Origin of the sequence: Paenibacillus artemisiicola (assembly GCF_017652985.1) — a bacterium.
GTDB classification, from domain to species: Bacteria; Bacillota; Bacilli; order Paenibacillales; family Paenibacillaceae; genus Paenibacillus_Z; species Paenibacillus_Z artemisiicola.
Map to the genome: position 1 here is coordinate 1 of NZ_JAGGDJ010000029.1, position 57671 is coordinate 57671.

Below are 57671 nucleotides of genomic sequence, written 5' to 3' on the forward strand. Positions count from 1 at the left end.
GCCCGCGCGTCCGCGCGCGATCCGGCTTCGCCGCGAGTACCGCCCCCCGCGCGGGCCGCCTCGGCGCGTCCCGGCTCGCGGCCGCCCGCGCGTTCGCGGCCCCATTACGCGCGAAAGCCTCCCCGGAATCCCGGGGAGGCTTGCTTCACGTCGCGGCCAGCCGCGGCGGCTCGCTTGCCGCGTCATCCTTGCCGGCGCTGCCGGCTTCGGCGGCCTGCCGCTCCAAGATCCGCTTCGCCACCCGATAGCAATCCTCGACGTGCTTATTGCCGACGTATTTCATGGCGCCGTAGCTGAGGGCGCCGGCCACGGCCGTGCCGACGACGGGCACGAATTTCGTCGCCCCCTTCGCCGCGTAGCGGGCCGCCGCCTTCTTCACCAGCGCGAAAATCAGCCTGCGCGTGACGGCATGGCCGATCAAATGGCTGCCGACCGCCGTAATGATGCCGTACGCGGCGGCCTTGCGCTGGGCGTCCAGCTCGGCCAGCTGCGTCTCCGCCAGGCCGAACCGTTCGTTGATCTCGGGAATGAGGCGCATCAGCATGCCGACGTCGGCCACCACGTCCGTGCCCGGAATCGGCACCATCGCCGCCGTGCCCGACAGCATCGCCTTCCTCGTCACCAGCTTTTTGCAGGAGTTGCGTATGCGCTCCAGCTCCTTCATCGATTGCGGCAGCATGGCAAGTCCACCCTTTCGTGCGAAAGTTTCCGCCTTCCTCCGGCGTCGCCCGGGATTCCGAAGTCAAATCCCCGTACGATACTTACGTTCGCTGGAGGAGTCGCGTTTCGTACGGTCCTTGTCCGCTTCGTCCCGCTGCTCGATGGTCTGATCCTCGACCGGTATCGGATCGACCGTGCGCTCGCTCGCGAACTTGTCGAACAGGCTCTCCTTCTCCGTCGGCACGCCCTCCGGATTGTCGCGCTTGCCCTGCTGCGCGGGCCGGCTGTCGGCGCTGCGTTCAAATGGGTTCATCCCGATCACCCCGTTTCGTAGATTGTAGCTCTACTTACCCGTTTCCCCATCCGCGTCAAACATGTCCCGCCGCCGCGCGAGCAGCGCTTCGACGGCCGGCGCCAGCGTCTCCGGCTCCTCGGGCGTCTCGAACCGGCCCGCGACCTCCCCGTCCCGCCCGATCAGAAACTTCGTGAAGTTCCACTTGATGCCGTCGCCGGCATACAGCCCGGGATGCTTCGTCCGCAGAAAATCCCGCATCCACCGCCCGCTCTCGGCCGTCGCATCGAACCCTTGAAACGGCGCTCGTCCGGTCAGGTAGACGAACAGCGGGTGCGCCGCTTCGCCGACTGCGTCGGCCTTGGCGGCCAGCGGGAACGCCGCGCCGAACGCGCCTTCGCAATACGCCCGGATCGCCTCGCCGTCCTCCGGTTCCTTGGCGTTAAACTGATTGCACGGAATGCCCAGCAGCTCGAAGCCCTGCCCGCGGTAGGCGTCGTAAAGGCGCTGCAAGCCCGCGAATTGCCTGGCATAACCGCACCGGCTCGCCGTGTTGACGATCAGCAGCACCTTTCCCCGGTAAGCCGACATCGCGATGGGCTCGCCGTCCATGCCTGGAACTTCATACTCGTAGATCGACATGATTGCCATCCTCCTCTTCCGTCCGGAATGTGAATCCATCATACGGCGGTGTCCGAGAGCGGTCCAATATTTAGCCGGAATAGGGGTTATAGGAGGCGGCAATAGAAGGCGGCAATAGAAGGCGGCAATAGAAGGCTGCGGTAGAAGGCTGCGGTAGAAGGCTGCGAGGCGCCGCGATTCTGACGATGCGCGCAGCCAAAAAGCCGCATGTCCCCCGAGGACATGCGGCCGATTTTCGCGTCTGCCGGCGCTATTCCAAATTCGCGTGCCTGGCTTTCATGGCATCCTCCGTGATTGCCAGCCGTTCCATGAGCCGCAGAACCAGCGCGTCGAGATACAGCAGCAGCGCTTGTTCGAACAGCGAGCCCATGGGCTGGACGGACGGCGCTTCGCGCTCCGCGTTCGTCGCGCCGGGGATGCGCACGACCTCGTCGGCGGACCGGCCGATGCGCGAGGCCGAACTCGCCGTGACGAGCGCGACCGCGGCGCCGAGCCGCTTCGCCTGCTCCGCCATCGCGGCCAGGCTGCCCGTCTCGCCGGAGCCGGAGCCGACGACGAGCACGTCGTCCGCGCGGAGACCCGGCGTCGCCGTGTCGCCGACGACGTGCGCGTTCAGGCCGAGGTGCATGAGCCGCATGGCGAACGCGCGCATCATGAGCCCGGAGCGCCCCGCTCCGGCGACGAACACGCGACGCGCTCCGAGCAGCAGCGCCGCGAAGCTTTCCGTGCGCTCCTCCGCGATCCCGGTCAAGGCTTCGGTCAATTCCCCCAGCATGTCCGCGGCATATGGCGTCTTCGTCATGGCGGCTACCGCGACGCGATGATCTCGCGGATCTCCGAGGCCGCCGCGCGGCAGTCCTCATGTCCGGTAATGCCGCCGCCCACGATGATGAGATCCGGCTCCGCCGCGATGACCTCCGGCAGCGTGCTTAGCTTGATGCCCCCGGCGATGGCTACCTTCGCGTGCTTGACGACGCGCTTGATCGTCCGCAGGTCCTCGAACGAATTTTGGCCCACAGCCTGCAGATCGTAACCCGTATGGACGCAGATATAGTCGACGCCCAGCGCGTCGATCTCTTTCGCCCGGCCTTCGATGTCCCGGACGTTGATCATGTCGACCATGATCTGCTTGTTCGTTTTGCGCGCTTCGCTTACGGCGCCCGCGATGGTCCGGTCGTTCGACGCGCCGAGCACGGTGATGATGTCCGCTCCGGCCTCCGACGCTTTCATGACCTCGTAGTCGCCCGCGTCCATGATTTTCAGGTCCGCCAGCACCGTCAGCGCCGGGAACGCGTCCTTGATCGCTTTGACCGCCCGCAATCCCTCGTTGATCACGACGGGCGTGCCGATTTCCACGATATCGATAAACGGTTCGACTTCCTTCACCAGGGCTTTCGCGCCTTGAATGTCGACCAGGTCCAACGCCAATTGCAATTTCACGCGTCATCCGCTCCTCTCCGTATGGCAAGCTCCCGCTTGCTCGAAGCTAGTATAGTCCCATGGATCGCCGGATGGATAGTACGCACTTTCTTCTCACCTAGTGCCTAAAAGTATACGATGGGCTATAATAACGGCTAAGAGAATCGGAGGTGCCGCGACCATGGGTCATCTATGCGAGAAAACGTTCAACTGCGAGAAAGAACTGACGCTGTCCGTCATCGGCGGCAAATGGAAGATGCTCATCCTCTGGCATCTGGGCAAGGAAGGCACCAAACGGTTCGGCGAGCTGAAAGCGCTGATCCCCGACATCACGCAGCGCATGCTGGTCAGCCAGCTCCGGGAGCTCGAGGACGACCTCATCGTGCGGCGCACGGTCTATCCCGTCGTGCCGCCGAAGGTGGAATACGCCTTGACGGAGCTCGGCGCGAGCCTGATGCCGATCCTTGAGGCAATGTACAGCTGGGGCAAGAACTACATGGAAACCGTCGCGAAAGACAAAGTCGCGATCAAAGGCGAGTATACGCTGTAACGCGTTCCTTTCGCTTCTTTCGGGAAGCGGACTACCGTCCCTCGTACCGCACATGAGCTAGCCGGCGGATTGGCCCCATGTACCGTAGTTACGGTACATTGGGCGTGAGCGGCCGATTTCGCCGCATGTACTGTACCTCGTACCGTTCATTGGCCGTCTGACGACGATTTCGCCGCATGTACCGTACCTCGTACCGCACATCAGCCATCGTCCGGCGATTTCGCCCCATGTACCGTACCTCGTACCGCACATTGGCCGTCTTCAGGCGATTTCGCCTCATGTACCGTACCTCGTACCGCACATTGGCCATCTTCAGGAGATTTCGCCTCATGTACCGTACCTCGTACCGCACATTGGCCATCTTCAGGAGATTTCGCCGCATGTACCGTACCTCGTACCGCACATTGGCCATCTTCCGGCGATTTCGCCGCATGTACCGTACCTGGTACCGTTCATTGGCCGTCTGACGACGATTTCGCCCCATGTACCGTACCTCGTACCGCACATCGGCCATCTTCCGGCGATTTCGCCCCATGTACCGTACCTTGTACCGCACATTGGCCATCTTCCCGCGGCTTTGCCGCATGTACCGTACCTGGTACCGTTCATTGGCCGTCTGGCAGCTAAATCCCCTCATGTACCGCATCACGCGCCTTACGCGCAGCCAGCCGACGGCCGCCAACCGGCCAGCCCACGCAAAAAAGCCGCCTAACGGCGGCCTTTCACCATCTCGATCATACGCCGGATAAACGTTCCGCAGCCGAACGATTCACCCCGCTAACTAACCGGCATTACGCCTTCAACGCCAGATCGGCGACCTGCTTCGCGAAGGCCGCGAACGAGGCGGTCAGCTCCGGCCGACGGTCCAGCGCCCACCGGAGCTTGTCGCATGCGCGCAGCAGAAGCAGCGGCATCAGATCGGGAAGCGCTTCTTCCCGGTAGCCGTACCCCTCCAGGAAGGCGTCGTACGCCTCCCGGTCCGGCTCCCCGCCCTGCAGCCGGCTTTGCAGGAGCTGCATCACGTCCCCGTGCGGCACGACGGTCACTTCCGCGCTGCCCCAATCCAGCATGGCCACCCGGCCGGACGGATCGACCATCGCGTTCTTCAGCGAGAGATCGCCGTGCGCCAGGCCGAACCGAAACGCCGTGCGCTTCAAGCGCTCGAACAGGCCGCGCGCGGCCGCCGACGTCGCCGGGGTCAGGACGCCCAACGCCAGCAGCGGATCGCGCCCGGTCAGGCTGTCGATGTTGTACTGCACGTACCCCGCCCAGCTGCCGTCCGAGCCCGGATGCGGCGGCGACCGAAATTCGCCCGCGGCGGGATCTTCCAGCCGCTCCCCGTAACCTTGCACGGGAATCGCGTGAATACGCGCGGCATATTCGCCCAGCTGCCTCCAAATGTCGCTCTTCGGTCCCGCCGCATCCACCCCGTCCCGGCCCGCCAAGAAGGATTGCAGCATGTACGCCCGCTCGCCGGCGACGCCGACCGCCAACACTTCAGGTCCCGGGATGCCGGCGGCCGCCGCCCGTTCGATGCACCATTGCTCTTTGCGATAGTCGGCAAGCGCCGCCGCGTCGTTCATGCGCGCCACGACCTTGCGGGATGCCGTCTCGACGACGTACACCCGATTGACCATGCCCTTCCCAACGATCGGGTACGAGGCGCGCACCCGTTCCCCCAGAAAGCCGGCCGCGATCTCTTCGGCCTGCAGCGCCTCGGCATCCTTCTCCACAGCCTCCCTTTCCATCCTCACGATCCCTCCTTAAGCCGTTATGTCCTGGCAGGCTCTTCCGCTTCCCCTCACGCCACTTCGCGCCGGCGGCGCAGCATCGCGTACAGCACCGCGCAGCAAGCCGCGCACAGCAGCGCCATGAGCGCGATGAACACATAGCCCGCCTGCAGGCCGATCAGCTGGCCCGGGGCGGAGCCCGTTTCGCCGCCGTCGAACAGCCCGCGGACGAACTCGATCAGGTACCCGATGAACAGGTTGCCGACGACGCTCGCGACGCCCATCAGGGTGACCGTAAACGTGATGGCCGTGTCCGTTCCTTTCGGATACCGCTTCGCGATCATCGCCATCACCGTCGGGTAGATCGGCGCGATGCCCGCGCCCGCGACCGCGAAGAGAAACGCGCCCGGCTCGCCGATGATAATCGCCGCCAAGCTGCACAGCCCCGAGAACGCCGCGAACAGCATGACCGACAGCGTATAGCCGATCCGGTCGGTCACCGGCCCGAGGAAGAGCCGCGCCAGCGTGAAGAACAGGAAGAAGAGCGACAGCATGCCCGACGCGTCCCCGGGGCTCCAGCCGTACGCCTTCTCCAGGAAATTGACCAGCCAGCTGCCGACCGCGAGCTCGGACACGACGCCGAACGAGAGGATCGCGACGATCAGCCAGGCGATGGGGTCGCGCAGCAGCGCGCGGTACGACGCCGCCTGCGCGTCCGATTCGTGCGATTCCTCCTCCGGGAACTTGCCCCACAGCGACGGGACAATCGGCAGGACGGCCAGCGACAGCATGATCAGGTACATGCCCCGCCACCCCAGCTCGCCGCCGCCGGGCACGTGCCAGCCCATCATGGAGGCGGCGATCAGCGGCGCGACGATGGAGCTGAGCCCGTAGAAGAAGTGCGCCAAATTCATCATCATGCCCGTGTTGCGGGTGAAGATCCGGGCGGCCATGATCGCGAGCCCGATTTCCAGCATGCCGTTGCCGATGTACATGAGAAAATAAGAGGCCGACAGGAAGCCGTAGCCCTTCGCCGCATGCATGAGCACGCCGGCGATCGTCATGGACGCGAAGGCCGCGATGCCCGTCCACTTGATGCCGATCCGCCGCGACAGGGCCGACGTGAACGTGCAGGCGACGAGGTAGCCGAGCGAATTGAGCGCGAGCAGCAGCCCGAGCTGCCCTTCGTCCAAGCTGAAATCCGCCTGCATGCGGGGAATGGCGGGTCCCTTGATGTTTTCGGAGAAGCCGAACACCAGGAAGCCGCCGAAAACGACGATCAATAAAAGCGCGTGGTTAAGCGTAAACCGGATTTTTCGCATCGCTGTCTGCCTCGTTCGCTAAGAATTGAATTCGGGCTCCGCGGTCGCCCGCGGAGCCTTCTTCATCTTCCATGCATTCCCCAAATTTGTCAATCGCCGCGATCGCGGCGGGACTGGGCGCTCCGCCCGCGCCGCGTCCGCGAACAAGACCGTGCGGGGCTCGCCGCGGCGCCTGCCGCCGCCGGCCCGTCCGAGCCGGGCGTCACGCGTCCAGCGGCTCCGCCTCGTCGTACCGGATCGGCGTCACGCCGAGCCGCTCGCAGCAGGCGAGCACGTCCGGGCGCGTGAACTGGAGCCGCTCGCCGATGCGGTCCGACACGACCCGCGCGGACGGATAATCCGGCGAGCCCATCCGCCGCATGTCCGGCTCGTCGCAGCCGGGATGGCCGACGACGAGATATTGTCCCGGCGCCGCCTTCTCCAGCCGGGCGACGAGCTCGGCCGCGGGGTCCCGAGACGCTCCGTCCCCGCCCGGCGCGCGGCCGTCCTCCGCCGGGCCGGCCTCCGGCAGCGGACGGCCGTACCGGCGATAATTGCGGAGGCCTTCGCGCTCGCACCAACGGTCGAACGGCTCCGCAACTGCCGGCAGCGCCCATTCGAACACCATGTGCGTATCCGCGTAGCCAATGGCGAAGCCGAGGCCGCGCAGCCGGTCGAGCTGGGCCTGGAGCTCCGCCATGACTTCCGCGATTGCCGGCGGCCGCTCCAAGAACGCCCGCGGCGCGCGCGTGAAATAAGCCCCGCCGGGCTCCAGCAGCGACGGTACCCGGTCCGGCGGCGCGGCCGGCCCCCAGCGGACGTCGCTCCATTCCGCGTTCAGCGTCGCGTGCACGCCGAAGCAGACGTCCTTGCGGCCTGCCAGCAGCTCCGCCGCGTGGCCGATCGTCGGCCCGACGGCCATGAGCGAGACGTTGCGGACGATGCCGCGCTCGATCGTCTCCAGTATGGCCCGGTCCGCCGTCCGGGCGCTGCCGGCGTCGTCCGCCCGCGTGATCAAGCGAATGTTCTGCGAGGTCTGGTTCATCGTTCGTTCCTCCTTGGCCGCGGAGGCGTTGGCGTTCCCTTTTTCCCCCGGTCCGGCCGTTCGTGATAGTCCCATTATACAAACGCCGGGCGGCCGCCGGGAGGGAGAATCGTCCGAAGCCGGCGAAATCCGGACGCCGGCCGGCGCGCGGCGAGCGGGCGAACGCCGCTCCCCGACACCCGTACGGACATGACGAATGGGACGTGGCAGGTGCCTACCCGACAAATGCCCAAGCACTTTCCCGGCGGATGACATACGCTAAACCATACCAAAACCCAGGAGGTGCATTGATTCATGTCCGGATTCGTCGGAGGTGCCCATAATCATATCGGAATCATTCTGGTTCTGTTCATTCTGCTTGTTATCATCATTGCAGGTGCGTGCGCAGGTATCGGCGGCGTTGGAACTGGCTGCGGCTACCCAGGCTACGGCCCAGTCGCTGGCGTAGCTGCCGCGCCGTACGGCAAAGGCTATTAATGTCCGATCGCCGGCGGCCGCACACCCGCAGCCGACCGGGCGGAGATGCTAAGCTTCGCGAAAGGCCCATCCCCGGATGGGCCTTTCGCCCGTTTCGGGGCAATCGCGCCGAGCCGCTTGTCGTCATTTTCGCAGGCAATCAAGCGCCGGGCGCAGCAAAAAACCGCTCCTTGACGGAGCGGTTTTTTTGTCGCATGCCGATAAGCGCGCTGCGCCGACGCCGATGCGGCAGCGGCGATCGAACGGACCGGGACGCCGGTACCGGAAGGCTTCCGCCCCCGCGGCTTAGCGGTCCGCCGCGGCCAGATGCGCCGCGACTTCCGCGAGGCGCGTCGCGAAGCCCCACTCGTTGTCGTACCACGCGGCGACGGACAGCAGCTCGCCTTCCACGTGCGTGAGCGGCAGGTCGATGATCGACGTGTGCGGATCGCCGACGATGCGCGAGGACGCCCATTGGCCTTCGAGCACGTCCAGCACGCCCTTCAGGTCGCCTTCCCGGGAAGCGCGGCGGAACATGTCGTTCACTTCCTGCACCGTGACCTTCTTCTCCGTGATCAGGTTCAGCTCGGCGATGCTGCCCGTGCGGGTCGGGATGCGGTACGCCTTGCCCGTGATCTGCAGGTCCGGCCAGATGAACTTGAGCGCCTTGGCCGCGCCGGACGAGGACGGAATGATGTTCTCGGCGGCCGCCCAGGAGTCGCGGCGGTCGCGCATCGGCTGGTCTGTGAGGGATTGCGTGTTCGTATAGGAATGGACCGTGGAGAACAGTCCGAATTTGATGCCGTAGTTTTCTTTGACGAGCTTGACGACGGCGGCCAGGGCGTTGGTCGTGCAGCTGGCCATGCTGATGATTTTGTGCTTGTCGGGATCGAAGCTGTCCAGGTTGATGCCCTTCAGCAGAACGGCGTCGCAATCGTCGAGCGATTTGCTCGGCCCGCTGATGAGCACGCGTTTCGCGCCGCGGTCGAGATGCACCTGCGCCACGGAACGGACGACGGCTCTGCCCGTGCAGTCGACGACCAGGTCGACGCCGAGCTCTTTCCAGTTCGGCACTTCCTGCGAGGCGTTGATGTAACGGATCTCGCGCCCGCCGATGATCATCGCGCCCTCTTGGGAAGCGACGTCTTCATGCCAGCGCTTATAGTTGGAATCCACCTCGAACAAGGCTGCCAGCGTGTCCTCGTCCTTGATGTCCGACACCGAAACCGGTACGAAAAGCTTGTCCTGCAGCGCCACCTTAAGCAGCGTTCTGCCGATGCGGCCGAAGCCGAAAATCGCGATATTGCCCATCCTTCTCTACCTCCATGCTGTAATGGTAACCGACGCGTATAGTGTACGATACTTTCGGGGGCGAGTCCAATCGGACGGAGGTCCCGGCGCCGCCGGCTCAGCTAAGTTTTTGTAAATGCGCCAAGCCGGCTGCCGCGTCGCGCTCCTCCAGCCCGTGCATGACGACCGGCCCGTCGAAGCCGGCCGTCCGCAGCAGCCGGAAGTACGAGGCGAAGTCGAGGTCGCCCCGGCCGACCGCCCTGAACGGCGACCCGGCGCCATCCGCCGCGGCGCGGGCGTTCATGGCGCGAACGTCCTTGGCGTGCGCCAGCGCGATGTCGCCGCCGAGCAGCTCCGCCGCCTCCTCGAGGATGCCGTCCCAGCTCGCGCGTTCGCGGCCGACGACGAGGTTCGCGGCGTCGAACACGATCCGCAGCCGCGGCGAGCCCATCGCGTCCAGCACCCGGCGCGCGGCGCGCGCGTCGTTCGCCACGTTCGCGGCTTCCGGCTCGAGCGCGAGCGCGACGCCGCGCCGTTCGGCGACGTCGAGCGCCCGCTCCATGCACGCGAGCAGGTCGCGCCATGCCTCGGCGCTGCCGTTATCCCGATGCGGCGCCCACATGTCGTCCGGGTTTCGGCTGCCCGAGCCGAGCGTGACGATTCCGATGCCCATACCGGCGCACATCGCGGCGAGATGGTCCAGCCGGCGCAAGCCTTCCGCACGGACGGCGGGATCGGGATGCGCCATGTTGAACGTCCCCGAGACGGCCTCGAGCCGAATGCCCCGGACGTCCGCTTCCCGCTTCACCGCGGCGGCGACGTCCGCGTCGGCCCGCTCCGGCATCGACGCCATGCCCGCGCAGGCCATGTTGAACTGCGCGCTCGCGAAGCCGTGCGCCCGGACGGCGTCCAGCACGCCCGCGAGCGAATCGCGCCGGAACGTCTTGGCGAAGATGCCGATTCTCATCGATGCGCGCTTCCGAGCGGCCGGACGGCGACCCCGGAGAACGCCGCTTCGCCGAACTGCGCGAATAGCCGCAGATGGCCGGTCCCCCCGCCGGTGCGGGCGATCAGCGTCCGGTCGCCGCCGATGCAGAGATCGATCCAGCCGCGCTTCACGACGGCCTCGACGGCGAACGTGCCGGCCAGACCGTCCACCGCGTAGATCGACGACGCTTCGTCCTCCTGCAGCGAGCGCGCCCGGATGCGGTGGACGCCGGCTTTGCGCGCGGAGGGCTCGATGCGGACGTCGAAGCCTTCCGCGAAATCCGCCGCCCCCGACACGGAGAAGCCTGCGTACATCGGGAGATGCCGGGCGGTTACGTCGAACGTCAGCACGTACTCTTCCGGAACCGCGCCGAGATCCCGCGAGACGAAGCCGTTCGGGTTCGTCAGGACGTTATCGCCGAAGTCGAGCGGCTCGCCCGCCGCCTCCCGCAGCTCCGGCACGAACGCGAAGCCCAAGGTGCCGTCCTCCCGCTGCGTCAGCTCGCGGAAGACGAGCTCGCCGGCATAGCGGTCCGGCGAGGACAGGAAGCCCGCGGCGATGCGGCGTCCCCCCGGGAACGGCGCGGTCTTCGGCACGCGCCACTGCACGCAGTCGAACGCGTCCGCCTCCGGCCGCAGCCATGGCCCTTCCAAGCTCCGCGCATACCGGTATCGGGCCAAGCCGTCGTTGCTGAAAATCAAGTAATGCCAGCCGTTCCACTCGAAGCAGTCGGAGCATTCCGGCTCGTCATGGTAACCGGGCATGAGGAAGGGAGCGGTCTCCTCCCAATCGGTCAGGTTGTCCGAGACCAGATGCGCAAGGCAACCTTCCGGCCGGCCGTCGCCGGCGAGGCTGGTCGTAACCAGCATATGGTAGCGTCCCCCGCCGTCCTCGAACACATGCGGATCGCGGACGGAAGCGAGCGTATAGCGGTCCGGCAGCGCAATGCGCGCATCGCTCTTCCCGAAACGGACGCCGTCCGCGCTCACCGCGTACGTCAAGCGGGCGGGAGAGCCGTCGACCGCGCGCACGGCGTAGAAGGCGTAGTACGTCCCGTCCTTGCGAAACACCGAGCCGGTGCAGATCGAGCCTTCGTCTTCCCCGGTGATGCCGACCGCGATCGGGTGATGCGTCCACGCGCGAAAATCCTTCGTCGACACTTGCCCCCATTGGTGCGCGCCCAGCCCCCACTTGCTGCCGTGGCCGCGGCGGTCGTACAGGTAGTACAGCCGGAACGTCTCGCCGTCGAAGAACGGCATGCAGTCGCCGACGCCCGTGTTGAAGCCCTGCGGCCGCCAATATTGGAGCGTATCCGGTTCCGCGCCCAAGTAGCGGACGGCAAGCGCCTCGCCGGCCGGCTCCGGCGCGACCGCCTCCCGCCATAGCGACAGTCCGGCGCCGACGCCGGCGCGTACGAACGCCCCGTCAAAATCGACCGTCCCCATCGGCCAGTCCTCGTCCGCGAGCACGCCGTCCACGTACAGCCGCGCCGCATAGCCCGCGTACTGCAGCAGGATCGCGTGCGCGCCGTCCCCGATCCGCGCCAGCGGGATCGCGAGCGCGATCGGCGCCTCCCGCGCGTCCGTGCGCACCTCGGCGACGAGCCGCGCTTCGCCCGCGGCTTCCGGGCCGTCGGCATAAATGCGCACGGCGGCGCCGGCGCCGGCCGGTTCGATGGCCGCCAGCACGCCCTGCGGCCGGCCCTCCGTCACGAGGCCGAGCGAAAATTGCCGCGCGCGGCCCCAGTCGAGCCGCCGCGGCGGCTCGCTGCCGCCGAGCGTCAGCTCGGGCGGCTGCTGCGATTGCTTGATCACGTTCATGATGACGAACACTCCGTTTCATCGGTTAATGGACGCGTCCTTCGGCATCCGGCCGGCTTCGCGTCTGCTTTGCTTTTGCCCCGCGACAGCTTTGCCGCGCTTGTCATGTACTTTGCGTGCCCCGCGGCCGCTTGCCGCGCTTGTCATGTGCTTTGCCCTGCGGACGCTTGCCGCGCATCCCTTCCGCGCGTCGCATCCGCATGCCGCTTCTCTCCGCCTGCGTTGCGTCCGCTTTCGCCCTGCTGCCTTGCGCCTGCTCATCGCGCCGCGGCGCGCTCCGTTTAGCATTCGGCGCGGAGCCGTCCCTTCCTGCCCGCGAAGGCGTTTTCCTTCTTCGGCCCCATGCCGAAGAGGCCGCCGCCCGCGAAGGGACGGCAGCCTGCAAGCATTCGAACGCGCGGACGGACGGAGAAGCCTTTACGAACGGGTAGAAGCGCAGCCGGGCCGCTTGCGCCCCGCGCGGCACGCCAGCCCCGCCCGGCGCAGCCGCGCCGGAACATCAGCCGGAGCCCCCGCCTTATCTCGCGAGCGCCGACGGCATTTTCGCCCGGATCATCGCCTGGATGTCCCGGACGAGCTGGATGGACGCGTCGATCTCCACTTTCCGCGTCGAGACGCTCTCCACGCTGCAGCCGAGCGGCATGCCCTTCTCGAGGCCGAAATCGAAAATCTCCTCGAAAATGCCGTGCAGCAGCGTCACGGATTTGTCGAGCACGTCGTGCGAGTGGTTCAGCTCGTTTTCCAGCCATTTCGGGATGCTGATGCCGAGCCATTTCATGAACGCCAGCGTCTTGGCGGAGCCGCACGGCGCCAGGTTGATCAGGATCGGCGCCATCTCGAGCTCCTGCTCCTGGCAGTAGTAGTAATAGTCCGAGAGGAAGTTCTTCGTCGCTTCCACGTTGTACGTCGCCTGCGAGACGAAGAAGCCGCAGCCGCTCCGGACCTTGCTCGCGATGCGCAGATGCTCGTCGTTCTTCTTCAGGTGCCGCTCCGGAATGACGACGCCGCCGAAGGTCAGGTTCGGATTGAGCGTCCGGCTCATGTCGTAGGCGTCCGGCAGCCGAAGCGTCACTTCCTGCCGGCTTGACGACGCGCCCACGAACACGGCGAACCGGTCTTCGTCCGGATCCGCCCGCAGCCACCGCGCCAATTGCGCTTCCGAATCTTGGCCCACGCAGCGGTAAATGATTTTCGGCACGTCGACCCCGCTTAAATACGTCTCGCTGTACGCCGTGGGATCGATCGTCTTCAAGTAGGGAAACGGCCGGTCCGCCTCGATCCGGTCGCTCTCCTCCTGCACGTCGTACAGAATCAAGCCGTCGATGCCGAGGCCCTCCAGCCGCTCGGCCTGCTTGCGCGCGATCTCGGCGATTTTGTCCGGCTCGTGCGATTCCTTCGGCGGCGTCATGCCGTAGGTGACGATGCCCGGCGTTTTACGGGCGATTTTATCTCTGAGCATGGGCTTCACATCCTTGGTCGGTCGTTGTTCTCGCGCTGTACGATAGTCTATTCGGCTCTCGCAATCTATGAAACCGGCGGTACGTCTACCTTCATTATTTCTTCGCGGATGCTTCCTATTCCTACGCCGGCGCGAAATTTCCGGAAATTGGCCGGGCCGGCGGCGGTTGCGGGAACGCGAAAAAACCGCTCTTTCGAGCGGTTCGGGAGCTTGCCGGCGAGACGCGCGCGAGCCTAAGCGCCGGAAGCTTCGGCCAGCGCCGCGCCGCGCCGCCTGCCGTAGACGGCGCGCGAGAGCAGCACGCTGATCTCGTACAGCAGCACGAGCGGCACGAACACCATCAGGTGGGAGATCAGCTCCGGCGGGGAGATGAGGCTCGCGACGACGACGAGGATCAGGTACGCGTAACGCCGCATTTTATGGAGCGCCTTCGGGGTCAGGACGCCGATCTTCGTCAGGAACATGACGACGACGGGCAGCTCGAAGGCGATCGCGAGCGGGATGACGATGTTGAACATGAAGCCGAAATACTGCGCCACGCCGTACGTCTCGACGAGTTCCATGCTGCGCGTGATCCGCGACGTGAACGCGTAGCTCATCGGGAACACGACGAGGTAGCCGAAGGCGATCCCGATCAGGAAGCAGAGCGCGCTGTAGGGCACGTAGCGCAGCGCCGCCGCGCGTTCCGCGGGATGCAGCCCTTTCTTCACGAAGCCCCACAGCTGGTACAGGATGAACGGCAGCGACACCAGCAGCGCGAACGCCAGCGCGATCGTCATGTACATGCGGATGCCGTCCCAAGGCGAGAACACGTTCCACGTCATCTCCGAGCCCGGCGGCACGCTCTTCAGATAGCGCAGCACTTTCGGGGATACGTACAGGCCGCCGCCGAGCGAAAGCAGAACGACGGCGAGAATGCGCCAGATGCGCGTCCGCAGCTCGGACAGATGGCCGAGGATCGACATCGTTTCTTCGCTGATCTTCATTCGCCGCACGCCCTTCCGCCCTTGCGCAGCTCGAACGTGTGAAAGCCGTCCCGGAGCTTGCTGTTGATTTCCTTCAGCCGTTCCACGTCGTCGAAGGAATACTTGCGCGCGCCGCCCTTCGTCCGGACGGGAAATACCAACTCCCGTTCCTCGTAATACCGGATTTGCCTTTCCGTCAAGCCGGTCAAGCCGCACACGATCCCGATGCTCATTACCTTGTCCTGCATCTCCAACGCCTCCCCTAAACGCGTGTAGTAGTCGGACGCCGGGCGAGTGACCCGGGCAAGAGGGATGTTAGAAAACCTTACAATTCCCTTCTTGGCACGAATGATAACAGCAGCCTCATCCGAATTCAATGGGACTGAATGCCCGGTAGAAGATGGCGAAATGTCGATTTCGGACGTATCGGATCGGCGGAGTTGGCGTTTTTTACGTTCATTTCCGTACATTTGTTGGGAAAAACTGCCTAGTTATTCGTCATTGATCGAATAATTTTATTGTATATATAAATTTTATTTATGTCAGACTTTCTCACAAAATATTGGCTTTGCCGAAAAAAACCGTGTTACAGTGCTCGCAGAACGAACCGACGATCCCTCAAAGGAGCTGAGCACATGGAAACGAAAGAGACGCCGAACGAAGTCTCGCGCAGGCAATTTCTTACCACGGTGGGCAAGATCGGCGGCGCCGCCGCCGTATTCAGCGTCATGGGCACGATGGGTCTCCTCACCCCCCAGACGATGAAAGCGGCGGAGTACACGCCTCCTTCGAGCTGGGATCTGAAGGGCACGGGCCGCTCCGGCAAAAAGATCGTCATCCTCGGCGCGGGCCTCGCCGGCTTGACGGCCGCCTACGAGCTCGGCAAAGCCGGCTACGACTGCACGATCCTCGAAGCCCGCGCCCGGACCGGCGGCCGCAACTGGTCGGTGCGGCGCGGCACGACCGTCGCCGAGGTCGGCGGGCTGAAGCAGGTCGCCCGCTTCGACGACGGCCATTACCTGAACGCCGGCTGCATGCGGATTCCGCAATTCCACGCCACGATGGAATACTGCCGGGAGTTCGGCATCCAGATGGAGCCGTTCAACAACGTGAACGAGAGCGCCTACTATTACAACGACAACGTGCCGAGCTCCCTCACGAACACGCCCGTCCGCAAGCGCGCGGCGAAGGCCGACGCCAAAGGCTACATCAGCGAGCTGCTGGCCAAGGCGGTCAACCAGCCGGGGCTCGACCTGCCGGTGACGCCGGAGGAGAAGGACAAGATCGTCGCCTACCTCCGTTCCGAGGGCAATCTGGACGCGGATCTCTTCTATAAGGGCTCCTCGCGCGGCGGCTACAAGGACGAACCGGGCTCGCGCCTCGACGCCGGCGTCGTCCGCGACCCGTTCGACATGAAGGCGATCATCAACTCCGGCTTCGCGAGCTATATCAGCAGCGAATACGAGTACGACCAGCAGATGATGATGTTCCACCCCGTCGGCGGCATCGACGCGATTCCGAAGGCGTTCGAGAAGCGGCTCGGCAACCGGATCAAGCATAACGCGGAGGTCACCGAGTTCAAGCACGTCGGCGACAAGGTGCAGGTGTCGTACGTCGACCTGCTGAGCGGCGAAGCCAAGCAGCTCGAAGCGGATTACTGCATTTGCACGATCCCGCTCTCCGTCCTGAAGACGATCAAGCACGACCTCTCGGCGGAGATGACGAAGGCGATCAACAACACCTCCTACGCGAACGCCGGCAAAATCGGCATTCAGTTCAAGCGCCGCTTCTGGGAAGAGGACGATCTCATCTTCGGCGGCAACACGCTGACGAACATGGACATCTCGTCCATCTACTACCCGCCGACGAACTATTTCGCGAAGAAGGGCGTGCTGCTCGGCTATTACGCGTTCGGCGCCAAGGCGGACAAAATCGGCGCGCTCTCCTTCAAGGACCGCGAGGCGCTCGCGCTGGCCCAAGGCTACAAGATCCATCCGCAATACTACAGCGAATTCGAAGCGTCGTTCTCCGTCAACTGGAAGACGATCAAGTACAACATGGGCAGCTGGGTCTCGTACTCGGCGGACGACCGCAAGACGAACTATCCCGTGCTGTGCCGGCCCGACCGCCGCGTCTATCTCGCCGGCGAGCACATCAGCTACATCACGGCCTGGATGGCGGGCGCGATCGAATCCGCCCGTTCGGTCGTCACCGATATCCACGAACGCGTCATGAAAGAATAGGAGGAGCCCGTCCATGCCCATGAACCTGAAAATGAAAGTCGCCGCCGGCGCCGTCATCGTCTCGTGCCTGGCCGCGACCGCGAGCGTGTACGCCGCGATCACGCCGAACAAGTATCCGCTCGCCCCGATTCACGAAGCGGAATTTTACGGCAGCCCCTCCTCGTCCATCGCCAGCGCCGTCGCCATGCCGGGCGACCTCGCCACGTTCGAGACGAGCGGCACGACGCCTTCCGTCATCAACAAGGACGGCAAGACGGTCTACGAGCGGTACGGCGACACGGAGACGCAGGGCGCCAGCGTGCTGAAGAATATCGAGAAGCAGCTGAAGGAGCAAGGGCTGTCCCTGAAGGACGTGACGTACCTGCGCGTCTATATCGCCCCGGACGCCGCGAAGGGCGGCAAGTTCGACTTCGACGGCTGGTTCGCCGCGTACGCGAAGTACTTCAACACCAAAGACAACCCGACGAAGACCGCCCGCTCCACCGTCGGCGTCGCCGGCCTCGTCAACGCCGATTGGCTGATCGAGATCGAAGCGGTCGCCGCGTATCCGAGCAATCATAACCAAGATTAATCGCGTGAATCGTTAGCGCCGGACGGCCCCGCCCCATGCGGCCGGGCCGCGGCGACTACCCCCGAACGGAGAGGATAGCCATGCTGCAAAACGTCGGTTTCCCCGGTTTGATGATGATTCTGGTCGTCGTGCTCATTATTTTCGGCCCGTCCAAGCTGCCCGAGCTCGGCCGCGCGGTCGGCCGCACGCTGCACGAGTTCAAGTCGTCCGCCAAGGAGCTCGTCTCGGATTCGAAGGACGACGCGGCGGACAGCAAGCCGTCGCAAGCGAACAGTTAAGGCGGCGCAGGCGAGAAATTAAAGACGCGTTTGTTAAAGGCGCAGGCGAGCAGTTAAAGGCGCGTAAGCGAGCAGTTAAAGGCGCGTAAGCTAGCCCAAAGTTATACGTTCCGGCTCCCCCGCGAACGCAAGAAAGGATCGTCCCTCCGACTGACGGCGGGACGATCCTTTTTCATGCGAAACGTTAACGGGATGAATCGCCACGCGGCCCGGGCGTCGGTTACGCTTCGGGCTTGCCCGGTTTGACGGCTTGCTCCCGCGCGGCTTGGACGTCGCCGCCGGCCAATCCCCGGGCAGGCGACCGGCCGGCGGCCGACCGCGCCGGCAGCGCCGAGCCCAGCGCTCCCGTGAGCACGGGCAGGACGGCGACCGCCAAAAGGCAGCCCATCTCCCGGAAAGGCAGCTGGCGGTACAGCATGGCGATCAGCAGAAGCCCGAGCGCGAACGCGACGACGCCCGCCAAGCCTCCGGCCACGGCGCCCTCCGTCAGAATCAGCCGGCGGACGGTGCGGTTCCGCCAGCCGATCGCCTTCAGCAGCGCGATTTCCGGCTTGCGCTCGGAGACGTTCTGCCACATGAGCTCCGCCGTCGTCAGCACGGCGATCAGCAGGCAGACGCCGATCGCGAGGTAGTGGCGGAAGCCGATCTCCGCCGCGGCGTACTGGCCCAGCCAGGACGTATAGAACACGCCCTTCAGCCGGAACGTCACGAAGACGAAGAACATCAGCAGCGCCGTCGGCAGCGCCATGGACAGGACGGCCAGCAGGTTGCGCCGCCATTTGCCGGCGACATTGGCCGCCGCGAGGCCGAGCAGGCCGCTTGCCGGCAGCAGGCGCCGGGCGGTCGAGCCGTATTCGCCCGTCCGAAGGGCCGCCAGCGGTTCGATTCGCCCGGCCTGGGCGACCGGCACGGCGGCGCCGAGCACGAACAGCCCGAACGCGCCGAGACCGGTCGCGGCGAACCGCGGCGCGGACAAGGAGGAGCCGTCCGCCCACAAGAGGCACGCCTCCATGCCCCACGTGACCAGCGCGGCGAAGAGGCCGACGCAGGCCGCTTCCAGGAGAAGCAGGCGGCGAATGCGCGACGTCCGCCAGCCGATCGCCAGCAGCACCGCGTACTCCCGCTTCCGCGCGAGGAACGAGACCATGTTCGTCGCGACCACGTACAGCACGGCGATCAGCAGGACCAGCAGCAGCATGCCGGAGAAGCCCAGCTTCACCTCGTTCACGAGCGTCAGCGCGGCGCCGAGCTTGATCCACAGCTGCTCCATCCAGCCGATCTCCGTCTGCGCGCCGCTCTTCGGCACTTGCACGAGCACCGGCTGCGGCGACGAACCGAGCATGACGTCCGCCTCCAGCCCGGTCCGCTCGCGGATCGCCTGCGCCACCCGTTCCAGCTCGGCCTGCCGAAGGTCCGACACGCCGCCTCCGTTGACCTTGACGCGCACGACGGAGATCGGCCGGTCGCCGGCGATCAGCGCGGCGGCTTCCATCGTCGTCAGCATCGTCGGCGGGCTCGTCAGCAGGCCGAGCGGATTGCTCACCGGCTTGATCGTCGCCGGCGGGTTGGCGGGACGGCCGGCGGGATCGAAGATCAGCTTGGCCGACGGCGCCACGTACGTATCCATCGGGAACAGCGAGTCGACGTCCTTGGACACCCGGAGCTTCGCGGGATCGTACATGCCGATATAATCGACGAATAAGCCGATTCCGTCGGCGGCGGCGTCCGGGCGATTCGGATCCTTCACGCCTTCGAACGGACGGTAATATTCCGGGAACTCGCCGCGTTCGGCAGCGTCCTGCGCGTCGAAGGCCTTCACCCGGTACGCGGCCGGCCAATGGCCGGGGTACGGGCTAACGGCAGGCTCGTAGGCTAGCGGCTTGGCCCGTACGTTCAAAAACATAAAGTCGGGCGCGGACTGGGACGACACCAATTTCGCTTCCAATTCGGCTGTCGCCCGCTCCGGCGTGTTCTCCACCGTCACCGACTTGCTCCAAAGGGTCTTAGCATCGCCTAATATGTCTTTACCGCCGGCGGCTTTTGATATCGCCCTTAACTTCGCTTCATCCTCGGCCGTGGCATAAGGAACGTCCAGCTTCTCATACCGGTACGTGTACGTCTGACTTGCCCGCTCCTGATTACTGATCAAGATGGGGAGCTTCACGAATGAAGTTTTGCCGGCCATCGGCTGCCCGGTGACTTGGACCTGGCTCGTATCCGTCTCATTGAAGTAATGGGACGTCAGCATCGGGAGCACCGCCCGGTCAAGGCCGACCAGCTTCGCTTCCTCCGCGGGGTCGACGGCGACCAGCAGAGCCGGGTCATTGCTCCAAAGCTCCCAGACCGAATTGCCGGAAGGGCCGTTCCAAGCATAAGTCGTCTCATAGGTAGAGGCGAGGTTTTGCACGCCGTTATTCGCGGTAACCTGTTTTTTCAGCCGATAGATGCCATATTCTTTAAAATCGATGGCCCGGCCCAGATCCGTCCCGAAATTCGCATACCCCAAGACCGCCAGCGGCGCGGCGATGCTGACCCCCGGAACCCCCTTGATCTGCTCCAGCTGCTTCATGCTGATGCCGCCGTCGATGCCGTCCTGAAAATTCGGCTCCATCAAGCCGGCCGCCTCGTCGCCGAAGCTCGTGCCGGGCGGGCGGACGGCGATGTCGTACGAGACCTGCCATTTGCGCTGCAGCGTCTCCATGACGGTGCCTTTGTTCGACTCCGTCAGGCCGTACAGGAAGCTGAGCCCGCCGCCGACGATGAAGATGCCGAGCAGCAGGATCGCCAGGCGTTCCCGGCGGCGCCGCCAGTCGGACCAGACGAAGCTCAGCATGCGTCGTCTCCGGCAAGGCCGCGGTCGCCGACGAGGCGGCCGTCCTTGATCTCGACGAGGCGGTCCGCCCAGCGCGCGAGCTGCAGGTCATGCGTGACGAGGATGATCCCGCAGCCCGTCTCCGTCTTCAGCTCCTGCAGCAGGTCGAAGAAGCGCTCGGCGTTGCGGGAGTCGAGGTTGCCCGTCGGCTCGTCGGCCAGCAGCCAATCGGGGTCGTTGACGAGCGCCCGCGCGATTGCCACGCGCTGCTGCTCCCCGCCGGAGAGCTGCGACGGCAGCGCGTGCGCTTTGGCCCCGAGGCCCAGCCGGTCCAACAGCCGTTCGGCTTTGGCCCTCGCATCGCCGCGGCGGCGGCCGAAGAACGGCGACAGGACGTTCTCGACGGCGGTGAGCGCCGGCAGCAGATGGAAGTGCTGGAACACGAGTCCGACCCGCTCGAAGCGGAAATCCGCCAGTCGGTCCGCCTTCAACCGCGACGTGTCCGTGTCCCCGTAATACACCCTGCCCGAGGTCGGCCGGTCCAGCGTGCCGATCAAGCCGAGCAGCGTGGATTTGCCCGAGCCCGAAGCGCCGATGATCGCCGTGAATTCCTTCCGCCGAAAGGTCAAATCGATCTCGCTCAGCGCCGCCGTCGCCGCGTTCCCGCCCGCATACGTCTTCCCGATGCCGACCAGCCGAATCTCCTCGCTCATGCCAAGCCCCCTCTAGACGCAATGCGCCATTTTCTTCCATCTCTTTAATATTTTAAACTTTAGCATGGCCTCCGGACGAGCTGAATAGGCCCGAAGGCTTATTTGTAAAAAGGTGGTAAATGGCGAGCTGCGCGCAAAAAAAGACCTCCGATCACGATCGGTGGTCTTGCATGCAGCCTGGCGCTAAATCAGTTTCAACGCTCCCAGCAGCCGGTAGATGAGCTCGGCGCTTTCGGCGCGGGTCGTCGCTTTGGCGGCTTGGATCGGGAAGGCCTCCTTAGGCTTGACGACCCCTTCGGCCAGCAGCGCGCTTACGGCGTCCGCCGACCAGGCTTTATAGCCCGCCGATGCCGGGAACTGCTGCTTGTCCGCGGGATTCTTCGCGTACCCGCCGTAAAGCATCGCCTGGTACAAGATGCTCAGCATCTCTTGCTGCGTGATCGACTGGTTCGGACGGAAGGTGCCGTCTTCATAGCCTTTGAACAGACCGGCCTGAACGGCTGCCGATACGGCGTCGGCGTACCAGCTGCCGGCCTTCACGTCCTTGAAAGCCGCGGAGCCGGATGCCGCCGGCACGATGCCCAGCGCCTTCACGAGAATCGCCGCGGCTTCTGCGCGGGTAACTTGTCCGTCGGGCTTGAACGAGCCGTCCTCGTAGCCGTTGATCACGAGCCTGCCCGCCAGCTGCTCGATCGCCGTCTTCGCGAAGAGTCCCGGCTTCAGGTCGTTGAAGCCGATCGTATGCGCCACGATCGCATACTGGGAATTGCCCTTGCGATAAATCGTCGCCTTGACGCGGTCGCCGGCCTGTTCGAACGTCGCGGGTACCGGGACGATCTTGCCGGAAGCCGGATCGACCAGGACCGCCGACAGCGAGCCGAACGGCTGGCTCGGCTTGTCGAGCGTGATGACGTGGCCGATATAGCCGTCCGCTTCGCGCACCTCGGCGCTGCCTCCGGACGTAACCTTGCGAATCGAGAAATCGTAGCGCGTGCCGACTTGCTGCAGGGACAATCCGGAGAGAAGCTGTCCGTACACCCCGTCCTGCGTCCCGGAAAGAGGAACGATCGAGAAGACGAAAGACGCGTCGCGCGCGGTCGCGCCGGCGAGATTCAACGCCCCGACCGGTACGGTGAATCCGGCGTCGGCGCCTTGAATCTCGATCACGGTGCCGGCGTTCTTTTGTTTGATGGCCTTCATCTGGTCGCCGCGAAGCGTCACGCGAATCTCATCCGCATCCCCGTCGACGGGAAGAACCAGGCGGAACGGTCCGCTTCCCGCTTCGCTCAGCTTGGCTTCCAGCGCGTCATCGTTGACCGTCACGTCCGCGACGGAAGCGCCATGATCCGTTTTGGTCACTTCGGTCGTCGTCAGGCTGCCGTTCCCGGATGCCGGCGCGCCTCCGCCGCCCGGCGTGCCTCCTCCGCCAAGCGGCGAATAGTTCACGAGCGCGAGGAAGCTTTCGGCTTTACCCGGCGAAGTGACGGTTACGAACAAGTACCGTACGGCTTGGTCAAGCGTCAACCGGTCCACGGTAACGGACGTACGGCCTGCGGCAACCGTGCTCTGCCCCATGACCTCCAAGTCCAAGTCGTACACATTGACCAAATCGCCCGCCTGCAGGCCGGTAACGGTCACCGAACCGGAGCCCTGGACGTCGTTCAAGACGGAGATTTGATCGCTTCCCGGCGCGATCGACATCTTGTCCGGAATTTCCGTCATCGTCATGCCCGGCCCGGCTTGGCCGTCTTGATCCTGGGTTTGCACCACTAGCGTGAGCGCCCCGTTCGGAATTGCCGTTCCTTGCGGAATGGGAAGCGAATAATGCGCCGCGCCGGTCGCCTCGACTTGTCCGATCGGATTTCCGAAGTACGTGTACTCGTTTCCGAAATACACGACGTAGCGGTCGCCCGGATATTCCGCCAGCGCCTTGTCGAACGTCAGCTCCCCGCCGATCGCGTTAGGGGAAGCGTCGGTATCGTGCAGCGAGACGTTCTCCGCCAAATAATCGGCGTAATCCCACAGCCGGATGACGAGCTTGGCAGCCGGAAGCGGCTGCTGATTGTTGCCGTATTGATCCGCCGCAATGGGTACGATGCCCAGCTTCTTCACGGCCGCCGGAAGTTGCCGGTTGACGCGATAGAGATAAGAACCGTCGGACTGGCGGTCGTACGCATACACCATGTCCGTACTGACGCCGTCGACGGGATTGCCGGCCGCGTCTTCGTATTCGAGCTTGTACGCCCAGACCAAGCCGCCCTTCGGACCCGGATGAATGGTCAAGTTGCCCGTATAGAAGCCGCCGATCGGATATTCATCGACGAAGACGGCCGACGCGGGACGCATGGCGGTTATCGTCGCGGCTTCCAGCTCGTCGAGGCCGGAGAACTTCTCCAGCGAATAGGACGCTGCCGTATCGGAGCCGCTCCTCGAGAAGAGCAGGATCGAACCGTCCGCCTTGACGAGGCCGTTCGATACCGGGTAAGGGAACGAGAAGACGGGATTGAACGTGTCCCGGTCATAGATGCCGTCGGCGGCGAGCACGAGCTTGTCCTTCGCGGCGAGCAGGCGCGCATTATAGGAACCGTCTTTATAGACGCCGTAAATCTGGTTCAGGTTCGCCGCCGATACGCGGTTGGACCCGTAATACACGTTGCTTCCGTCGACGATGACGTCCCTGCCGGGATAGGAAAAGCCGTTCGTCGATTGCTGTAAGATCTGTCCCGTCGCCGGGTGTACTTGATACAGATCGCCGGTGGAGATATCCGTTTCGCCGATGTAAAGCGCGGATCCGTCGGGCGCCATGGCGAGCGACGGCCGGCTGAAGCTGCCGGGCCCGCGAATCGGTTCCCCGTCGGTAGAATAGACGTCCCCGAAGCTTCCGGTCGTCGAATAAAAGGCTTTGCCGCTTCCCGCCGCGACGTCGCCCGTGAAAGACCCGGTCTCGATCTCTTGAATCGGCGCCATGAAATTCGTCTCGCCGTTCGTATCGATCTTCGCCACGTGCGTGCTTCCCTGCAGCGTTACATAGATGACGCCGTCGCGGATATCCACGTCCGTCGGCTTCGAACCGACGTACCGGTCCGCCGCGATCGCCAGCGTGTCCGTGTCGATCTGCACGAGCCGGTTGACCTCGGGCGCGATGGCGTAGGCGTATTTCTCGTTCCGTCCCATCGCCCACCGCGTCAAATCGCGATTCAGGACGATCCGGTTCGTCCCGCTGCCCGACGAGGCGATCGCCGGCGGCGCGGACAGAGGGAACACCCGTTTCCGGATTGCCGTGCCCCATTGCGGAACCGTGTAAAATCCGCCCTGCGCGTCGAGCTCGGCAATCCACGGCGAATCCGCGTCGCCGAAAGCGACGACCGGAATGCCTTCTTGCTTCGTATACACGCCGGACGCGGTATAGAGATAGGATTCGTTCGCGGCCAGCCCGGGGCCCATACTGGCGGAGAGGATGCGCTTCGTCGCGGGATCGATCTCGTAGGCGCCGTAATAGACGCGTCCGCCGTTGAGGACCAACGTCTCGGCGTAACCGCCCTCTTCGGGATCGAGCGTCCAAAGCTTGCTTCCGCTCGTCGAGTCGTAGACAGCGAGATGCAGCCGGGAAATGCCGGTTTCCCCCGCATAGAGGCGATGCGCATTGCGATCGACGGCAAGAGCGGGCTCGTAAATGTTGTTTTCGATGATCGAATCGGAGTTCGCGGACAAATCCTTTCTATGTATCCCGCTCCATGTATTGCTGACGGAATAATAGACTGAATTGCCGTCCACCGCCACCGCGACCGGCTTCTCTCCCGTCATAATGGACGCGTCCGCCTTCTGCGTATCGAGATCGACGACGGCGATGGACGTCGCCCCGCTGAGCGCGACGTACAGTTTATTCCCGACCAAATCCATCCCCATCGGCAAGGAACCGACCGGAAGGCGCTTCGCGATCTGCATCGTGGCCGGATCAATGAAGAGCAGCTCGTTCGTCTCCGTCGCGGTAGCGTACAGCATCCCCCGCTGCTCGTCGAGCTTGATGCTGCCGATGCGGGAGCCGGCATCGACGGAGAGATCGACCGCCGGAACCGTCGCGGCCGTTTGTTCCGCGGCCGCCGCCGTTTGCTCCGCGGCCGCTGTCGTTTGCTCCGCGGCCGGGATCGGTTGCCCGACGGCCGGCGCCGGTTGCCCGGCAATCGGAACGATTTGCTCGGCCGAAGCATGCATGTCCCCGGGTCCGAACCCCGTAAGGCCCAAAGTCAATGCGCAGGACACCAGGAATACCCGTTTGAACAGACGATGACGCATAACCAAACTCCTCCAATAATACCAATTCTATTAAATGCAATTCATTGTAACGCCGATAGTCGCCATTTAAAAGATGAATCGGTTTAAACTTTTTGTTAACGCGAAAAACCATCCCGACGACCGTCGGAATGGCTTGCGCATTCTGCTATTTCATGCCTTTAATCGCTCGCGCCTACCCTCACCGCGCGCTTCTCCGCGTCCGAACGGATGACCGCGTCCAGCACCTCCTGGTTGCGGTAGCCGTCCATGAAGTCCGGCAGGCCGTCCGTCGGGACGCCGTCCAGCATGGCGAGGAAGTCGCCGTACTGCGTCGTCTTGCAGCGCTCCGGCACGTCGAGGACCGCCCGCGCGAGCTGGCCCGGCGCTTCTTCGCGGATCCAGATCAGCCGGTCGGGATCGAGCGTCGTCGCGTGCAGCGTGCCGGCGTCGCCGTAGACGGACACCTCGTGCTGATTGCCCGAACCGATCGCGTTGCGCGACGATTGGAAGACGCCGACGGCCCCGCCCGCCATGCGCGCCTGGAAGCTGACGAAGTCGTCGACCTCGATGCGCACCATGCCGCCGGTCGCGGGATCCGGACGCTCGGGGATGAACGTCCGCAGCTGCGCCGACAGCTCGGCGAACTCGCCGAACAGGAAGCGCGCCAGGTCGATCATATGCGAGCCCAGATCGCCGAGCGTGCCGGTGCCGGTAATGTCCTTGTTGAACCGCCAGATGTACGGCGTGTTGTTCGGCGCCGCTCCCCAGCCCTGCAAGTACTGGATCGAGAAGCTGCGCACCTCGCCGAGCCTCCCGTCCCGCAGCAGCTCCCGCGCGTAGCGGAACGCCGGCGTGTACCGGTAGCTGAAGCCGATCATGCCCGCGACCGGCTGCCGCTCGTACTGCGCGAGCAGCGGCGCCGCCTCCTCGAAGACGCGGGTGAACGGCTTCTCGCCCAGAAACGGCTTGCCCGCTTCGAGGCAGGCCTGCATGATGGCGGCATGGATGTGGTTCGGCGTCACGGAGACGACCGCGTCGACGTCCGGGTCGGCGATCAGCCGCGCGAAGTCCGCGTACCGCTTCTCCGCCGGCAGGCCGAGCTGGTCGCCGACGGCCGCCAGCGCCGATTCGTTCACGTCGCTCGCCGCGACCACGCGGAAGCGGCCTTCGGCGGCCAGCCACCGGATATGCGACTGTACCATGCCGCCGAGTCCGATCAAGCCGATGCGATGCCCGTTCATTCGGCTTCCCCTCCCTTGCCCGTCTTCGCGCCGATCGCCTCGAGCGGCCGCGCGTTGCCGTAGACCGGCCGTTCCCGATCGACCGGCCGCGCCCAGTTGGCCGCGTTCGCGATGACGCGCTGCACGTCCGGGTGCCAATACGTCGGGTACGTCTCGTGCCCCGGCCGGAAATAAAACACCTTGCCGCTGCCCCGCTCGTACGCGCAGCCGCTGCGGAATACTTCCCCGCCCTCGAACCAGCTCGCGAACACGAGCTCGTCCGGCGCCGGGATGTCGAAGTGCTCGCCGTACATTTCCTCCCGCTCCAGCTCGATAGATTCCCCGATGCCCGCGGCGATCGGATGGCCCGGCGCGACGACCCAGAGGCGCTCCTTCTCGTTCGCTTCGCGCCACTTCAAGGCGCAGCTCGTGCCCATGAGCGCCCGGAATATTTTCGAGTCATGCCCCGAATGAAGCACGATGAGCCCCATGCCGTCCAGCACGCGGCGCTGCACCTTCGCCACGATGTCGTCGCGCACCTCTCCGTGCGCCAGATGCCCCCACCAGATCAGTACGTCCGTTCCGTTCAGCACGTCGTCCGTCAGCCCGTGCTCGGGCTCGTCGAGCGTCGCCGTGCGCGCCGCCATGCCCGCTTCCGTCAAGAACCCCGCGATCGCCGAATGAATCCCCTCCGGGTAAATCTCGCGCACCCGCGGGTTCTGCCGCTCGTGGCGGTTCTCGTTCCACACGGTGACCCGCAATGCCGTTGTCCTGCTCATGCTCGTTCTCCTCCCCGTCTCCCCTGCCGTCGCCGTTCCGTCCCTGCCGTCTCGCCGTCCGCCCCCGGGCCCGCGGCCGAAGCCCGGTCCATAGCCGGAACGCGGCCCCGCGGCGAACCGCGAGGCCGCGCGGGGCCGCGGACGAACCGGCGGCCGTTCCGATTGCCGGCTTACTTCACGTCCTGATAGCGCGCATAGGCGTCGTTATAAATCTTGACGAGCTTCTCGAGCCCCATGTCGTTCAGCTTCTTGACGTAGCCGTCCCACTCTTCCGCGATGCCGCCCTTCGTGATCCACTTCGCCCGCGTGCTGGCGATGTAGCTGTCGATGTCGGTCGTCAGCGTCGGCAAGTCCGCGTACTCCTCGGCCGTGTACATGACGTCCGGGAACGGCTCCGTCACGTATTCCTTGCCCAGGTTGTCGAGCTGCAGCTTCAGGCCGTCGCCGCTCGACGGATCGAGCTTGATGTTTTTCTCGAACGACGGGCTGGCGTATTTCGGGCCGAAATCCCGCAGGGAGCCGTCCCAATACCAAGCGTCCGCGCTCGTGCCGTCCGGCGGATCCATGAGCGTGTACGTGCCGTCGTCGTTCTTGGCGATGGTCGTGCCGATCGCGCCCCAGAAATTCTGGATGCTCGCTTCGCCGGTGTAGAATTCGTCGGCCCAGCGGGCGGCGACGTCCGGATATTTGGCGGTGGTCGTGATCAGCATCTCGTTGCGGCGGAAGCTCATGCCGTTCGGCTCGCCGAGCTGGTACTTGTTGCCGTCCGGGCCGGCGATCGGCGCGATCGTCTCGTACTGCTTGCTCCACTGCCCGAATACGGCGTCCGGCGTCCACTGGTACGAGAAGCCGACCAGCGCGGCGTCGGGATTTTGGCGCTTCGCCGTCAGCATCGTGCTGTCCTGCGTGAACGTTTCTTTGTCGATCAGGCCCTCGGCATACAGCTTATGCGCCCATTCCAAGCCCGCCTTGTACGCGTCCGACGTCGGGAAATACTCCGTCTTGCCGTCCTTGACGAGCATATGGTTGCCCCGCAGGTCCGTGATGCCGAACGGCGCGAGAACGTTCATGTCGAGGTCTCCCGAGTCGCTGTACGGAATTTCGTCCGCCTTGCCGTTGCCGTTCGGATCCTGCTCCTTGAACGCCTTCAGCACGTTGTACAGCTCGTCGATCGTCGTCGGCGCCTTCAGTCCGAGCTTGTCGAGCCAATCTTTGTTAATGACCGGCTGCACGGACGACACCGGACGCGACGGCAGCCGCGCGGGCAGCGAGTAGATCTTGCCGTCCGGGAACGTGCTGAGCTTCTTCAGCTCCGGCGACTCCTGCATGGCGGCCTTCAGGTTCGGCATATCCTTCTCGATGTACTCGTCGAGGGGACGGAAAATCCCGAGGTTGTTCACGATGTCCGAATCCCCGAACGCGAGGTCGCCGATGATGACGTCCGGCAGCTTGCCGCTCGCCAGCATGACGGATTTCTGATCGCCCCAGTCGTTCGAGGAGACGACCTGCCAATTGATCTTGACGTTCGTGCGCTTCTCCAGGTCCTGCAGCCAGGCGTTCTTCGTGAACGTGTCGCCCATGTTGCCCCAGCGGATCGTCAGCACGTTGAGCGTGACCGGCTCGTCGACGATCGGCATCCCTTCCTGATGAAAGTTGCCGTCGCCGGTCTTCGCGTTCGTGCCGCCGTTCGCCGCCGGCGCGTTCGTATTCTTGCCGTCGTTGTCGCCGCTGCAGCCCGCGAGCACGGCCGTGCCGAGCACGGCGGCCAGGGTCAGGCCGGACAGCATGCGGAATGCGGATCGTTTCGATGCGTTTGCCATGCGTAAACTCCCCCTATGAATGAATCGATGAATGGCGTTCGTCTTTCTTGCCCTGCTTTACAGCCGTTGCCCAAGGGCGGCGCCGCTACTCCTTCACCGCGCCGATCATCACCCCCTTGTTGAAATACTTCTGCACGAACGGGTAGAAGCACATGATCGGCAGCGTGGAGACGATGATGACGGAGTAACGGAGCAGATTGGCCAGGCGCAGCGCGATTTGCGCCGCTTCCCCGGTGCCGAGGGCGGTCTGCATCTGGTTCGTGATCAGGATGTCCCGAAGAATCAGCTGCAGCGGGAACAGGTTCTTGTTCTGCAAATAAATCAGCGCGTTGAAGTACGCGTTCCACTGCCCCACCGCGAACCAGAGCGCGAGCACGGAGACGACCGCCTTCGATAGCGGCAGCACGATCAGGACGTAGAACCGCAGGTTGCCGCAGCCGTCGAGCTGCGCCGCTTCCCACAATTCCGCCGGGATGCTCGTGCGGAAGAACGTCCGCGCCACGATGATGTCGAACACGGCGACCGAGAACGGCAGCACCATGACGAGGAACGTATCGTACAGGTGGAAGTCCCGGATCGTCAGAAACGTCGGAATGAGCCCGCCGTTGAAAAACATCGTGAAGATGAAGAACAGCGAAATCGCTTTGCGCCCCGCGAGATCCCGCCGCGAGAGCGCGTAGCCGGCCGACACGTTGACGGTCAGGCCGATCGCGGTGCCGACGACCGTATAGAGGATCGTGTTGCGGTAGCCGACCCAAATATTGGCGTGCTTGAGCAGCTCCTTATAGCCGTCGAGCGTGAAGCCGCTCGGCAGCAGCCACACCTTCCCGTTCCCGACCGCGGACGGGTCGCTGAACGAGGCGATGACGATGAAGTACAGCGGATATACCACAATCAATAGCACGACGGCGGCCCAAATGTACAGCAGCGTCTCCAGCAGCCGATCGCCGGAACGCGCCGGTTTGGGCGGAAGCACGGTCGGTTTCGTTGCCGCTTCCATGATGTCCTCTCCTCCCTCCCGTTTACCAGAGACTGTGCTCGGAATATTTTCTGGACACCCAGTTGACCAGAATCAGCAGCGCGAAATTGATGGCCGTATTGAACAGGTTGATCGCCGCCGAGAAGCTGTACTGGGAGCTGATGAGCCCGATCTTGTACACGTAGGTCGAGATGACCTCGCTGCCGGAAATGTTCAGGTTGTTCTGCATGAGGTACGCCTTCTCGAAGCCGACGCCGAGCAGGCCGCCGACCCGCAGGATGAGCAGCGTCACCGCCGTCGGGATCAGCATCGGGATGTCGATGTAGCGGATCTTGTGCCACCGGCTCGCGCCGTCGACCGTCGCCGCCTCGTACAGGCTCGGATCGACCGACGACAGCGCCGCGATGTAGATGATGCTGTCCCAGCCCGTGTGCTGCCAGACGTCGGACCAGACGTAGACGCTGCTGAACAGTCCCCCGGAGCCCATCAGGTTCGGCGCCTCGGCCCCGAACAGCCGGTAGATGCTGCCGATCAGCCCGCTGCCCGGCGAGAGCAGGATGAGCATCAGGCCGACGACGACGACGGTCGAGATGAAGTGCGGCATGTACGTGACCGTCTGGAAGAGCCGCTTGAACCGGCCCGCCCGCAGCTGATTGACGCCGAGCGCGAACAAGATCGGGATCGGGAACGTCGCGAAGCTGTACAGGCTGATGACGAGCGTGTTTTTGATCGTGATCGGGAATTGATAGGAATGGAAATATTTCTCGAAATACTTGAACCCCGCCCACGGGCTGCCCATGATGCCGGACACGGGATTGAAATCCTTGAAGGCGATGATGACGCCGTACATCGGCTTATACGTGAAGCACAGCAGCAGCACGGCGGCCGGCAGCAGCAGCAGGTATAGCCCCCAGTTCCGGCCGATCCGCGCGAACGTCCGCCGCGGATTGCCGCTCGATTGCGTGTTGATCAATGCTCGAAGCCCCCTTTTGCCCGATGAACGAGCGCGTGCGCCGTTCGGTGTGCTCTCAGTATACGAGAGCCCGCCCGGCGGCAGGCGGACCTCCTTCGCGCGTTATTCGGACTTTTCGGGGGCGGCGCAAGGCGATCCGGACCGATCCGGGCCTCTGGGCGGCCGGGGGACGGCGGAAACCGGACTTTTTGGCGTCACTTTCCGGACATTCGGCGGTTTGGGACCCGTTCCCGGCTTGTTTTTTCGCGGGCCGGCATTATAATAATCAGACAGCGAAAGCGATTTCGGCGGCCGGCGCCGGCAGAGAGGGGACTTGCGGGGCAGATGGCACGTCATACGGAGCGCAAGCTGCATCCGATCCAGCACTACGTCCGAATCATCCTGATCATCTCGTTCTCCGCGCTGATCCTGGATTTCATCATCAGCTTCGCGTCGATCGCGATCGTCAAGCAGCAGTCGGCCCGGGATTTGCGGGACACGTCCTACCTGTACATCAACCGGATCAACGCCGACTTCGCCTACATCAACCACTTCATGGGCTGGACGCTCGCCAACGACGAGAACGTCAAGGTGATGAACGCGCACGCCCCGGACGAACCCGAGTTCCTGAAGGCGAACAAGACGCTGTACCGGCGCTTCGTCGAGGTGCAGAAGGGCTACGGCGAGCAGTACAATTTCTTCCTCTACTTCGACAAGAAGGATTACTTGCAGAACTGCGCCCCCATGGGCATGACGTACAAGGAATATCAGGCGCTGCAGAAGCAGGTCGGCCTCTATATCAAAGACAAGGTGTACTACGAGAAGCTGTATTCGTGGTGGTCGACCGTCCAGCTAGCCGGCAAATCCTTCATTCTCAACATCGTCCCGTACCATGACAGCTACCTGATCTGCCTGATCTCGGCGGACGACCTGATCCGCCCGCTGCGCGAGACGAACCTCGGCGAGAACGGCTACGCGTCGCTGATCAGCGAGGACGGCAGCCGCGTCACGAGCCCGATCTCGAACAAGGGCAAGCTGCTGGACCCGAGTCCCGCGCGCGCCGCCCTGCTCGACCTGGTCCAGCCGAAGACGACGGTGAACGGCGCCTTCACGAACGCGTCCTTCTACGTGCAGCTCGTCATCCAGTTCGGAGCGTTCGAGAAAATCATGATCGCCCAGCTGCTCATCGTGCTGCTGGCCGTCATCATCGCCGCGAGCCTGTGCTTCATCCTGCTCTACTTCAAGCACAAGGTGCTCCAGCCGATCAAGAGCTTCTCCTACAACCTCGCCTTCTGGACCGGCGACGGCGAACCGATCGACGTGCAGAGCAGCAAGATGGCGGAGCTCGAGAAGGCGAACCGGCAGTTCCGGATCCTCGTGAAGCAGATCAAGGAATACAAGATCGACATCTACGAGCGCGAGCTCGAGAAGCAGCGCATCCAGCTGGATTACATGAAGCTGCAAATCAAGCCGCATTTCTTCCTGAACTGCCTCACGACGATCCACAGCATGGCGCAGATGGGCATGGACGAGGAGATTCAGCAGATGGCGCTGTCGACGTCGGCGTATTTCCGGTACATCTTCCGGGAAGGCCGGGATTTCGTGCGGCTCGCGGACGAGCTCGAGCATGTGCGGATCTATCTCGAGATTCAGCGCAGCCGTTACCGCGACTCCTTCGTCTACCGGATCTCCCAAGCCGAAGACGCGCGGGACGCGCAGATTCCGCCGCTCGTGCTGCAGACGTTCGTCGAGAACGCCGTCAAATACGCGGTGTCCCGCGAGCACGAGACGTCGATCGCGATCGAGGTCGAGCGCCGCTTGCGCGAGGAGACGGAGGGCGGCGGCGTAACGGTGATCCGCATCGCGGACACCGGCCCCGGCTTCGCGCCGGACGTCCTGGCGAAGCTGCGGCGCGGGGAGCCGCTGGACCGATCGGGCGGGACGCGGATCGGCATCATGAACACCGTGCAGCGGCTGTCCCAGCTGTACGGCGACGGGGCGTCCGTCCGCTTCGGCGGCGCGGACGGCGGCGGCGCCCTCGTCGTGCTGGAGCTGCCGGAGCCGCCGGAGCCGCCGGATGCGGCGATAACGGGAACGGCGAGAGGGACGGGAGCGGCGAGGACAATGACCGGAACGACGGAAACGGCGAATGGAGCATCGGGAACGGGGAATTCATCCGGAAAAGGAGCGTGACGAGATGAACGTGCTGCTCGTGGACGACGATTATTTCGTCGTGACCGCGCTGGAGACGAAGATCGACTGGGCGTTGCTGGGCATCGGGACGGTCCATACCGCCCATAACGTCGCCCAGGCGCGCGACGTCTTGATGCGCCATGACATTCACATCCTCGTCTCCGACATCGAGATGCCGCAGGGCAGCGGCCTCGAGCTGCTGGCCTGGATCCGCGAGGAACGGTACGACGTGCAGGCGATCTTCCTGACCAACTACGCGGATTTCAACTACGCGCAGAAGGCGATCGAACTACGCAGCTTCGAGTACTTCCTGAAGCCGATCCAGTTCGACAAGCTGATGCTCATCCTCCGCAAGGCCGTCGAGCGGGCGAAGGAGCAGCAGCGCGACGCGCTTGCGATCGAGGAAGGCCGCTACTGGCAGCGGAACCAGGCGAAGATGCTGGAGCACTTCTGGCGGAAGCTCGTCAGCGGCAGCGCCTCCTCCCCGCTCCGGCCCGCCGAGATCGCGGACGCCGTCGAAGAGCAGCATCTCGGCTACGCGCTGGACGATTCCGTGCAGCCCGTGCTGCTGCGCCTCTTCCCGGAGGACGGCACCATGGGCCGGGAGGAGAAGCACCTGTTCGACTTCGCCCTGCAGAACGTCCTCCACGAGCTGTTCCGGCATCCGGCGTTCGCCGTCGAGACGGCGCTGGAATACAAGACGCATCAATGGATCGCCGTCTTGAAGTGGCACCGTCCGCCCGACGCCGGGGCGCTCGAGGCGCCGTGCGCGGCGTTCGTCGAGCAGGCGAGGCGCGCGCTCAAGAGCGACGCGTGCTGCCTCGTCGGCCGCGCCGGCCGGCTGGGCGGCGCGAGCGCGATCCTGCGGGAGCTGCTGCAGGCCAACGACGAGCTCGTGAAGCGCCGCAACCGGGTCTTCTTCGCGGACGCGGGCCGCGGGCCGGCCGAGGACTGCTACCTCCCGCCGGACCTGGCGCGGCTGGAGGCGCGGCTGGATCAGGGCAAGCCCGCCGAATTCCTGGCGGAGACGTCGCGGTACTTGGACGAACAAGCGCGGCAGCCCGGCTTCACGACGCCCGTGCTCAATCTGTTCCGGCTCGACATGATGCAGCTCGTCTACGCCTTCCTCAAGTCGAAGGGCATCCAGGCGCATCAGCTGTACGCCGGCCGGGCGAACGAGCGGCTGCTAGCCCAGTCGCTGCACTCCGTCGAGGACATGGAAGCCTACCTGCGCGCCCTGGTCGGGACCGCCATGGATTACCGCCGGTTCGCGGAGCAGCCGACGTCCGTCGCGGACGAGATCAAGCAGTACATCCGCGCGCATTACGGCGAGGACCTGACCCGCAACAGCCTCGCCGACGTCGTCTTCCTCCACCCGGACTACCTGGCCCGCCTGTTCAAGAAGGAGACCGGCGTCTCGCTCGGCGCGTACATCATCGAAGCGCGCATCGCGGCCGCGAAGCAGCTGCTCCGTTCGACCGGCCTGTCGGTGTTCGACGTGGCGAAGAAGGTCGGCTACGCCAACTACTCGTACTTCGCGAAGGTGTTCAAGCAGGAGGCCGGCGTGTCGCCGAACGAGTATAAGCTGGGGGAAAACGCGGGGCGGACGTGATCGTTCGTAACGTGAAAGAGGTCAACCGGGAAGCCGGTTGACCTCTTTTCAGCGCATCCCGCAATCCGCTAATCCATCGCAATGCCGACTGCTTGTTTCGCGAACGCGGCATAGGGTTGAACCAGATCGGACCTGCGATTGATCGCCCATCTGAGGTTGTCGAAAGCCCTTAACAGCAAATAACGCCTGATGCCGGCAAGGTTTTCTCCGCCGAAGCCGTATCCGGCTAGAAAGGCTTCGAATTCCTCGGCCGTCGCGCTTTCCTCCAGCGCCAGCATCCGATAATGCATCAATTGAGCGATCGTTGCGTGCGGTACCGCGCTGACTTTCGCGTTCCAATCCAGCAGTATGACTTGGCCGGCCGGATTGACCATCGTATTCTTCAAAGAGAGATCGCCATGGTTCAAGCCGAAGCGGAACGGTTCCCGCTTTAGAGCTTCAAACCGTTCTTTTATGCGCCGCGATTCCGCCAGAGTAATGACCCCGAGCTCAATCAAGCGGTCGTCTTCGGTCAGACTATGGATATTATGCTGCACATACCCTAGCCAACTGCCGTCCGATCCCGCGTGAGGCGGGGACCGAAACTCGCCATGTACCGGATCGGCCAGATTCTCCCCATAGCCTTTCACCGGAATCGAATGAATGCGTCTGGCATATTCGCCCAATTTTCTCCAAATTACGGACCGGGGTACGGTACTTTCTGCCCCGTTGTCTCCCTCGATAAAGGCTTGAATCATATAAGCGGTGCCATCGGCCATACCGACGGACAACACCTCGGGTCCCGGAACGCCGACCGCTGCTGCTTGCCCGATGCACCATTTCTCTTTGACAAAGCCCGGATAGGCAGCTTCGTCGTTCATGCGGACGACAACCTTGCGGTTCTCCGTTTCGACTGCGCACACCTGATTCATGCTGCCTTTGCCCGTGATCGGATAGGCAGTCGTTATGGGTTCCCGGAGGAAATCGCCGGCAATTCGCGCGGCTTGTTCGACTATAGCCTCTTTCATGGTCGCTGGCTCCCTTCGCCCTGCTTTGAATCGTTAAGATTACGAACGTTAAACCCGCTAAAATGCCGCACGTATAGGAACGCCCGCGAACCTAATTAGTTGCGCTTGGCGAACCGGCGTCCAATCCGGCGGCATGCGGCGGGAGGGAATTTGTGGTAGATTAAAGGAGAGAAGAAACGCAGCAGGCGACCGCAGCCGCACGGACGGATGGTTCACTTTCGGACAAAACGAGTAACGGGAAGAGGACGGGACGGGACGCGACTTGCAATCGGAGTCAAGCAACCATCGAAAAGGACGGTGCGACATGGAAAACGCCGGGATCAAAATTTTTGCGGGGAGCTCCGGGATCGCCTTCGCGCGGAAAATCTGCGATTACCTGGAAGTCGAGCTCGGCCGGTCCGAGACGATCACCTTCTCCGAAGGCAACACGTTCGTGCGGATCGGCGAGACGGTCCGCGACAAGGACGTCTATCTCGTCCAATCGATCGGCTTGAATCCGAACAACGAATTCGTCGAGATTCTGTTTTGGGTCGATGCGTTCAAGCGGGCGAGCGCCCACTCCGTGACGGTGATCATGCCGTATTTCAGCTACGCCAAGGGCGACAAGAAGGACGAACCCCGCGTATCCATCCGCGCGCGCGTCTGCGCGGAATCCATCGAGCTGGCCGGGGCGGACCGCATCGTGGCGATGGATCTGCACAGCCATCAGATTCAAGGCTTTTTCAAGAAGCCCGTGGACCATCTCTTCGCCTTGCCCGTGCTGTGCGAGGTCATCATGCGGATGCGGCTGGACGAGTTCGTCGTCGTCTCGCCGGACGCCGGGTTCGCGAAGCAAGCGCGCAAGTACGCGAATTACCTCGGCACCACGATGGCGATCGGGGACAAGACCCGCAAGGACCACCGGGAACGGGCCGAGATCATGGACATTATCGGCGACGTCCAAGGCAAGACGGCGGTCATCGTCGACGACTTCTCGCTGACGGGCGGCTCGATCGTGGAACTGTCGAAATGCTTGGTCGAGCGGGGAGCCAAGCGCATCATGGCCTGCTTGTCCCATGCGGTATTGAACGAGGCGGCCGTCCGCAAGATCGAAGCGAGCGCGATCGAGCGGCTGATCGTGACGGATTCCGTGGAGAATCCGCATCTCGTCCATTCCGCCAAAATCCAGTGCATCTCCGTGGCGCCGTTATTCGGCGAAGCCATCCGCCGCATTCACCGGAAGGAATCGGTGAGCCCGCTGTTCGAGCGCGTGCCGAGCAAAGTCGTGGCGTGCTCCACGGACGCGTTTCCGATCGACTAGCGCGGCGAAGCGAAGCATTCGCGATATTAACGATTTAGGCCGTTAAACGGCGACAGCCCCGGACGCGATGATGCGGTCCGGGGCTGTCGCCGTTTGCGTATGCGGTTCGCTCGGGCGAACGCGCATGCTCCGTGCTCTGCTTGGCGTTTTCTGCTTGGCGTTTTCTGCTTCCCTTGCTCTTGTTTCCGTGCTCACCCTGCTCTGTTTTCGTGCTCTTCCCTTCGTGCCTCGCGGTCCGGGTCTTACTTCCCGGCCGGCTTCGGCATGAGCCACGCATGGTCGGGATCGTTATGGAACTTCCACGTCCGCACCGGTCCGGCCATGACGTTCAAGTAGTACGCGTCGTAGCCGGGCGGTGCCGACACGGGGTGATAGCCCCGCGGCACGAGCACGGCCTCGCCGTGCTTCACGGCCAGCGTCTCGTCCAGCGAGCGGTCGTCCGTGTACACCCGCTGCACCGCGAAGCCCTGCTCCGGCTGCACCTCGTAGTAGTACGTCTCCTCGAGCAGCGATTCCTCGGGCAAGTGATCCCGGTCGTGCTTGTGCGGGGGGTAGCTGGACCAATGGCCGCCGGGCGTGAACACTTCCACGACGAGCAGCCCGTCCGCCGCCTCGCCTTCCGGTAAAATGTTATGGATGAGCCGTTCCGTGCTCCCCTGCCCGCGGACTTCGACGCCCACCTGCTCCGGCCCGATGAGCCGGGCGGGATGCGTGCCCTTGCCGGGCGCCCAGCAGACGGCGAGCCGCAGCCCGGTCACTGCCGCGACCTCGAACCGGTCGCCGCTCGGCACGTAGACGGCGTACGGCGGGATTTTCTCGAAGACGTTCATCCGTTCCCCGATATTCGTCCACGCCTGCTCCGCCGTCGCGACGTCCGCACGGCCCGCGAGCAGCACGAGGCATGCCTCGCGCTCCCCCGTCGGCACATTCAGCCGCGCCCCTTCTTCCAGTTGGTACACCTCGAAGCCGACGTACGTCCACCCCGCCGTCTCCGGCGTGATGCGCAGCAAGCTGCCGTCCGCGTCCGGCGTCCGGTTCGGTCTGACGATCAATTCGCTCATGATGCGCTCCTCTCAGGCGAGGCCGGGACCGCCGCAAGCGCCGGCCGCGGCCGCGGCATCGCTGCCGGCAGGCCGCGCGGCGGCGCCTCGCGTCCCGGCTCGGCGGCTACCAGCGCGCCGTCACCATTTTTTTCCGCGTGTAGAACTCCACGCCGTCTTGTCCGTTCGCGTGCAGGTCGCCGTAGAACGACTTCTTCCAGCCCGAGAACGGGAAGAACGCCATCGGCGCGGGCACGCCCAGGTTGATGCCGAGCATGCCGGCGTCGATCGTCTCGCGGAAGCGGCGCACGTGGCTGCCGTTCTGCGTGAACAGGCACGCGCCGTTCGCGAAGTCCGAGCGGTTCGCGAGCGCGATCGCCTCGTCCAGGGTCGCGACGCGCACGATGGACAGCACCGGCGCGAAAATCTCGTCCTTCCAAATCTTCATCTCGCTCGTCACGTGATCGAAGATCGTCGGGCCGACGAAGTACCCGTCGCCCGCGGCCGCCGCGTCCGCGCGGCCGTCCCGGCGCAGCACCGCGCCGTCCCGCTCGCCCGACTCGATGTACCCGAGCGTCCGGTCCTTGTGAGGGCCGCGGATGACCGGGCCGAGGAAGACGCCCTCGTCGAGGCCGTTCCCGATCGTGATCTTGTCCGCCGCCTCGACCAGCTTCGCGATGAGCGGCTCGGCCGCGTCGCCGACGGCGACGACGACGGAGCACGCCATGCAGCGCTCGCCCGCGGACCCGAAGGCCGCGCCGATGATCTGCGTCACCGCCGCGTCCAGATCCGCGTCCGGCATGACGATGGAATGGTTCTTCGCGCCGGCGAGCGCTTGGACGCGCTTGCCGTGCGCCGACGCCGTCTTGTAGACGTATTCGGCCACCGGCTGGGAGCCGACGAACGAGATCGCCTTGACGTCCGGGTGCTCCAGCAGTCCGTTCACGACGTCGTGCGCGCCGTGGACGACGTTCAGCACGCCGCCTGGCAGGCCCGCGTCGCGGAACAGCTCCGCGAGCCGGTTCGCGAGCAGCGGCGTCCGTTCGGACGGCTTCAGCACGAACGTATTGCCGCAGGCGATGGCGAGCGGGAACATCCAGCACGGCACCATCATCGGGAAGTTGAACGGCGTGATGCCGCCGACGACGCCGACCGGGTAGCGGTACATGCCGGATTCCAGGTTCGTCGCGATGTCGGGCAGCTGGCGGCCCATCATGAGCGACGGCGCGCCCGCGGCGAACTCGACGCATTCGATGCCGCGCAGCACTTCGCCGTGCGCTTCGGTGTAGCTCTTGCCGTTCTCCAGCGTGACGATGCGGGCCAGCTCTTCCCAGTGATCGACGAGCAGCTGCTGGTATTTGAACAGGATGCGCGCGCGGCGCGGAACCGGCGTCTTGCTCCACGTTTCGAAGGCCGCCTGCGCGGCGCGCACGGCGCCGTCCAGCTCGTCCTTGGACGAGAGCGGCGTATAGGCGATGATCTCGCCGGTGGCCGGATTATAGACCGGCTCGGAGCTGCCGGAGACGGAGGCGGTCCACTCGCCGCCGATGAAGTTGTTCAGAAGAGCCGGTGCGTTCGCGTGGGACATACGGATGATCTCCTTTCGGGATTACGCGTGTTGGGAAGCCTGGATGTAAGCATCGACTTGCTCGGCGGTCGGCATGGCGTCGGAGCAGCTGTGGCTCGAGATGACGATGGAGGCCGCCGCGCTGCCGTAGGCCATGCTGCGGTCGACGCTCCAGCCCTGCATCAGGCCGTGCAGGAAGCCGGCCGCGTACGAATCGCCGGCGCCGAACGTCTTGACGACCTTGGCGGGGAAAATCGCGCCCCGGTGCGAGCCGCCGTCCTTGCCGTAGGCGATGGAGCCATCCTTGCCGTGCTTGATGATGACGAGCTCGGCGCGGCAGCCGAACCACTGCGCCGCCGTGACGGCATCGCTGCGTTCGGCGTTGCCGTCGAAGCGCTCGAGCATGTCGAACTCCTCGCGGGTGCCGATGATGATATCGCTCTTCTCGGCCGCCAGGTGGTAGTAGATCGCCGTCTCTTCGGGCGACGTCCACGTGTACGGGCGGTAATCGATGTCGAAGACGACCTTCGTGCCGTGCTTGCGGGCATAGCGGATCGCGAGCAGCACCGCTTCGCGCGACGGGCTCTTGGCAAGCGCCGTGCCCGAGACGAGCAGCACCCGGCTCTCCGCGATCAGCGCTTCGTCCACTTCGCCGGGGGCGAGCAGCAGATCGGCGGCGTTGTCGCGGTACATGAGGATGCTGCAGTCTTCCGGGCTCTTGATCTCCGTGAACGCGAGTCCCGTCACGGCGCCCGTCCGGTCCGTCGTCACGCCGGCCGCGTCGATGCCGTTGTCGCGCAGATAGCCCAGGATGAACCGGCCCATCTGGTCGTCCGCGATCTTGCCGATGAAGGCCGTGCGGTGGCCGAGGCGGGCCATGCCGATGCAGATGTTGGCGGGCGAACCGCCGACGTACTTGGTAAAGGTCATCGTCTCTTCCATCGGACGGTTGATTTCGTTGGCGTTCAGGTCGATGCACAGCCGGCCGATCGCGACGAAGTCGCGCGGACGGCCGGCGGGAAACGCAAGGGTGTTATCCATCGTGCAGCCCTCCTTGATGTGGGTTCGATAACGGGAAACGAGCTCAGTACGGACGCGCGGCGGTCAGCGCCGTCTGCATCCGGCCGTGCGCGGCGACGACCTTGTCGCTCGCGGACACTTCCGGCACGCCGACGTGCCACCACGATTCGTACCCGTCCGTGTTCGTGCCCGGCAGCACCTTGATCTCGACCAGCACCGGGCCTTCCTCTTCCTTGGCGCGGCGCAGCGCATCGGCCAGCTCTTCCGCGGTATGCGCCGTATACGCGGCCGCGCCCAGGCTGCGGGCATGCATCGCGAAATCGATCGGCATATACGCGCCGTTCAGGCGGCCCGTCGTTTTGGAGCGGAAGCGGAATTCGTTGCCGAAGCCGTCGCTGCCGTGCCCGCGCTGCAGATTATGAATGCATTGGAAGCCGTGGTTGTCGAGCAGCAGCACCGTCAGCTTGACGCCTTCCTGGATCGCCGTCACGAGCTCCGAATGGAGCATGAGGTAGCTGCCGTCGCCGACGAAGGCGTAGACGTCCCGCTCCGGCTCGGCCAGCGCCGCGCCGAACGCGCCGCTCACCTCGTAGCCCATGCACGAGAAGCCGTATTCCATGTGGTACGTCTTCGGCTCGGTCGTCCGCCAGACGCGGTGCAGGTCGCCGGGCAGGCTGCCGGCCGCGCAGACGACGACGTCCGACGGGCCGACGAAGCCGTTGATGACGCCGAGCGCGCGCGTCTGCGTCAAGCCGTCCTCGCGCTCGAGCGCGTAGAGGCGGTCGACCTCGCGGTCCCACTCCGCCTTCAGCGCGGCGATCTCGCCCTCGGCGTAGCCGCTGTCGTAGCCGCGCGCCGCCAGCTCGGCCCGCAGCGCGGCGAGGCCCGTCCGCGCGTCGGCGGTCACGACGGCGCCTTCGAGCTTACCGGCGTCGAACGCGCTGACGTTGAGATTGACGAACGCGACGTCCGGCCGGCGGAACGCCGACTTGGACGCGGTCGTGAAGTCCGAGAAGCGCGTGCCGACGCCGATGACGACGTCCGCTTCGGCCGCGATCCGGTTCGCCGCCAGCGTGCCGGTCGTGCCGACGCCGCCGAGGGCGAGCGGATGGTTCCACGGCATCGCGCTCTTGCCGGCTTGCGTCTCCGCGACCGGGATGCCGAACGCTTCCGCGAACCGCCGCAGGTCATCCGCGGCTTCGGCGTAGAGCACGCCGCCGCCCGCGACGATCAAGGGCCGGCGCTTGCCGGCGATCGCCTCGGCCGCGCGGCGCACCGCGTCCGGCGCGGCCGGGCGGCGGTCGGCGTAGTGGACCCGCCGGGCGAAGAACGCGGCCGGGTAATCGTACGCCTCGGCCTGCACGTCCTGCGGCAGCGCCAAGGTCACGGCGCCGGTCTCCGCCGGATCGGTCAGGACGCGCATCGCCTGCAGCAGCGACGCCATCAGCTGCTCCGGCCGGACGATCCGGTCCCAATACTTGCTGACCGGCTTGAACGCGTCGGTCGCGGCGACCGTATAGTCGCCCTGCACTTCGAGCTGCTGCAGCACGGGGTCCGGCTGGCGGCCGGCGAAATTGTCGCCCGGCAGCAGCAGCACGGGAATGCGGTTGACCGTCGCCGTCGCGGCCGCCGTCGCCATGTTGAGCGCGCCGGGGCCGATCGAAGACGTGCAGGCGTAAATCTGCCGCCGGTTCTTCTGCTTGGCGTACGCCGCGGCGGCGTGCACCATGCCCTGCTCGTTCTTGCCTTGGATGAATTCGAGCTCGCCGGTCATCCGTTCGAGCGCCTCGCCGAGGCCCGTCACGTTGCCGTGCCCGAAGATGCCCATCACGCCGCGGACGAATTTGATTTCCTCCCCGTCCACGGACAGGTATTGATTGTCCAGAAACTTCACCAGCGCCTGGGCCATGGTCAAGCGGATCGTGCTCATGCGCGTTCGCCTCCGTTCGTCGAATTTCCCGCGCCCGCCGTGCCCGGCAGGCCCGGCTCCAGCTCGATCAGGAACGTCTTGATCTCGTACGGCTTCAGCTCGAAGCCGGTCGCGGCGCGCTCCCGCGCGCCGCCGGCGGTCTCTTCGCCGCCGAGCGGCCGCTCCATCAGGTCGCATTCCGCCATCGAGCGGATGCGCAGATCGCTGCGCAGCTCCGTCTGCGTGCGGATGCCCGCGTACTCGTGGACGCGCAGCACGATCCGCTCGCCGTCCTCCGCCTTCTTGACCGCGTCGACCATCACGTTCGGCGCGGACAGCGCGAACAGCGACCGCGTGCCCTGCGCCGGCGCGCCCGGAGCCGCGGTCAGCGGATTGTTCAGCGACCACGCTTCCCGTACGGTGCCGCCCGCGTACCAATCGCCTTCATGCGGCAGCAGCGCGTACGTGAAGACATGCTCGCCGAGGTCCGCGTTCGGATCCGGATGGATCGCGGACTTCAGCAGCGACAAGCGCATGACGTTGTCCTTGATGTCGTAGCCGTACTTGCAGTCGTTCAGCAGGCTGACGCCGTAGCCGCGTTCGGACAGGTCGGCCCACTGATGCCCGACCGTCTCGAACCGCGCGTAGTCCCAGCTCGTGTTCCAATGCGTCGGCCGCTTGACGTTGCCGAACTGAATGTCGTACGTCGCCTCCGTCGCGCGCACCGCGACCGGGAAGGCGACCTTCAGCAGCTGCTGGCGCTCCCGCCAGTCGATCTCCGTGCGGAAGTCGATCCGCCGGCTGTCCGCGTAGACGGTCAGCTTCTGCGTCACCGCCGAGTCCGCGTACCGCCACGCGAACGCGACGGTCGCCGCGAGCGGGCCGGCTTCGACGAGCTCGACCGAGACCAAGTCCGCGATCTCGCGCATTTTCGCTTGGTAGTAGATGTCGACGTCCCACGCGTCGAAATGCATCGGCTTGTCCTCGAACACCTGCAGCACGTTGCCGCGCGCGCCCTCCGCGAGCACGTCCCGGCGGAAGTCCAGATCGTAAATCCGCGTCAGCTGGCCGGCTTCGTTCCAAGCCAGCTCGTAGTGCGGCGTCCTCAGCGCGCGGCCGTCCAGGACGAACGGCGCGTCCGCCGGCGCGAACGCGTCCGCCCAAGCTTCGCCGGCCGCGTGATGCAGCGCCGTCACGCCGAGCGGCGGCACCGCCGGCGATTCCACGAGCCAGCGCCCGTCCGCGAGCTGCGCCCGCAGCGGCCGTCCGTCGGCGTCGCTCCACGCGCTCCCCGCCGGCGCGGCCGCCGCGTCCAGCGCGATCGCGTCGCGCCGCTCCCACGGCGAGCCGTTCATCACGGTCAGCGCGCCCGCTTCCGCCTGGCCGCCCTCGCCGCCCGCGACGGCCGACGCCGCGTTCCGCCACGCTTCGTCCGCGATGGCCTGCGCCTCCGCGTATTCCTCGCGGCTGTCCGCGTACACCTCGGCGATCGACGAGCCGGGAATGATATCATGGAACTGATTGCGCAGAATAATCGTCCAGCCTTCGTTCAGCTCGCGCTGCGCGTACCCGCTCCAATCGCGGCGCTGCGCGGCGGCGAACGCGCTCAGCCATTCCGTCTCGCGGTACAGCAGCTCCAGCTTGCGGTTCATCCGTTTGTTGTACGCTTGGCTCGTGTACGTGCCGCGGTGGTACTCCAGGTACAGCTCGCCGTCCCACGTGTGCACGTAGCGGTCGGTGGACGCGAACGACGCCTGCAGCCGCTTGAAATAGTCGTCGGCGCGCCCCGTCTTGACGTTCGGCAGGCCGGGCATCGCGTCCAGCCGGCGCCGCAGCTCCAGCATCTCGCGGTTCACCCCGCCGCCGCCGTCCCCGTAGCCGTAGGACAACAGGAGCTCCTGATTGACTTCCTTGTCGCGGTACCCGTCCCAGATGCCTTTGACGGTCTCCGGCGTGACGAAGCCGTTGTACGTGTAGAAGAACGCGTTCGCCTCTTCCCAGTCGTCCGGCGTCGTGATGAAATGCGTCAGCACCTCGGAGCCGTCGATGCCCCGCCACTTGAACGTGTCGTGCGGCATCCGGTTGAACTGGTTCCAGCTGATCTTCGTCGTCATGAACGTGTCGAAGCCGGATTTCTTCAGAATCTGCGGAAGCGCCCAGCTGTAGCCGAACACGTCCGGCAGCCACAGGTACGTGCTCTCCGCGCCGAATTCTTCGCGCATGAACCGCGTGCCGAACAGGAACTGCCGGACGAGCGACTCGCCCGACGTCAGGTTGCAGTCGGCCTCGAGCCACATGCCGCCGCCGATTTCCCAGCGGCCTTCGCGGATCCGCTCGCGGATCTGCTCGTAGATGTCCGGGTAATCCTGCTTGAGATAAGCGTACAGCTGCGGCTGCGTTTGCAGGAACACGTAGTCCGGGAACCGCTCCATGAGGCGCAGCACCGTCGAGAACGAGCGGGCGCTCTTCTCGCGCGTATGCTTCAGCCGCCACAGCCAGGCGACGTCGATATGCGTGTGGCCGATGCAAGTGACCGTCACCGGGGAACGCTTCTCGAGCGCGCCCAGCTCCCCGTTCAGCAGCTCGCGGGCTTCGTGCACGGAGGCGTAATACGCGTCCGAGCCCGGCCGGGACCAGTCGATGCGCAGCAGCGCGCGGTCGAGCGCCTTCACGAGCGCCGCCCGGTCGGGATGCGAATCGTCCAGCTCCTTGATCGTGCCGAGCACGGCTTGTCCCGTGTAATAGAGATCGTCGACGGCCTCGTCGAGCCAGCACAGCTCCGCGCGCTTCACGGTATGCTTCATGTCGCGCGGCCGGCCGCCGCCTTCGAGCCCCGTCCACAGCCGGATGTCCGCGCGGCCCGTTCGGCCCGCGGCGTCCGCCGGCAGGAACACTTCCTGATGGTTCGAGTCGACGCCTTGATACGGCGCGCCGTTCCAATAGAGCAGCGATTCGAAGCCGTCGTTGTTGCCGCCGCCGGTCTCGCCGAAGTCGAACCGGCCGAGCACGGTCCGGCCGGCCCATTCCGCCGGCACCTCGATCTCGCGCGAGAGCCAGACGTAGCGGTCGCGTCCCTGCCACGTGTCGCCGATTCGCAGCTCGAACGCCGCGCCGGACGCGGGCGGACGGGCGCCGTTCGCGCCCGCCTCGTCTTCGATCGCGGCAAACCTATCCAAAGGCCGGGCATCGCGGTAGCGGGTCTCGCTCATCTCGCGCAGCCGGGCCGCCAGTTTCGATTCCGTAAATAGCATGGGTTCCTCTCCTTCGCGCGCCCGCGTCTGCCGCGGCCGCCGTCTTAGAGCGTCTCTTCCAGCTTGCGCAAATACTCGAGGCTCTGCGCCAGGCTGTCCAGCGGGCTGCCCGGGCAGTAGTCCTGCTCGACCGCGAACCATTCGACGCCGCTTGCCAGTCCCCAGCGGAGAATCGGCGCGAAGTCGATGACGCCGGAGCCGATCTCGGCGAAATACTGCCGGTCGTCGTTCGTCATGTCCTTCAGATGCAGAATCGGCATCCGATGAGCATACTTGCTAATATACGACAGCGGGTCCAGGCCCGCTTTCTTGACCCAATACGTGTCGATCTCCGCGTGCACCGCCGGATCCTCCAGCAGATAGTCGAGCGCGAACTTGCCGTCCATCATCGTGTGGAATTCGAAATCGTGGTTATGGTAGCCGACCCGGAATTCCGTGCCCTTCACCCGCTCCGCCACGGCCAGCAGGTCGCGCTTGACGCTGGCGTAGCCTTCGGCGTTCTGCAAGCCGTCGGGCAGCGAGTGGCAGATGAAGTCTTTCGTTCCGAACAAGCGGGCTTCTTCCAGCACCTTGTCCAGGTCGTCCCGCATGCGCGGCAGGCCGACGTGCATGCCGGCGGTCTTCAGGCCGAGCTCCTTCGCGATCGCCGCGATGTCGCGGGCAGGATTGCCGTGCAGGCCGTCGATCTGGACGGCCGCCCAGCCCATCTTCGCCAGCTCCCGCAGCAAGCCTTCAAAGTCCTTCTTCGCTTCGTTCCGTACCGTATATAATTGCGCCGCCAGTTTGTTCCGAATCATTCCGCGATCGCCTCCCTTTTCAAATCCAGCCATTCCACTTCCGCCGGCGTCAGCTTCAATCGCATCGCCTCGATCGACGAATACAGCTCCTCCGGCTTGCGCGGCCCGATGATCGCGCACGTCGCGAACGGTTGATGCAGCACGTACGACAGCGCGAGCTGGATCGACGTGACGCCCTTCTCCGCGGCGAGCCGCACGGCGCGGTTATACCGTTCCCAGTTGCCTTCGTTATAATAAACGCGCACCATTTCCTCGTTGGAGGTGTCCTCCGGCGTGAAGTGCCCGGAGAAGAAACCGCCGGCCTGCGCCGACCACGACAGGAGCGGCATGCCGTTCGCCGCATGCCACGCGATCGTCGCTTCGTCCGCCGAGACGACGCCCGGCCAGCGCGGCGCCTGCGGCTTCGCCAGGCTCAGGTTCGTGCTGCTGAACGCGAAGCCGGTCAAGCCGTGCGCGGCCGCGTAGTCGTTGGCCTCCTGGATCCGCTCGTGCGTCCAATTCGACGCGCCGAACGCGCCGATCCGTCCCGCTTCCGCGTGCGCGTGCAGCTCCTCGATGATCGGGCCGACCTCGACCGCCGGATCGTCGCGGTGCAGCGCGTACAGCTCGACATGATCCGTGCCGAGCCGCTCCAGGCTCTCGGTCAAGTCCTGGCGGATCGCCGCCGGATTGACCCGCGGGCCCGGGCTGCCGTCGTCGTGATGCGCGCCCTTCGTCAGGATGGCGACTTTGTCGCGCAGGTTCTCCTCGGCGAGCCATTGGCCGAGCAGCTTCTCGCGTCCCCGGTATTGGTGGGCCGTATCGAACGTGGCGCCGCCGGCCTCCGCGTACGCGCGCAGCATCGCCCGTTCGTTGTCGTCGAGCGACCGCAGGTCGCCGGTGCCGAGGATAAGCCGGGAGACCGGTTTGTCCACGCCTTGAATCCGCATCGTAAGCATTGTGCATCCTCCTTAGAGCGTATAAGTGCAGGGAATGTGCAGCCTGGCTGCTACATGGACTTCGGGACTTCAAATCTTGTTTTCCCGTTACAACAGTCTGGTATCGATTTCAGATCAAGCGCCCGCGGCGCCTCGCGCCAAGCCGTACCCGTTCGAAACCGTCCTCACGTTCACGCCTGGCGCGCTTTGCGCCTATTCGTCCGCCGCCTTACTGCGAGATGGCCTTGGGCAGCGTCCGCCCGCCTTCGTGCCGCTCCAGGAACTGCAGCAAGCCGTCCATATTCGCCGTTCCCGTGCTTCCGCCGTACGCGCCGACGGACATCGCGCCGCAGGCGTTGCCGTACTTCAGCGACGTCTCGACGTCCAGCCCGCGAAGGAAGCCGTACAGATAGCCGGCGTTGAACGAATCGCCCGCGCCCGTCGTGTCGACCGCCTCGACCTTGAACGCCGGATGGCGCGTCAGCACGCCGTCCTTCATGGAGACGGCCCCTTCGGCGCCCAGCTTGACGACGATATGCTTGCCGTAATCCGCCATATGCCGCAGGCCGTCCTCGATCCGCGCGCGGCGGGTGTAATGCAGCGCCTCGGTCTCGTTCATCAGGAAGACGTCGATATGCCGCATGAGCTCGAAGATCCCTTCGTACCACTCCCCGGAGTCGTCCCAGCCGACGTCGCAGGAGAGCGTGACGCCCTTCTCCTTCAATTGCTTCACGACCGCGAGGAACGTCGCGTGGTTCTCCCGACCGCGGTAGCCCGTCAGATGGACGTGGCGGCCTTGGGCGATCCGGTCGAGCTCGAGCCGCTCCAGCGCCAGCTCCTGGTTGGAGCCCGCGTACGACAGGAACGAACGGTCCGTGTCCGGATTGAACGCAATTGAAATGCCCGTCCGATGGACCTTGCTTGTCTCGATCAAGCTGGTATCGATACCATATTGAGCGAATTGCTCCCGGATGAAGCTGCCGTTGCTGTCCGCCCCGAGGACGCCGCTGAACGCCACGCCGAGACCGAGCTTGGCAAGGGACAGCGCGAACAAAGCCGCCCCTCCGCCGACGTGCATCAGCATGTTGTCCACGAATACTTCCTGCCCGGGCTGCGGCACCTGGCTCTGGCCCACCACCACCAAATCTATGTTGACATCGCCGACGACGACCGCATCGAATTTCTTCACGTCTCTCTCCCTCTCCCGCTACGATGTAAAAAGTGCTATCCGTCTATTCGTTCCGCCTGCAGCTGTCGCGCACGACGAGCTCGTGCCGCAGGATGACGTCCCCTTTCCGCGCCTTCTCCGGCGCCGCGATCATGTCGATCAGCACGTTGACCGTGACCGTGCCCATCTCCCGGATGGGCTGCTCCATCGACGTCAGGCGCGGCCGCACCAGCTCCGTCAGCTGGCTGCCGTCGAAGCCGACGATCGAGACGTCGGCCGGCACCGCCAGCCCCCGGTCGCGCACGGCGTTCATCGCGCCGACGGCCATGTCGTCGCTGACCGCGAACACGGCCGTCGGGCGGACCTCGACGTCCAGCAGCTCCTGGATGAGCTCGTACCCGCTCTGCGTCTTGTAGTCGCCGAAGCGCACATAGTCGTCGACGAGCGGGATGCCGCAGTCCGCGAGCGCCCGGCAGTAGCCGATGTAGCGGTTCTGCCCCGACGTCACGTCCCGCATGTCGCCGCCGATGAAGCCGATCCGCTCATGCCCGAGCCCGATCAGGTACCGGGTCGCGTCGTACGCCGCCGCGAAGTCGTCGATGATGACCGAGGCGAACGGCTGGTCCGTCGGCTTGACACTCGAGAAGATGATCGGGATGCCCAGCTTGCCGATCATCTCGCGAATCTCGTCGTTCAGCTTTTCGTGCATGATGATGATGCCGTCGACGCGCATTTCTTTGAAGACGTTTAAGTATTTCAGCTCTTTGTCCGTATCCTCGATGATGTTGCACACCAGAAGGTTGTACTCGTTCAGGCTGGCCGTTTGCTCGATGTTGCTCAGGATGGTGGAGTAGAAGCTCGACGTCACGTCCGGCACGATCACGCCGATCAGGTTCGTCTTCTTCCGCACGAGGCTTCTGGCGATATGGCTGGGCGTGTAGCCCAATTCGTCGATGGCCCGTTTGACCCGTTCTTTGAGGTCGTCTTTCACGTATTTCTCGCCGTTCAGCACCCGCGATACGGTCGTCACGGACACGCCCGCCTTCTTCGCCACATCCTTGATTTTCGGCGCCATGCGCTACCAAGCCTCCAATTCGTTCGTCATCCCATGCGCCGCGGCGCCTCAGCTCTTGACCGCGCCCTCCATGATGCCGGCGATGAATTGACGGCTGACGACAAGGAAGACGACGATGAGCGGCAGGGTCGCCATGAGCGTACCTGTCATGACCATGGAATAATCTGCGGTATGAACTGATTTTAACTGCTGGAGCGCAATCATTAAAGTGAATTTGGACGTATCCGTCAAAACGATCAGCGGCCACAGGTAATCTTCCCAGACGCCCATGAACGTCGTGATCGCGAGAAACGCGAGCGCCGGCCGCAAAATCGGGAGCGCGATGCGCCAGTACTGGCCGAACTTGCTGCAGCCGTCGATGCGCGCGGATTCCAGCAGCTCGTTATGGATGGCGAGCGCGTACTGGCGGATCCAAAAGATCCCGAACGCGGAGGCGATGCCCGGCACGATCAGCGCCTTGTAGCTGCCGACCCAGCCGAACGTTTTGATGATGATGAATTGGGGCACGAGCAGCATCTGGCCCGGGATCATCATCGTGGCGATCATGACGTAGAAGAGCCACTGGGAGCCCGGGAACTTGAATTTGGCGAACGTAAACCCCGTTAACGAGTTGAAGAACAGCTGCAGCGTCGTGCTGAGGAGCGCGATCAGAACCGTGTTGAACAGGGCGCGGTAGAAATTCATGTTGTCCAGCACGTGCTGGAAGTTGGTCGCGAAGTATCCGCCGAACGTCAGCTTCGGAGGGAACGCGAAGATGGCGCTCGTCTGGTTCGTCGACATCACGACGAGCCAATAAAACGGGAAGATCGACACCAGCACGCCGATGATCAGCACGGTGTGCAGCAGGATCTTTTTGGTCAGGATTGCCTTGCCCATCTGGCTTTCACCTCGTTATCAATCGTCGTTTTTGTTGAAGACCTTCCAGTTGATGAGCGACAGGATGCCGATGATGACGAACAGCACCCACGACACGGCGGCCGCGTACCCGTAATTCTGGAACGTGAAGCCTTCGCGGAACATGTACAGCACCACGGTGTCCGTGCCCGGATACGGGGACTGCGTGCCCGCGAGCACCTGCGGCTCGGTGAAGATTTGGAAGCCGCCGATCGTCGACATCATGACGGAGAACAGAATGATCGGCTTCAGCATCGGCAGCGTGATGCGCAGGAACGTCTGAACCGTCGACGCGCCGTCGAGCTCGGCCGCCTCGTACAGATCCTTCGGGATCCGCTGCAGGCCGGACAGATAGATGATCGCGTTGTAGCCCATGTACCGCCAGCAGATCATCGCCGCGATGACGACGCGGGAAGCGAACGGCGTGTTGAACCATTCGATGCGGGACAGCCCGATCTTCTCGAGCAGGAAGTTGATCAGTCCGTACTGGTTGCCGAACAGGGACTGGAATATGATAACGACAGCGACCATGGCCGTAATATTCGGTAGGAAGTAAGCGATGCGATAGAAGCCCTTGAACCGCACGATGGACATATTGATAAGGAACGCGACGATCAGCGCGCAGATGAGCTGCGGCGCGTTGCCCATGATCCAGAGGGCGATGTTGTTCACGAGCGCGCTCCAGAACGTCGGATCCGTGAACAGGTAGGTGAAGTTGTCGAAGCCGACGTACTTCATCTCCCCGATGCCGTCCCATTTATGGCCGGCCAAATACACGGAGTAGAAAATCGGAAATACGGAAAAGATCAGGAACAGGATATAAAATGGAGAAATGAACAGATACAACGCTCTGCTCTTGTAGATTTCTTTCAAAAGGCCTCCCATGCTATTCCTCCGTTACTTGGCTGGCGCGGGGAAGAGCCTGTCGCCCTTCCCCGCTCCATCCGTTATGAATGCCAAGCTTGGCTGCCGTCCAGGAAGCCGCTGCGGCTTAGTGGGACAGCTGTTTCTTGATTTTGTCCTGCGCGTCCTGCCACGACTTCTCGGGATCGCGCTTCTTATCGACCGCGACGAGCGCGTCGGTGATGGCCGTGCTCGCCACCATGTCGCGGGAGTCGGTATGCGCGACTTTGACGTCCTTCGCCGCGTCCGCGAACACCGGGCTCAGGTCTTGGCCGCCGAAGAAATCGTTCTTGTTGACCATGTCCGGGCTGCTGTAAATCTCCGGCGTGGACGGGTAGTTGCCGAATTCCTTGTACGCCGTCACCAGGTTTTCCGGGCTGACGAGGAATTGAATGACTTCGTACGCTTCCTTCGGATACTTGGTCGAGCTCAGCGCGCCGAAGAACGAGCCGCCTTGGTTGCCGACGCTGCCCGGCGGATGCGCGATGTTCCATTTGCCCTTCGTGTCCGGAGCGGCGCTCATCAGATCGCCGACGGCCCACGAAGCGCCCGTGTACATGGCGATCTTGCCGTTGTTGATCGCGGCGTTCTGCTCGGAGCCGTTGGAGTACGGGAACGTGAGCCCTTGCTGGTACGCCTTGACCGCCAGGTCGTACGCCGCTTTGACGTGCGCCTGGTCGCCGATGTAGTTGCCTTGCTCGTCGAAGTACGACTTGTCGCTTTGACCCATGACCGTGTTGTAAACGTCGGCGATGTTGCCCGTCGTCGCGCCGGTCGCGTCCTTGATCTTCTTCAGCAGGGCCAGGTAATCGTCCCACGTCTTCACTTGGCTGCTGACCGCGTCCGGCGTGTTCGGCACGCCCGCTTTCTCCAGCAGGTCGGTGCGGTAGTAAAGCACGACCGGCGCCACGTCGATCGGCAGGCCGATCAGGTACTTGTCGTCCGGCGTTGCGGCCATGTTCCATTTCCAATCGAGGTACTTGGATTGGATGTCCTTCGCGCCTTGGTCGTACAGGTTCACGAATTTATCTTTATACGCCAGCATCGAGGATACCCAGCTGTCCATCGCCACGATGTCCGGGGCATCGCCCCCGCCGACGAGCGTCGCTTTCAATTTGGTGAAGTAATCGTCGCCGGAAGGCAGCTTCTCCGCCTGCAGGTCGATGTTCGGAAACTTCGCTTTGGCCGCTTCGATCGTGGAGTCGGATATCGCGCCGTTCCAATACCACAGCTTCAGCGGGATTTTGCTGCCGGATGAAGCGCTTTCGCCTTGATTGCCGTTATTGGATGCCGTATTCGAATTCGAACCGTTCTGGCCGCAAGCCGTCAGGACAAGCAGCACGCACGCCAGCAAGATGGCGGTCAAACCAAAGGACTTTCTTTTCATGGATTCGTTCCCCCAATTTTAAAAGAATGTAGTGCATTCACATAGGATGTCTGCATTCCGCTTCCTTCAAATCTTTCCTCAATCGGACCTTCCTATTCACCTGCCGGCGCGTTCTCCCGTCCAACCACCGCCCTCCAGTAATGATTCGGAACACGATATTCTGGTACCGATACCAGATCGTGAACAAAAAATATGGAATCGGTACCATGTTGTAGGCCGTTTTACTCTGGTATCGCTTCCATAACGTCGTGAACTTAGTATAATCGTATCCTTTTGATTTGACAATCCCTATTTTTTCGTGTCGAAACGTCCCGTATGGACGCGGAACGTCCCGATTGCGGGCGAAGCTTGAAAACGCAGCGATTTCCAGCGGCTTTCGCGCGGCGCGGGCCGCTCCGTTGACGGGCAGACGCGCGGACGGGGACCGGCCGCGACGGGCGAGCTGGGCCGGCGAGAGTTACGCCCCGCCGGTCGGCGACGGGCGAACCAGGCCGGCGAGGGGTTACGCCCCGCCGGTCGGCGCGTCGCCGCGCAGCGCCGCCCATTCGCGCGCGAGCAGCCCCATCGCGATCAGGTCGTACCGCCGGCCGCCGCGCAGGACGGCCTCGCGCAGCCGCCCCTCTACCGCGAAGCCCGCTTTCTCGTAGACGCGAATGGCCGCCTCGTTATAGGCGATTACCTCGAGGCTGATTCGTTCCAGGTTCAGCTCGAGGAACGCGTAGCGCAGCAGCATGGCGACGGCGTCCTTGCCGTAGCCCTTGCCGCGGTCCTCAGCATCGCCGATGCCGACGGCCAGCCGCGATGACCGATTGTTCCACTCGATGCCGTGCAGCGCCGCGAAACCGACAAGCCGGTCGTCCTCGAGCGTCCGGAGCATGAATTCGATCGTGTTCTTGCCGTTCTCGGCTTGCTCGAAGAACGCCGCCGGCTGCGGCACCGCGTAGTCCGTGTCCACGTTCCGCAGATAGTCGTAGCTTTCGGTAAACCGTGACAGCTCCGCCGCGTCGTCCGGCTGCGCCGCCGCGAAGCGCAGCAGCTCGCCGCGGAACAAATCGCGAAAGCGATAATCCATGCCGTTCCCTCTCCTTCCGGTCCGGCTTCCGCAGCCGGCCGCTTCGTTCATGGCGTAAATACTAAAGAGCGTAAAGGTTCATCTCTTCTCGACAAATCTTAGCAGCCACTCCGTCCGGGGCGTCGAATATCCGTTGCCCAATACCATCACGCCGGAAAGGACGGTGAGGTAGCCTGCGATCAATTCCTCCGGATCGCCGTCCGCGATTTCCCCTCTTTGCTGGCCTTCCTCGAACAAGGGCAATAAACGCTTGACGTAGATATCCATCGGGTGTTCCCGAATGAGCCGGCTGACCTCTTCGGGAACCTCTTCGAAATTCCGAGCCCGATGGAGCAGCATGAAATACGGCGCTCCGCTCGCATCAAGCATCCCTTCCGTCAGGATTCTGATTTTATCGATCGGCGACCCCGCCAACCGAATCAGATCGTCGATTTCCTTCAACGACGTTTCGACCGCTTCCCGGACCAGGGAGATGAAAAGCTCTTCCTTCGTTTTGAAATAATGGTAAAACAACCCGTGGCTCACGCCGGCTTCCGCGGTAATCATGCTGATCTTCGTACCCGGAAGCCCGCGCTGGGCAAACACTTTGACCGCGGCCGACGTAAGCTGCCGTTTCCGTTCTTCGTAAATGCGTTGAAGCTGCTCTTCCTTTAAGCGCGGCATGTCATCAGACTCCTTCGGGAATTAGGAAAAAGTTGGCGAGCAGGCTCGCGATCCGGTCAGGTCCGCCTCCGTTCTCCGGTCCGAAATGATCCAGGCCGCTCACGGTTTCCAGCTTGGACCGGTTCATCGCGCCGGTTAACGCCGTCATCGCTTCTTTCGTGGCATCCGGGCTCTTGTCCCCTTGAATTACCAACACATCCGCTTGGGTACCGCCGTAATTCAGGTATGAGGAAGAGAGCCGCTGAACCTCGCGGTGCTCCTTTAAATTTTGCGGAAGCAGGCGAGCGATTTTACGCCAATGCTCTCCGCGCACCATGAGCCTCAAGATGAGTTTTGCATACCAATAGGGCAGCCGGGTTAACGGAGTCTGACCCATCCCTCTCACGAAATGCGCGAAAGCACCGCGCCTATCGTTCCTAAGCAACGCCTGCTCGGAGAGGCGCATCCAGGCATCGTCCATCGGGCGGAGCAGCACGCCGGGTTCATACAGACCTACTTTGGCAATGGACGGATCCATGCTGGCCAGTTCCAGCGAGACAAGCCCTCCATAGCTGTGTCCGATCAAATAGTCGGCGCCCGTCGCTTTCCTGACGGCCTGAACGTCCTCGCACTCTTTATCCATAGCATACTCCGAGCCCTGCGGACCGCTCAAGCCCCTGCCTCTGCGATCCATGAGGTGAACGGTAAAGGAGCGGGAAAGCGCGGTCGCCAGGCGGGTATAGTCGTTGGAATCCCTTAACGCGCCATGAACAAGCAGGATTCCGGGGCCATCGCCAATCGATTGATACCCGATTCGCGTCCGATCCGTCGATAAAACCTCGCCTTGCCGAAATAAGCCTGGTTTACTGGACATACCCATTGAGTCTGACATCGCATTTCATCCCTCCATATTTTGATTGACTTAATCAGTCAATAAAATGATAAAATGAAAACGATTGTTTGTCAATAGCTTCCATACTCGTTACGCGTCTTCCAGGCTGTCCGCCCGTCCAATCTAGGCTTCAGCGCCTCCGTCAGCAGCAGCAGCAGCGTCAAGCCTTGGCGTACAGCGTCGGGAAGCGCGGCATTTCGCCGTAGGCGTCGATGCTCGCAAGCACGATTCGCCCTCATAATCGAGGGTGTAGCTGCCCGACGGCGGGCCGTCCGCGGCCTGCGACTCCCGGTACGGCATCGCGGCGTCCAGGCAGGCGCGGAAGCTGCTCGGTCGCACGGCTCGCGGCCGGACCGCAACCTACTGCCGGTTCGCGGTATCTCACGGGTCGGTTACGGTGACTCTCCTATCGGACCGCGGCCCCTCAACCGGCCCGCCATCTCGCGGCCGGGTTGCGGCGGCTCTCGGCCCGGCCGCGACGGCTCCGCTATCGGACCGCGGCCCCTCTACCGGCCCGCCGCCTCGCGGCCGGGTTGCGGCGGCTCTCGGCCCGGCCGCGACGGCTCCGCTATCGGACCGCGGCCCCTCTACCGGCCCGCCGCCTCGCGGCCGGGTTGCGGCGGCTCGCTATCGGACCGCGTCGGCTCGCTGCCCCTCCACCGCCCCGCCAGCCCCGCCTATGGCGCGCCATCGCCTGCGCGCAGCGCAAAAGAGACTGCGGCAGTCCGCCTCTCGGCAAACTGCTGCAGCCTCTTGTCCTTGCTTCCATGGCTATGGCATCATCGCGATCGCGATCTCGACCATTCGCTCCGCATCCGGCACTGCGTCCTCGCCGGCTTCAACGGCCCGCGCTTCGGCATCCGCGGCATCCGCCGGGAGGAACGCCCAATACGTCGGCACCATGCTCCGCAGCAGCGCCAGCTCGGAGCCCGTCAGCCGAAGCCCCTCGATCCGTTCGCCCGTGAAGCGGTAATCCGTCTCCTCGCGCTTGCGGAACTTGATCGCGAGCAGGCTCATGAGACCCCCGATCGTGAGGAAGGAGAACCGATAGCCTCCCCGTACCGCCGCTTCCACGTTCGCCCAATGCTCCCCGGCGTACGTCAGCAGCCGTTCCCACGTCGGCTCGGGATCGATCCGCGTCGCAAGCTCGTCCTTGCTGCCGTGCCAGAGCAGCGCCAGCGTCTCGTCCGCCGAGAACCCGCGCGCGAGGATCCGCTCCAGCTGCAGCGCGTACAGCTGGGGCATGATGACGCGGCCGCTCATACGAGATGGCAGGCGACCTTATGGCCGCTGCCCACCTCCCGGAATTGCGGCACTTCCTCGCGGCAGCGGGGCACCGCGAACGGACAGCGCGTGTGGAACTTACAGCCGGACGGCGGGTTCGCCGGATTCGGCAGCTCGCCGCTCAGCACGATCCGCTCGCGCTTCAGCTTCGGAATCGGCACCGGCACCGCCGACAGCAGCGCCTTCGTGTACGGATGAAGCGGATTCCGGAACAGCTCGTCGCGCGATGCCGTCTCCATCATCGATCCGAGATACATGACGCCGATATGCGAGCATAGATGCTCGACGACGCTGAGGTCATGGGAGATGAACAGGTACGTTAATCCCTGCTTCTGCTGCATGCCGCGGAACAAATTGATGATCTGCGCTTGAATCGACACGTCGAGCGCGGACACCGGCTCGTCGGCAATGATCAGGTCCGGATTCAGCACGAGCGCCCGCGCGATGCCGATCCGCTGCCGCTGGCCGCCGGAGAATTCGTGCGG

At 64.1% G+C, this 57671-nt stretch carries 48 protein-coding genes (1 of these 48 running past the window's edge); 8 read left to right on the top strand and 40 right to left on the bottom strand.

Annotated features, from left to right (window positions below):
• Positions 1 to 145: 145 nt before the first annotated feature.
• The 5 genes from I8J29_RS23480 to hxlA form a co-directional block, all read right to left on the bottom strand.
• The gene (locus I8J29_RS23480; RefSeq protein ID WP_208849890.1) at positions 146 to 679 is read right to left on the bottom strand and encodes a hypothetical protein; all 534 of its coding nucleotides are present in this window, start codon (positions 677 to 679) and stop codon (positions 146 to 148) included.
• Positions 680 to 742: 63 nt separating this feature from the next.
• On the bottom strand, positions 743 to 973 hold the full coding sequence (locus tag I8J29_RS23485) for a hypothetical protein (RefSeq protein WP_208849891.1): 231 nt from the start codon (positions 971 to 973) through the stop codon (positions 743 to 745).
• A 30-nt stretch (positions 974 to 1003) separates the two neighbouring features.
• Positions 1004 to 1594, bottom strand: a complete 591-nt coding sequence (locus tag I8J29_RS23490) for a glutathione peroxidase (protein ID WP_208849892.1) — start codon at positions 1592 to 1594, stop codon at positions 1004 to 1006.
• A gap of 250 nt (positions 1595 to 1844) precedes the next feature.
• Positions 1845 to 2396, bottom strand: coding sequence for a 6-phospho-3-hexuloisomerase (hxlB, locus tag I8J29_RS23495; protein WP_208849893.1), 552 nt, complete (start codon positions 2394 to 2396; stop codon positions 1845 to 1847).
• Between the two features lie 5 nt (positions 2397 to 2401).
• Positions 2402 to 3034 carry a 3-hexulose-6-phosphate synthase gene (gene hxlA / locus I8J29_RS23500; RefSeq protein WP_208849894.1) on the bottom strand — a complete coding sequence of 211 codons (633 nt, stop codon included), beginning with the start codon at positions 3032 to 3034 and terminating at the stop codon, positions 2402 to 2404.
• 160 nt (positions 3035 to 3194) lie between these two features.
• Between hxlA and hxlR the strand changes: the two genes are divergently transcribed.
• Positions 3195 to 3563 carry a transcriptional activator HxlR gene (hxlR, locus tag I8J29_RS23505; protein WP_090648126.1) on the top strand — a complete coding sequence of 123 codons (369 nt, stop codon included), beginning with the start codon at positions 3195 to 3197 and terminating at the stop codon, positions 3561 to 3563.
• 791 nt (positions 3564 to 4354) lie between these two features.
• Here hxlR and I8J29_RS23510 read toward each other — a convergent pair.
• The 3 genes from I8J29_RS23510 to I8J29_RS23520 all read right to left on the bottom strand — a co-directional run bounded on the left by I8J29_RS23510 (position 4355) and on the right by I8J29_RS23520 (position 7639).
• Positions 4355 to 5311 carry an aminoglycoside phosphotransferase family protein gene (locus I8J29_RS23510; protein ID WP_208849895.1) on the bottom strand — a complete coding sequence of 319 codons (957 nt, stop codon included), beginning with the start codon at positions 5309 to 5311 and terminating at the stop codon, positions 4355 to 4357.
• Positions 5312 to 5364: 53 nt separating this feature from the next.
• Positions 5365 to 6615: an MFS transporter gene (locus tag I8J29_RS23515; RefSeq protein WP_208849896.1), complete on the bottom strand. Its 1251-nt coding sequence runs from the start codon at positions 6613 to 6615 to the stop codon at positions 5365 to 5367.
• Between the two features lie 202 nt (positions 6616 to 6817).
• Positions 6818 to 7639, bottom strand: coding sequence for a ChbG/HpnK family deacetylase (locus I8J29_RS23520; RefSeq protein ID WP_208849897.1), 822 nt, complete (start codon positions 7637 to 7639; stop codon positions 6818 to 6820).
• A 294-nt stretch (positions 7640 to 7933) separates the two neighbouring features.
• On the opposite strand from I8J29_RS23520, the gene I8J29_RS23525 reads away from it, so the two are divergent.
• Positions 7934 to 8116, top strand: a complete 183-nt coding sequence (locus I8J29_RS23525) for a hypothetical protein (RefSeq protein WP_090648139.1) — start codon at positions 7934 to 7936, stop codon at positions 8114 to 8116.
• Between the two features lie 285 nt (positions 8117 to 8401).
• Here I8J29_RS23525 and I8J29_RS23530 read toward each other — a convergent pair whose 3' ends face one another.
• From I8J29_RS23530 to I8J29_RS23555, 6 genes are all read right to left on the bottom strand, one after another.
• A complete protein-coding gene (locus I8J29_RS23530) occupies positions 8402 to 9406 on the bottom strand; it encodes a type I glyceraldehyde-3-phosphate dehydrogenase (RefSeq protein WP_208849898.1) in 1005 nt (334 codons plus the stop codon).
• A 97-nt stretch (positions 9407 to 9503) separates the two neighbouring features.
• A complete protein-coding gene (locus I8J29_RS23535; protein WP_208849899.1) occupies positions 9504 to 10352 on the bottom strand; it encodes a sugar phosphate isomerase/epimerase family protein in 849 nt (282 codons plus the stop codon).
• Positions 10349 to 12193, bottom strand: coding sequence for a glycoside hydrolase family protein (locus tag I8J29_RS23540; RefSeq protein WP_208849900.1), 1845 nt, complete (start codon positions 12191 to 12193; stop codon positions 10349 to 10351). Before I8J29_RS23540 ends, I8J29_RS23535 begins: the two co-directional genes overlap by 4 nt.
• A 517-nt stretch (positions 12194 to 12710) precedes the next feature.
• Complete coding sequence (locus tag I8J29_RS23545; protein WP_208849901.1) at positions 12711 to 13652, bottom strand: methylenetetrahydrofolate reductase; 942 nt, start codon at positions 13650 to 13652, stop codon at positions 12711 to 12713.
• 233 nt (positions 13653 to 13885) lie between these two features.
• Positions 13886 to 14638 carry a twin-arginine translocase subunit TatC gene (gene tatC / locus I8J29_RS23550; protein ID WP_208849902.1) on the bottom strand — a complete coding sequence of 251 codons (753 nt, stop codon included), beginning with the start codon at positions 14636 to 14638 and terminating at the stop codon, positions 13886 to 13888.
• A complete protein-coding gene (locus I8J29_RS23555; protein WP_208849903.1) occupies positions 14635 to 14865 on the bottom strand; it encodes a MerR family transcriptional regulator in 231 nt (76 codons plus the stop codon). Before I8J29_RS23555 ends, tatC begins: the two co-directional genes overlap by 4 nt.
• A gap of 387 nt (positions 14866 to 15252) precedes the next feature.
• Here I8J29_RS23555 and I8J29_RS23560 point away from each other — a divergent pair, with 387 nt between their 5' ends.
• From I8J29_RS23560 to I8J29_RS23570, 3 genes are all read left to right on the top strand, one after another.
• Positions 15253 to 16860, top strand: a complete 1608-nt coding sequence (locus I8J29_RS23560) for a flavin monoamine oxidase family protein (RefSeq protein ID WP_208849904.1) — start codon at positions 15253 to 15255, stop codon at positions 16858 to 16860.
• Positions 16861 to 16873: 13 nt separating this feature from the next.
• Positions 16874 to 17431, top strand: coding sequence for a RidA family protein (locus I8J29_RS23565; RefSeq protein WP_208849905.1), 558 nt, complete (start codon positions 16874 to 16876; stop codon positions 17429 to 17431).
• Positions 17432 to 17511: 80 nt separating this feature from the next.
• Entirely contained in the window at positions 17512 to 17709 is a 198-nt protein-coding gene (locus tag I8J29_RS23570; protein WP_090648162.1) for a twin-arginine translocase TatA/TatE family subunit, read from the top strand.
• Positions 17710 to 17929: 220 nt separating this feature from the next.
• Here I8J29_RS23570 and I8J29_RS23575 read toward each other — a convergent pair whose 3' ends face one another.
• From I8J29_RS23575 to I8J29_RS23610, 8 genes are all read right to left on the bottom strand, one after another.
• Positions 17930 to 20542, bottom strand: a complete 2613-nt coding sequence (locus tag I8J29_RS23575; RefSeq protein ID WP_208849906.1) for an ABC transporter permease — start codon at positions 20540 to 20542, stop codon at positions 17930 to 17932.
• Positions 20536 to 21234 (bottom strand): ABC transporter ATP-binding protein, encoded by a 699-nt coding sequence (locus tag I8J29_RS23580; protein ID WP_208849907.1) that lies wholly within the window; start codon positions 21232 to 21234, stop codon positions 20536 to 20538. Before I8J29_RS23580 ends, I8J29_RS23575 begins: the two co-directional genes overlap by 7 nt.
• 183 nt (positions 21235 to 21417) lie before the next feature.
• Entirely contained in the window at positions 21418 to 25527 is a 4110-nt protein-coding gene (locus I8J29_RS23585; RefSeq protein ID WP_208849908.1) for an S-layer homology domain-containing protein, read from the bottom strand.
• A gap of 158 nt (positions 25528 to 25685) precedes the next feature.
• On the bottom strand, positions 25686 to 26747 hold the full coding sequence (locus tag I8J29_RS23590; RefSeq protein WP_208849909.1) for a Gfo/Idh/MocA family protein: 1062 nt from the start codon (positions 26745 to 26747) through the stop codon (positions 25686 to 25688).
• Entirely contained in the window at positions 26744 to 27505 is a 762-nt protein-coding gene (locus I8J29_RS23595) for a ThuA domain-containing protein (RefSeq protein WP_208849910.1), read from the bottom strand. Before I8J29_RS23595 ends, I8J29_RS23590 begins: the two co-directional genes overlap by 4 nt.
• 170 nt (positions 27506 to 27675) lie before the next feature.
• Positions 27676 to 29325 carry an extracellular solute-binding protein gene (locus I8J29_RS23600; RefSeq protein WP_208849911.1) on the bottom strand — a complete coding sequence of 550 codons (1650 nt, stop codon included), beginning with the start codon at positions 29323 to 29325 and terminating at the stop codon, positions 27676 to 27678.
• 85 nt (positions 29326 to 29410) lie between these two features.
• Positions 29411 to 30325, bottom strand: a complete 915-nt coding sequence (locus I8J29_RS23605) for a carbohydrate ABC transporter permease (protein WP_208849912.1) — start codon at positions 30323 to 30325, stop codon at positions 29411 to 29413.
• A gap of 22 nt (positions 30326 to 30347) precedes the next feature.
• Positions 30348 to 31277, bottom strand: coding sequence for an ABC transporter permease (locus I8J29_RS23610; protein ID WP_208849913.1), 930 nt, complete (start codon positions 31275 to 31277; stop codon positions 30348 to 30350).
• A 324-nt stretch (positions 31278 to 31601) separates the two neighbouring features.
• Here I8J29_RS23610 and I8J29_RS23615 point away from each other — a divergent pair, with 324 nt between their 5' ends.
• A complete protein-coding gene (locus I8J29_RS23615) occupies positions 31602 to 33449 on the top strand; it encodes a sensor histidine kinase (protein WP_208849914.1) in 1848 nt (615 codons plus the stop codon).
• A gap of 4 nt (positions 33450 to 33453) precedes the next feature.
• Positions 33454 to 35061: a response regulator gene (locus I8J29_RS23620; protein WP_208849915.1), complete on the top strand. Its 1608-nt coding sequence runs from the start codon at positions 33454 to 33456 to the stop codon at positions 35059 to 35061.
• A gap of 68 nt (positions 35062 to 35129) precedes the next feature.
• Here I8J29_RS23620 and I8J29_RS23625 read toward each other — a convergent pair whose 3' ends face one another.
• Positions 35130 to 36068: a phosphotransferase family protein gene (locus I8J29_RS23625; RefSeq protein ID WP_208849916.1), complete on the bottom strand. Its 939-nt coding sequence runs from the start codon at positions 36066 to 36068 to the stop codon at positions 35130 to 35132.
• A gap of 304 nt (positions 36069 to 36372) precedes the next feature.
• On the opposite strand from I8J29_RS23625, the gene I8J29_RS23630 reads away from it, so the two are divergent.
• Positions 36373 to 37368, top strand: a complete 996-nt coding sequence (locus tag I8J29_RS23630) for a ribose-phosphate diphosphokinase (RefSeq protein ID WP_208849917.1) — start codon at positions 36373 to 36375, stop codon at positions 37366 to 37368.
• Positions 37369 to 37610: 242 nt separating this feature from the next.
• On the opposite strand, the gene iolB is transcribed toward I8J29_RS23630, so the two are convergent.
• The 17 genes from iolB to I8J29_RS23715 form a co-directional block, all read right to left on the bottom strand.
• Positions 37611 to 38429, bottom strand: a complete 819-nt coding sequence (iolB, locus tag I8J29_RS23635) for a 5-deoxy-glucuronate isomerase (protein WP_208849918.1) — start codon at positions 38427 to 38429, stop codon at positions 37611 to 37613.
• Between the two features lie 106 nt (positions 38430 to 38535).
• Positions 38536 to 39996: a CoA-acylating methylmalonate-semialdehyde dehydrogenase gene (locus I8J29_RS23640; RefSeq protein ID WP_208849919.1), complete on the bottom strand. Its 1461-nt coding sequence runs from the start codon at positions 39994 to 39996 to the stop codon at positions 38536 to 38538.
• Between the two features lie 21 nt (positions 39997 to 40017).
• Positions 40018 to 41016, bottom strand: a complete 999-nt coding sequence (gene iolC / locus I8J29_RS23645; protein ID WP_208849920.1) for a 5-dehydro-2-deoxygluconokinase — start codon at positions 41014 to 41016, stop codon at positions 40018 to 40020.
• 43 nt (positions 41017 to 41059) lie between these two features.
• Positions 41060 to 42925 (bottom strand): 3D-(3,5/4)-trihydroxycyclohexane-1,2-dione acylhydrolase (decyclizing), encoded by a 1866-nt coding sequence (iolD, locus tag I8J29_RS23650; RefSeq protein ID WP_208849921.1) that lies wholly within the window; start codon positions 42923 to 42925, stop codon positions 41060 to 41062.
• Complete coding sequence (locus I8J29_RS23655; protein ID WP_208849922.1) at positions 42922 to 46155, bottom strand: alpha-mannosidase; 3234 nt, start codon at positions 46153 to 46155, stop codon at positions 42922 to 42924. The genes iolD and I8J29_RS23655 overlap by 4 nt, the downstream gene beginning before the upstream one ends.
• Before the next feature lie 44 nt (positions 46156 to 46199).
• Positions 46200 to 46952: a sugar phosphate isomerase/epimerase family protein gene (locus tag I8J29_RS23660; protein WP_240546433.1), complete on the bottom strand. Its 753-nt coding sequence runs from the start codon at positions 46950 to 46952 to the stop codon at positions 46200 to 46202.
• Positions 46949 to 47890, bottom strand: coding sequence for an aldo/keto reductase (locus I8J29_RS23665; RefSeq protein ID WP_208849923.1), 942 nt, complete (start codon positions 47888 to 47890; stop codon positions 46949 to 46951). Before I8J29_RS23665 ends, I8J29_RS23660 begins: the two co-directional genes overlap by 4 nt.
• A 208-nt stretch (positions 47891 to 48098) precedes the next feature.
• Positions 48099 to 49058: a carbohydrate kinase family protein gene (locus tag I8J29_RS23670; RefSeq protein WP_208849924.1), complete on the bottom strand. Its 960-nt coding sequence runs from the start codon at positions 49056 to 49058 to the stop codon at positions 48099 to 48101.
• A 43-nt stretch (positions 49059 to 49101) separates the two neighbouring features.
• Positions 49102 to 50112 (bottom strand): LacI family DNA-binding transcriptional regulator, encoded by a 1011-nt coding sequence (locus I8J29_RS23675; protein WP_208849925.1) that lies wholly within the window; start codon positions 50110 to 50112, stop codon positions 49102 to 49104.
• 48 nt (positions 50113 to 50160) lie between these two features.
• A complete protein-coding gene (locus tag I8J29_RS23680) occupies positions 50161 to 50988 on the bottom strand; it encodes a carbohydrate ABC transporter permease (RefSeq protein ID WP_090648206.1) in 828 nt (275 codons plus the stop codon).
• 18 nt (positions 50989 to 51006) lie between these two features.
• Positions 51007 to 51891: a carbohydrate ABC transporter permease gene (locus tag I8J29_RS23685; RefSeq protein WP_090648208.1), complete on the bottom strand. Its 885-nt coding sequence runs from the start codon at positions 51889 to 51891 to the stop codon at positions 51007 to 51009.
• Between the two features lie 106 nt (positions 51892 to 51997).
• On the bottom strand, positions 51998 to 53296 hold the full coding sequence (locus I8J29_RS23690) for an ABC transporter substrate-binding protein (RefSeq protein WP_208849926.1): 1299 nt from the start codon (positions 53294 to 53296) through the stop codon (positions 51998 to 52000).
• Between the two features lie 502 nt (positions 53297 to 53798).
• Positions 53799 to 54368 carry a GNAT family N-acetyltransferase gene (locus tag I8J29_RS23695; RefSeq protein ID WP_208849927.1) on the bottom strand — a complete coding sequence of 190 codons (570 nt, stop codon included), beginning with the start codon at positions 54366 to 54368 and terminating at the stop codon, positions 53799 to 53801.
• A gap of 78 nt (positions 54369 to 54446) precedes the next feature.
• Positions 54447 to 55031, bottom strand: a complete 585-nt coding sequence (locus I8J29_RS23700) for a TetR/AcrR family transcriptional regulator (protein ID WP_208849928.1) — start codon at positions 55029 to 55031, stop codon at positions 54447 to 54449.
• 4 nt (positions 55032 to 55035) lie between these two features.
• A complete protein-coding gene (locus tag I8J29_RS23705) occupies positions 55036 to 55902 on the bottom strand; it encodes an alpha/beta fold hydrolase (RefSeq protein ID WP_208849929.1) in 867 nt (288 codons plus the stop codon).
• Positions 55903 to 56673: 771 nt separating this feature from the next.
• On the bottom strand, positions 56674 to 57147 hold the full coding sequence (locus I8J29_RS23710) for a hypothetical protein (RefSeq protein ID WP_208849930.1): 474 nt from the start codon (positions 57145 to 57147) through the stop codon (positions 56674 to 56676).
• A gap of 14 nt (positions 57148 to 57161) precedes the next feature.
• Positions 57162 to 57671, bottom strand: partial view of an ABC transporter ATP-binding protein gene (locus tag I8J29_RS23715; protein ID WP_208849931.1) — the 3' portion only. It continues 462 nt past the right edge of the window; the window shows 510 of its 972 coding nt (coding positions 463-972); its start codon lies off the right edge, out of view; it ends in the stop codon at positions 57162 to 57164.

Coding starts and splice junctions, on each gene's coding strand:
- I8J29_RS23510 (WP_208849895.1), bottom strand. CDS start 5,311: ATGGAAAGGGAGGCTGTGGAGAAGGATGCCGAGGCGCTGCAGGCCGAA.
- I8J29_RS23545 (WP_208849901.1), bottom strand. CDS start 13,652: ATGCTCAGAGATAAAATCGCCCGTAAAACGCCGGGCATCGTCACCTAC.
- I8J29_RS23655 (WP_208849922.1), bottom strand. CDS start 46,155: ATGCTATTTACGGAATCGAAACTGGCGGCCCGGCTGCGCGAGATGAGC.
- I8J29_RS23535 (WP_208849899.1), bottom strand. CDS start 10,352: ATGAGAATCGGCATCTTCGCCAAGACGTTCCGGCGCGATTCGCTCGCG.
- I8J29_RS23515 (WP_208849896.1), bottom strand. CDS start 6,615: ATGCGAAAAATCCGGTTTACGCTTAACCACGCGCTTTTATTGATCGTC.
- I8J29_RS23630 (WP_208849917.1), top strand. CDS start 36,373: ATGGAAAACGCCGGGATCAAAATTTTTGCGGGGAGCTCCGGGATCGCC.
- I8J29_RS23520 (WP_208849897.1), bottom strand. CDS start 7,639: ATGAACCAGACCTCGCAGAACATTCGCTTGATCACGCGGGCGGACGAC.
- I8J29_RS23580 (WP_208849907.1), bottom strand. CDS start 21,234: ATGAGCGAGGAGATTCGGCTGGTCGGCATCGGGAAGACGTATGCGGGC.
- I8J29_RS23595 (WP_208849910.1), bottom strand. CDS start 27,505: ATGAGCAGGACAACGGCATTGCGGGTCACCGTGTGGAACGAGAACCGC.
- I8J29_RS23705 (WP_208849929.1), bottom strand. CDS start 55,902: ATGTCAGACTCAATGGGTATGTCCAGTAAACCAGGCTTATTTCGGCAA.
- I8J29_RS23555 (WP_208849903.1), bottom strand. CDS start 14,865: ATGCAGGACAAGGTAATGAGCATCGGGATCGTGTGCGGCTTGACCGGC.
- I8J29_RS23640 (WP_208849919.1), bottom strand. CDS start 39,996: ATGTCCCACGCGAACGCACCGGCTCTTCTGAACAACTTCATCGGCGGC.
- I8J29_RS23600 (WP_208849911.1), bottom strand. CDS start 29,325: ATGGCAAACGCATCGAAACGATCCGCATTCCGCATGCTGTCCGGCCTG.
- I8J29_RS23695 (WP_208849927.1), bottom strand. CDS start 54,368: ATGGATTATCGCTTTCGCGATTTGTTCCGCGGCGAGCTGCTGCGCTTC.
- I8J29_RS23710 (WP_208849930.1), bottom strand. CDS start 57,147: ATGCCCCAGCTGTACGCGCTGCAGCTGGAGCGGATCCTCGCGCGCGGG.
- I8J29_RS23485 (WP_208849891.1), bottom strand. CDS start 973: ATGAACCCATTTGAACGCAGCGCCGACAGCCGGCCCGCGCAGCAGGGC.
- I8J29_RS23620 (WP_208849915.1), top strand. CDS start 33,454: ATGAACGTGCTGCTCGTGGACGACGATTATTTCGTCGTGACCGCGCTG.
- I8J29_RS23585 (WP_208849908.1), bottom strand. CDS start 25,527: ATGCGTCATCGTCTGTTCAAACGGGTATTCCTGGTGTCCTGCGCATTG.
- iolD (WP_208849921.1), bottom strand. CDS start 42,925: ATGAGCACGATCCGCTTGACCATGGCCCAGGCGCTGGTGAAGTTTCTG.
- hxlR (WP_090648126.1), top strand. CDS start 3,195: ATGGGTCATCTATGCGAGAAAACGTTCAACTGCGAGAAAGAACTGACG.
- I8J29_RS23560 (WP_208849904.1), top strand. CDS start 15,253: ATGGAAACGAAAGAGACGCCGAACGAAGTCTCGCGCAGGCAATTTCTT.
- I8J29_RS23480 (WP_208849890.1), bottom strand. CDS start 679: ATGCTGCCGCAATCGATGAAGGAGCTGGAGCGCATACGCAACTCCTGC.
- I8J29_RS23570 (WP_090648162.1), top strand. CDS start 17,512: ATGCTGCAAAACGTCGGTTTCCCCGGTTTGATGATGATTCTGGTCGTC.
- I8J29_RS23525 (WP_090648139.1), top strand. CDS start 7,934: ATGTCCGGATTCGTCGGAGGTGCCCATAATCATATCGGAATCATTCTG.
- tatC (WP_208849902.1), bottom strand. CDS start 14,638: ATGAAGATCAGCGAAGAAACGATGTCGATCCTCGGCCATCTGTCCGAG.
- I8J29_RS23605 (WP_208849912.1), bottom strand. CDS start 30,325: ATGGAAGCGGCAACGAAACCGACCGTGCTTCCGCCCAAACCGGCGCGT.
- I8J29_RS23615 (WP_208849914.1), top strand. CDS start 31,602: ATGGCACGTCATACGGAGCGCAAGCTGCATCCGATCCAGCACTACGTC.
- I8J29_RS23660 (WP_240546433.1), bottom strand. CDS start 46,952: ATGATTCGGAACAAACTGGCGGCGCAATTATATACGGTACGGAACGAA.
- iolC (WP_208849920.1), bottom strand. CDS start 41,016: ATGGATAACACCCTTGCGTTTCCCGCCGGCCGTCCGCGCGACTTCGTC.
- I8J29_RS23540 (WP_208849900.1), bottom strand. CDS start 12,193: ATGAACGTGATCAAGCAATCGCAGCAGCCGCCCGAGCTGACGCTCGGC.
- I8J29_RS23690 (WP_208849926.1), bottom strand. CDS start 53,296: ATGAAAAGAAAGTCCTTTGGTTTGACCGCCATCTTGCTGGCGTGCGTG.
- I8J29_RS23665 (WP_208849923.1), bottom strand. CDS start 47,890: ATGCTTACGATGCGGATTCAAGGCGTGGACAAACCGGTCTCCCGGCTT.
- I8J29_RS23685 (WP_090648208.1), bottom strand. CDS start 51,891: ATGGGAGGCCTTTTGAAAGAAATCTACAAGAGCAGAGCGTTGTATCTG.
- I8J29_RS23590 (WP_208849909.1), bottom strand. CDS start 26,747: ATGAACGGGCATCGCATCGGCTTGATCGGACTCGGCGGCATGGTACAG.
- hxlB (WP_208849893.1), bottom strand. CDS start 2,396: ATGACGAAGACGCCATATGCCGCGGACATGCTGGGGGAATTGACCGAA.
- I8J29_RS23565 (WP_208849905.1), top strand. CDS start 16,874: ATGCCCATGAACCTGAAAATGAAAGTCGCCGCCGGCGCCGTCATCGTC.
- I8J29_RS23675 (WP_208849925.1), bottom strand. CDS start 50,112: ATGGCGCCGAAAATCAAGGATGTGGCGAAGAAGGCGGGCGTGTCCGTG.
- I8J29_RS23625 (WP_208849916.1), bottom strand. CDS start 36,068: ATGAAAGAGGCTATAGTCGAACAAGCCGCGCGAATTGCCGGCGATTTC.
- I8J29_RS23530 (WP_208849898.1), bottom strand. CDS start 9,406: ATGGGCAATATCGCGATTTTCGGCTTCGGCCGCATCGGCAGAACGCTG.
- I8J29_RS23490 (WP_208849892.1), bottom strand. CDS start 1,594: ATGTCGATCTACGAGTATGAAGTTCCAGGCATGGACGGCGAGCCCATC.
- I8J29_RS23680 (WP_090648206.1), bottom strand. CDS start 50,988: ATGGGCAAGGCAATCCTGACCAAAAAGATCCTGCTGCACACCGTGCTG.
- I8J29_RS23700 (WP_208849928.1), bottom strand. CDS start 55,031: ATGCCGCGCTTAAAGGAAGAGCAGCTTCAACGCATTTACGAAGAACGG.
- iolB (WP_208849918.1), bottom strand. CDS start 38,429: ATGAGCGAATTGATCGTCAGACCGAACCGGACGCCGGACGCGGACGGC.
- I8J29_RS23575 (WP_208849906.1), bottom strand. CDS start 20,542: ATGCTGAGCTTCGTCTGGTCCGACTGGCGGCGCCGCCGGGAACGCCTG.